Below are 44503 nucleotides of genomic sequence, written 5' to 3'. Positions count from 1 at the left end.
TTTGAACAGCCTTAAACTCCTTAAAAATAGAAGCAGGAATTCGACTTTTCAATTCTATTTCAGAAAAGTGATTTGTTCCAAAAATTTCTAGCATGTTATTCATTAAAATACCTCCTAAAAGCAAAAATTAAAGTTAAAAAATTAAAGTATTAACACATATAATTATAAAAATTTAATTCCATGTTCTTTATAATGGTCAATCATTTCTTTTGGTCAAACAGACGCTTGAACTTCTCCAATATGAATTTTTTCTAAGAAGAATAAACAAATTCTAGATTGTCCAATTCCTCCACCTATTGTATAAGGTAATTCTTTGTTAAGAAGAGCTTTATGGAAAGGTAATTCTCTTCTATCTTCAGCTCCAGCTATAGTAAGTTGTTTTGCAAGGGATTCTTCACTAACTCTAATTCCCATAGAAGTTAATTCTAAAGCACATTGTAATGGTTCATACCATACAATTAAATCTCCATTTAAATCCCAATCATCATAGTCAGGTGCTCTACCGTCATGTTTTATTCCAGATTTTAAAATTTTACCAATTTGAGAAATGAAAACAGCTTTATGTTCTTTAGCAATAACATTTTCTCTTTCTTTAGGTGTTAAATCAGGATAAGCATCTTCTAACTCTTGAGAAGTGATAAAAAATATGTCTTCAGGTAATTTTTCACTAAGAAGAGGATATTCTCTGTTAATATATTTTTCAGTTTTTTGAAGTGATCTAAAAATACGTTTAACTATTTTTTTCAAAAACTCTAAGTTTCTTTCTTCTTTTTTTATTATAAGTTCCCAATCCCATTGGTCAACATAAATAGAATGTAAAGGATCTAATTCATCTTCATCTCTTCTAATAGCATTCATATCAGCGTAAAGTCCAGCGTGCATAGGGAATTCATATTTTTTCAATGCCATCCTTTTCCATTTTGCAAGGGAATGAACAACAGAGAATTCTCCAGGAATAGTTTTAATATCAAAACCTACAGGTCTTTCATATCCATTTAAGTTGTCGTTAAGTCCAGAAGTATCACTAAGGAAAAGAGGTGCAGAAATTCTAGTTAAGTTTAATTCATAAGCTAGAGCGTGCTGAAAGAAATCTTTAACTTTTTTAATACTTACTTCAGTTTCAAATAAGCTTAGTTTGTTTTCATATCCACTTGGTATAATACATTTTTTCATAATAGTCACTCCTTTAAAATTTAAATAAAAAAAATCATTTGAGTACTACCCCAAATGATTCGAATTAACAAGTTAATTAGGGCATAAATTTTAATCTTTAATTAAACAAGATAAAATGGATTTGCCCTCAAAATGTTATAAAACATTAAGTAAGTTCAAATCCCGACATATTGCCATTATTATTATTGTTGTTTATAATTGCTAAAATAATATATCTTTTCATATGCCACCTCCGTCTTTCTTAATATGCATAAGATTATATATTATTTTGATGCAATTGTCAAATAGAATTTAAAATATTTATACATCGGGATAAGATTACAGTGTTTTTCTATAATTTTTATATTTAATTTTTAAATATATTGGGTTATTTTAGATTATATTGCTTTATTTTTCTATATAAAATTAGGACATTAATTTTTATAAATTTTGAGATTTTTAATTGAGAGCATGGGATAAACTATCTTTTTAATATAAAAAGAACGCCCTTAGCTATAATAGCTTAGGGCGTATTTAACAGTAAAATTATTTATATTTTTTTAATTTAATGACTTCTTTAAAATCATTGGTACTCATACCTGTATGTTTTTTAAAAAATGCTGAAAAGTTAGCAGGTTCATTAAAACCTAAATAATATGAAATTTCATATATTTTCATATCACCTTTAACAAGAAGACGTTTAGCTTCAAGTATAACCCTATTTATTAAAAGTTGTTTAGCACTTATATCAGCACATTTTTTACATGCCATATTTATTGTTTTAACACTAACTCCTATAAGTTTAGAATAGTTGTTAACTGTTTTTAAATTTCTAAAATTTAGCTCGATAAGTTCACGGTATTTATTGTAATATTTATATTCTATAGTGGAAGAATTAATAATTTTATCTTTTTTTTCTAAATATAATGAAAAAATAAAACTTTTAAACAGTGAACGAATAAGATTTTTTGAAGAATAATCATGATTTTTACAATACTCTTTGTAAACTAAATCTATAAGAATTTTGTTAGTTGAAATTTTTGACATATCTATGGATAAAATAGGTTTTTCATAGGGAGTTTCAAAAAATGCAAGTAAATCCATATTATTATTTTCACCATCTTCAAAAAAGAAAGGTTCATTTAAATTAATAACATAACCTTCCACATTATTATTCACTTTAAAGGAATGAACACGATGACGTTCAATAATTATTAAGTCTCCTGCTTTATAAGGATATTTTTTAAAATCAATATAATGTACTCCATTTCCTTTAGTAATATATAGTAAAATCCAAAAATTAAGACGAACATCAGTTTCTAACATTTTTTGAGGTCGTGTTTCAAAAAAATGTCTAATTCTTAATATTTCCAAATCAGAATTATTCTTGTTTTTTGGATTTCGATAGCTTATATTTTTTACTTTCATATATCTCACCCTCCACACTAATATTATAATACATATGTTTTTTTTATTCAACATCAAAGTCTTGTTTTTGCATTTTTTAGGCGTAAAATAATATTCAAATTATAAATATTAATGTGTATAATAATATAAATTAAGAAAAAGGAGATACTATATGTTAAGAAAAATAAAATGTATATTTTTTATAGGATTATTTTTCAGTTTGAATTTTCTATTTACAGGTTGTGGAAGGGAAAAAAAATCAAATAATATCCTTAGAGTGGGTATAGATTTAAAATATCCACCATTTATGTATATAGATGATACAGGTGATCCTGCTGGATTTGAAGTTGATTTAGCCTATGCATTTGGAAAATATCTAGGGAGAAAAGTGGAAATAGTAAATACAGATTTCTCAATGCTATCAGCTTCTTTGGATAGTGAAGAAACAGATATATTAATTAGTGATATGTCTGTAACCAAAGAAAGAAAAGTAAAAATGGATTTTTCTAAAGGATACAGGTATGGAAGAACAATGGCCTTAGTTAATAAAAAATTTTATGATGAAAATAATATTTCAGATAATATTAGTCCAGATAAATTTTTCAAATTAAAAGGAATAAAATGTATTGGATTAAGTGGAACTATTGGAGTTGATATACCTTATAAATATGGTGGAGATGTTATAGAAGCTACAGAAATAGGAACTGCTATGGAAGAGATAATTAATGGAAGTTCTAATGTTATGGTTGGAAGCTACACAATTATAGGGAATCATCTTGCTAATAAGAAAACAACAGAAGTTTATTTAGGAATAAAGGATTATTCTACATCTTGTTTTGTTGTAAAAAAAGGAAATAAAGAGTTGTTAGATAAATCAAATGAATTTATAGAAAAATTATATGAAAAGGGTGGCATGTATGAACAGCTTGAAATTAAGTATGACAAAGTCATTAGGGAATACTTTAAAAATAAGAAACTTGGATTTAAGTATATTGTTGAAAAACCTGAGTAAATTAGGTGCTTATCTTTTGATTGTTCTTATATTTTTTAAGATTATATTAAATGTAAGTGACCATCCAAATTATAATCTTATTTTATATCAGTATTCAAAACTGTTAAGAGGTTTTAAAATAACATTAATAATAAGTATAATAACTTTATTTATAAGTTTAATATCTGGTTTTGTATTTTATATTTTAATGGAAAACAAGAATATATTTTTGAATACTTTTATAAATATAGTTAAAGAAATAATCTTAGGAACTCCTTTAATAGTAATGATATTTTTAGTTGTTTATGTTTTTGGTGTAAGAATTAAGATTACAAACAAATTAATTTTAGGTATTGTAGCTTTATCTTTTTATATGACTCCTTATATTGCTAATTCTTATAAAGCTGGATCAGCTGTTATAAGTAAAGAACAAAAGATAATTATGGAGTTGTATAATTTCAATTTTTATACAAAATATAAATATATAATTATTCCTCAAATGATAAAGCCATTAATACCTCTATTAATTAATAATTTTTCAAGTATCATAAAGGGTTCAGCATTGTTAAAAATAATTTCAGTTACTGAAATTTCATATATGATAACAGTGATTTCAAATAAAAATTATGCTGCTATTGAAGGGTATATAATAATGTGGATAATGTATTTAAGTATTACGATCCCATTATCTTTATTGGCAAATAAAATTGGAAGGAGATATGAATTTGAAAATTAACATAGAAAATTTAGTAAAAAGTTATCAAAATCAAAAGATATTGTGTGATTTAAATTTTTCTGTTAGTAATATAAAAGTTTTGGGAATTATAGGAGAATCTGGGTGTGGAAAATCAACTTTACTTAGACAACTTTCAGGAATAGAATTTTCAGATTATGGTAGTATAAGGGTAAACGATATAAGTTTGCTAAGGACAAATATTAAAGAATATCAAAAAAAAATAGGTGTTGTTTTTCAAAATCATAATTTATTTCCTCATTTAACAGTAGAAGAAAATATAAACTTAGTTTTAGAAAAAGCAAGATCTTTTTCTAGAGAAAGGTCCAATGCAATTACCAATGGTTTATTAAGGGATTTTTTTCTAGAGGAAATAAAGAATAAGAAACCAAGGAATATTTCAGGAGGACAGGCTCAAAGAGCTTCAATAGCTAGGGCATTAGCAGGTAATCCTGAATTAGTATTTCTAGATGAGCCAACAGCATCACTGGATCCAGTTTTAACAAAGGAAGTATTAGAAAGTATTGAGATGTTAAAAAATTTAGGAGTTGAGTTTATATTTGTAACTCATGAAATGGATTTTTTAAAAAAGTTCGCAGATTATTTTATTTTTTTAGACAAGGGGAAAATATTAGAGCATGGACAAATAGACAAATTAAACAACCCTGCAACTAAAGAATTAAATTTTTTTCTAAAGGGTATAAATATTTAAATGGAGGGATTTATGGAAATAAAAGAAATTTTTGAATCATTTGAGAAAGTTCATTCTTATAGTTTTGCAACTATTAACAATGATTTTCCAGAAATTAGAATAGCACATTTTTTAACATATGATAGAGAGGGAATTTATTTTCAAACAATGAAGGTAAAATCTTTTTATAAGCAATTAATTGAAAACAAAAAAGTAGCAGTTTGCTCACTGGTATCAGAAACTGTTCCAGTTACCCATGATGAAAATGGACTTTCTGATTTTCCACCAGGATTTTTTATAAGGGTAAGTGGGCACGTAAGAGAGATTTCCCTTGAGGAACTTAAGAAAAAAGCATTAAAGGACAAGAAATTTAATCCAATGGTAATGGATATTGAAAGATATCCAAATATGACAACCTTTGTTTTGTATAAATTTAAAGGAGAGGTTTATAATTATGATTTTGCTAAGGAAAAGTTTACTCATAAAATAAAAAGAAAGAGCTTTTCTTTTGGTGGAATGGAGTATCTTAAAGCAGGTTTAGTAGTAAATAAGGAAAAATGTATTGCATGTGGAAAATGTGAAAAAATTTGTTCCTTTGGAGCAATTGTTCCAGGAGAAAAATACTCAATAAACTCAAAATATTGTGATGAATGTGGTTCTTGTTCCTTAGTTTGTCCAAGGAATGCAATAAATAAACCCCTTTAAGAAAAGGGGTTTATCGTTATTTAATATAATTTTTTTCTAATATTTGAGCAAGTTGATCTGGACAAGAAGTTGGTTTAGTTTTACAAGTAATATTCTTTAATCTATTAATAACATCATCTATTTTCATTCCTGTTAAAAGACTAGAAAGACCACTAGTGTTACCATCACAGCCACCTACAAATTCAACCTTTTCAATAATGTCATCCTTAACAATTATTCCAATTTCTCTAGAACAAGTTCCTGTTGTTTTATAAAATTTCATATGTAAACTCCTTTACTATTAATTTCTAATATAATATAGTAGTTAATGAAATATGTCAATAATTTTTTATTTAGTTATTATGTTTGATACTTCTGTTAAAATATCAAAAGCAAGATCAATTTTAGGTTTTTGTTCATATTCTTTCATGCTTCCGTCTTTTTTTATAAATGTAGCAGCATTATTAGAACTTTTCATATTATGGGCATTATTTGCAACTATCATATCAAGGTTTTTCTTTTTAAGTTTTTTAGTTGCATTTTCAATTATATTTTCAGTTTCAGCAGCAAATCCAACTAAAATCTGTTTATCTTTTCTAAGGCCCATATTATAAAGAATATCTGGATTTTTATCTAGGACAATAACAAGCTCATCAGTATTTTTCTTTATTTTTTGATCAGAACACACTTTAGGTTTATAATCTGCAACTGCAGCACATGCAATTCCAATATCTGTGTCATCAAATCTTTTTAAAACAGCCTCGTACATTTCCTTAGCTGTTTTAACTTGTACAAATTCAGATAATCCCTTGGGAACATCAAGATCAGTAGGTCCAGAGATTAAAGTAACTTTAGCTCCTAATTTAACAGCTTGCTCAGCTATGGAATATCCCATCTTTCCACTTGAATTATTACTAAAATATCTAACAGGATCCAAAGGTTCTTCAGTCCTTCCAGCTGTTAGAAGGAGTTTCTTACCTGTAAGTAATTTTTTTCTTTTTTTACTTAAAAAATAATTATCAATAATATTAACAATATCATCTTCATTTTTTAAACGACCTTTAGCATTAGTGTTACAAGCTAAAAATCCTTCATCAGAATCTATAAAATGATAGTTATATTTTTTTAATTTTTCAATATTATCCTTTAGAATAGGATTGTTATACATATTAACATTCATTGCAAGAGCAATAAATTTATCACATGTACAAGCAGATATAACAGTAGATAACATATCATCAGCTATTCCATTTGCAATTTTACCTACAATATTATAAGTGGCAGGGGCAATAAGACAAAGATCAGCCCATTCACCAAGGGAAATATGTTCAACTTCATATCCTCTGTTTTTATCCCACATATCAACAAAAACTTTATTTCTAGAAAGAGTTTCCAAAGTAAGGGGAGCTATTATTTCTGTTGCATTTTTAGTCATAATAACTTTAACATTATATCCTTTTTTCTTTAATTTTGAAACTATGTTAGCAGATTTGTAAGCAGCAATACCACCACAAACTCCAATTAAAATATTTTTCATTTTCATACTCCTAATTTTTAATTATTTTCTAATTTAAATTCATTAAAATAGTCATTTGTTAAGATTTTAAATTCCTCAACAGCTTTCTTTGGAAAGCCTCCTTTAACAATTAATGATTCAAAATCAAAATCATTCATGTCATCCATAAATTCAATATTATGTTTATTAAGGTAAGTTATAAATTTTCTTTTGTTTTTATATATTTTATGGACCTTGTCCCCTTTACACAGGAATACTCTTAAATCCCATGGAACAATTCCCTTTTTTAAATTTTCATATTTCTCCAAAGCTAAATCTCCATTTTTAATTTTCAAAAGTTCTTTAAGAGAAGGAAGAGATTTCATATCTTGAATAAATAAAATATTATTATTTTTTAAAAAATTACGAACTTCTTCAAATTTAATAGTTTTAAAAAAATTTTCTATTCCTAGTTTATAAATGAAATTATTATTAATTAGATTGTTATAAATTTGATTATGGGAAATAGCATCATAGGAATTTTTTTTCTTTAGCTCTAATATTTCTTGTTCTAAAAGAGTGTTAGCTTCCCTAGAAGATTTTAAGTTCTTTTCCATAATATAAACTTGTTTTGGGGATAAAGTTGTATTTTTCAAATTATGTAATTCTAATTTTAATTTTTCAATTTCTAAATTTTGACTAGTTATTAATTCCTTTAGACTACTAATTTCAGTAAGTTCTTTTTCATTATTAACAGTACATGATTTTTCTTTAAAAAGTCCGTCAAATAATCCCATATAATCCTCCTTTGAAAATTGTATCACTATAATAATTATAATGCATTTTAAATAAAAAAGCTAATACTTATTTTAATTAATTACCAATAAGTATGTTATAATGAGTATATTAATAATGGAAAAGAGAGGGACTATGATAGAAACAATCACAAAAAATATAAATTCAAAAAAAGTAGAAAAGGAATTAAAAGATTTGTTTAAAACTTCCAATAAAATATATTCTTTAATTACAAATGAAATAGAAGGGGATATATCAAATATATCATTTTATAAAGATATTGAGATGAAAAAATTATCAATGAAAGATAATGTGAAAAAGAATTTCTTTACTTTGTTTATGGTAAGTTTAATAGAATTTTTAAATATAAAAAATGAGAATAAAATTAAATATGGTCAATGTATATTTTATCTTAGAGGGATTATTACTTGTACAGATAATATTATTGATAATGAAAAAAAAGGAGCAATATTTTTAAATGGAATAAGTGAACATACAACAGAAAATACATTGTTAATGTTATTGCTTTATAAAAACTTAGAAGATATATTACATGACCTAGATAAGGAAAAAATAGATGTAAGTTCTAAAATTTTAGAAGGAATTCATATTATAGCAAAAAGTGAAGGACTGAGAGATTGTTCTTTATATGATTCTTATCCAAGTTATAAATATATTTTTAATGAAGTTCACAGTGGAATAGGAGGACAACTTTTAAAAATAGGATTGATAGCTCCTAAATATTTAGAAACTGATGAAAAAATAGATGTTTGTTTAGGTTCTTTATATAAATTAGGACTATCTCTTCAAGGGCTAGATGATCTATGTGATATGAAGGAAGATTATGAAAATAGAAAAATAAATTTAGGTATTGCTTTTTTTATGGAAAAATATAAAATTAATGAAAAGGAAGCTAGTGATATAGATATTTTTCAAAATAAATTCACAGTGGAATATTTAGTTGAAATTTTAGAATATGCTTTGGAAAGTTTTAAAGATCTAGAAGCTATAGGTTATCCTATAAACAGAAAATTAGGAATCAGCATTTTAAAATCTTTATTTGAAATAAGGGGATTAAAAAAATTATGGTCAATGTTAAAAAATAAGTTTAATTAATAAAAAAGGAGTGATTATGAAAAAAATAATAGGTTTATTATTTTTATTAGGTACAATTTCCTTTGGAAAATCTGGATATGAAGGATATTGGATGATGCCAAAAGGAAAGTTCATTATAAAAATAGATAAAAAAGCAAGTGAAGAATATGTGGGTCATGTTGTTTGGTTAAAAGATTTTGTCTATCCTAAAGGGGATAAGATGGAAGGAATCGAGCAATATGATAGAAACAATCCGAATAAAGAATTAAGGGTTAAAAGTAGAAAGGTAATGGGTCTTAAAATTGTTGGGGAACTATATGAAAAAAATGGGAAACTAAAAGGTGGTTGGGTTTACGATTCTTGGCATGGGAAACTTTATCATGGAAGCGCTAAATTAGTGGATAATGATACATTGAAATTAAGAGGATCCATTGATAAGATGGGAATAATTGGTGTAAGCCAAAGAGCTAAAAGAGTTGAAAATTTAGAGAAATATAATTTAAAATAAATTCCTAAAAAATAATAAATTTATAAGAAAGCCCTTCAATTTTAATTGAAGGGCTCTTTTACAATTATTTTGCATTATTATAAATCTCAAACATATCTTGTTCAGTTAATTCTTTAAATGAACCAATGGTTCTCTTGCCATTAAAGCTGCATTTATTAGCTAAAATTTTAATTTCTTCAAGGGATAGTTCTAATCCTAATTCTTTTAAATTAGTTGGCATATCTATACTTTTATAAAATTTTTCCATTGTTTCTATTCCTAAAAGAGCTGTATTTTCATCTCCAATATTTTCTATATTAAATATTTTATTTGCAAAACGAGCAAATCTTTTTGGATTTTCTTTAAAAACATATCTAGCCCAAGAACCCCAAATAGCAGACAGTCCAGCTCCATGAGCCACATCATAGATCCCACCTAACTCATGTTCCAATTGATGAGAAGACCAGTCTCCAGTGCCTCCACATCCAGTAAGACCATTATGTGCAAGGGAACTAGCCCACATAATTTCACCTCTACTTTCATAATCTGCTGGATTTTCCATAATTATAGGAGCGTTTCTTATAACTGTTCTGATTAATCCTTCAGCAATTTCATCAGTTATTTCCATATTTCCAGTTGGAGAAAAATATCTTTCCATAGTATGCATCATAATATCAACGATTCCACTGGCACTTTGATATTTAGGTAATGTATAAGTTAATTCAGGATTTAATATAGCAAATTTAGGTCTAGCATTGTCAATACTAAAGGATCTCTTTAGCCACCCTTCTTCATTTGTAATAACACTACTAGGACTCATTTCACTTCCAGCTGCAGCCATTGTTAGTATAACTCCAATTGGCATACAGTTATTTGAAAATTTATTTTTAGAATACAAATCCCAAACGTCATAGTCAATCATCATTCCATATCCTATTCCCTTAGCAGAATCTATAACACTTCCTCCACCAATAGCTAATATAAAATCAATGTTTTCTCTTTTCCCAAGTTCTATTCCTTTTTTAACAAGGGACAACCTAGGATTAGGTTTTACTCCTCCTAATTCTATGTAATCAATATTACTTTCTTTTAGATAGTTTTTTACTTTAGCAAGTAAACCACTACGAACAACACTTCCTCCTCCATAATGAATCAAGATTTTCTTACCATTAAATTCTTTTAAAAGATTTCCAATTTCTTTTTCTGTATCTTTACCAAAGATAACTTTAGTTGGTGTGTAATATTTAAAATTTTCCATAATCACTCCTTTTATTCAGCTCTAAGAGCTTCGATTGGGTTTAATTCAGCAGCTTTTTTTGCAGGTATAACACCGAAAATAATTCCTATAAAAGTTGAAACAATAAGGGATGTAATAATTGAGCTAAAGGAGAATAAAGGGGTTATCCCAATTACTTTTCCAATTAGTTCTCCTAAAACAAATCCTAAAAAGATTCCAATAATTCCTCCAAGTCCTGTTAGTATAATGGACTCTATTAAAAATTGAAGAAGAATATCTTTATTAGTAGCTCCAATAGATTTTCTTATTCCAATTTCCTTTGTTCTTTCAATAACACTAACAAGCATTATGTTCATAACTCCAATTCCCCCTACAAAAAGAGAAATTCCAGCTACAAAAGTTACAAATATATTAAGGGTACTAAGGATGTTATCAAAGGATGAAGAACCCTTAGCAAGAGCCTCAACTTCATATAAATCTTTAACTCCAGTAATTTCCTCTAGTATTTCCTTTGATTTAACCATGCTTTCCTGTGATTTTTCTGGATCTTTTGCTTCAATAAGCAGTTCTTCATAGGAACTAGAATTATCTAAATTATAGATTCTATCATAGGTTGATAATGGAAATCTAATAAACCTAGGTATTCTAAGTCCCCCAAGAGCATTGGCAAAACCTTTAAAAGGATTTTTATAAACTCCTACAATTTCATAGGGAATACCTGCAGATTTTCTATTTTTAAAAAGATAATATTCCTTTCCAAGAGCATTATCAATTGAACCATATAAATTTTTAGCTGTTATATCATCAATTATAGCAACTTTTTCAGCATTTTTATACTCAAAACTTAAAAAATTTCTTCCAGAAAGCATTTCAACCTTATCAATATCTTCAACAGCAGGGGTGGACCCAGTAAACCAAACTCTACTAAAATTATCTTTAATTTTAGAGTACATTCTATCCCTCACATAGGGAGTTACATTTTTAAAATAATTGCTGTTATTTAATTTTTCAACTAGAACATCATCAAAAAGATATTTCCATCTAAAGTCCTTTGCCTTTTTATCAACAAATATTGTAAATTTTCCATAGCCCCCTTCTTTTAATTTACCTGTAATACTCTCTTGTCCACCTTTACCTATTGCAGACATAGTTATAACAGAAGTTATTCCTATGATAATTCCTAGCATAGTTAAAAAAGATCTAGCTCTATTACCTGTTAAACTTTTTATAGCACTTTTAAAACTTTCTAAGAAATTCATTTGCTCTCACCATCTTTTATAATTTCACCGTCTTTAAACAAAAGTATTCTTTTACAAAATTTAGCAACTTCAGGCTCATGACTTACTATTATTATAGTTTTTCCTTGATCATTTAATTCTTTAAAAAAATTCATAATTTCATTTTCAGATACACTATCTAAATTTCCAGTAGGTTCATCAGCTAATATTATTGCAGGGTCATTAACTATAGCCCTAGCAATTGCCACCCTTTGTTTCTGACCTCCAGATAATTCATTTGGCTTATGATACATTCTATCACCTAGTCCTACTTTTTCTAAAACTTCTTTTGCTTTTTTTTCTCTAATGCTTTTATGAATTCCAGCATAAACTAAAGGAAGTTCTACATTTTCTAGAGCTGACAATTTTGGAAGGAGATTAAATGCTTGAAAAATAAAACCGATCTTTAAATTTCTAACTTTACATAATCTATCTTCTTTTATTGAAGAAACATTAATATCATCTAAAATATACGTTCCACTAAATTCCTTATCAAGGCATCCTAAAATATTCATCATGGTAGATTTTCCACTTCCGCTACTTCCCATAATAGCCACAAATTCTCCCTTTTCTATACTAAATGACAAATCTTTTAGAGCGTGCAAAGAGTTTTCTCCATTTTTATAATATTTATTTAGATTTCGAACTTCTATTATCATTTTTATCATCCCCTTTAGATTCTTCAGAAGTAAGAATTTTATCTCCAACTTTTAAATTTTCAAAGGGAGTTTTAAGAATTTCATCATTTTCTTTTAGCCCATTTAAAACAATAACTTTATCTCCATCAATGGATTTTATTTCAATATATATTTTAGATAAAACTCCATCTTCATCAGTGGAAAAGACATAGTATTTATTGTTTTCTTCTAGAATTGAGGTTTTTGGTATAAGAATTTTATTTTTATTTTCTTCTAAATATATAGTGGCAGAAACTTTAAACCCTGGAACAATATCAGGGATATCTTCAAGGGGTTTAACTTCCACTTCCACAATGTTTTCAGATGTTATTGATGAGGTTTTTGAAATTTTAGCTATTTTAGTTACTTTTCCATTAAATTCTTTTTTATTTTCAAAAACTTCTGGTTTCAGTATTAATTCTTGATTAATTTTAATATCTTTAATGTCATACTCAGGTATTTCTAAGACTATTTTAATATTTGATAGATCCATAATTTTCAAAAGAGCTTGATCAGTATCAACAAGATAATTTTCCTGAGCTTTTAAAGAAGAAATAGTACCACTTACAGGACTTAATATCTTTTCAGCAGTTTTGGATAAATCTTCATTATACTCTTCAATATCTATTTCTAATAATTGAATATCTTCCTCTAAATCCTTAACTTCATTTACTGAACTTCCTCCTATTTCAAATAGTCCTTTAATTATCTTTAGATTTCTTTTTTGTTTGTTTAATTGAATTTTTTTTCTTTCTAAGTTTCTCTTAATATTATTTCTTTGGGTTTCATCAAAGGTCATAAGTAATTGACCCTTTTTCACAAAATCTCCCTCTTGAATAAACACTTGATCAACCTTTAGTTTTTTATCAACAAAAACATCTTTAGTATCATTTGCTTCAACTTTTCCAGAAGCATTAATATATCCCTTTCCATTTCCAATTTTAATTTTAAATACTTCATAAGTTTTTAAGTTTTTATTTTTAGAGTTTAATTTAAAGAAAAGTCCTCCACTGAAAATAGCAACAATTACAAATGTGACAATCATTTTTTTATTTACTTTCATTTATATGTCTCCTCTAATTATAATTTTATAGATATATGCGTTTAAATTATTTTTTGATTTTTCAGCATTAATTTTATATGTTAAATAGTCGTTAAAATTATCAATTAAATCTAAATATGTTACTTTTCCAAGTTTGTATTCTAACTTTTTAATATCATACTTATTCTTTTCTAAATTAGCTTTGTTTTTATTAACTTGATATTCCATGAGTAAATTATCATATTCTTCCTTAGTTTTTAAAATTTCTGAATTCCTTTTGTCAGTTTCTTCAGATATAGTTAACATTTTTCTCTGATAATTATATTTTTCATTTTCCAAATCATTGTCATAGTAAAATAAATCTTTAGATATTTCTAAAAATATTCTATTTTCTTTAATGGATTCCTCTTTAGATCCAAAATCATGTTCTAAACCTATTGATATATCAGGGTACTTATTGTCATATTTCAAATAATTTATATTTTCTTTTATTTTGTTTTTTTGAATTTTTAAAATATCCAAATCCTTATTTCCAATATTATTTAGAAATTTGTCCAAGACATCAGTTTTTTTAGGTATATTCATTAGGGTGTTTCCTGCTACATTTATTTTGAAATCATATAAAAATCTTTCTTCTATTTTAGCTTTGTTTTTTTTCAAATATTTTAATTCTATTTCTAAATTTAATCTGTTTATAGTTGCAGATTTGAGATCTATTTTAGGACTTTTACCTAGTTTAAAGGATTTTTTTAATATTTCTTCTTCGTTTTCTAAAGTTTTTACTCCGTTGGTTTTAGCTATTATTTCAAACTCTATATTTTTATAATCCCTGTATAGATCAACTAAGTTCAATTTTTTAGTTTCAATATTTTTAAGGTATTCTAGTTTATTAATTTTTTTATCAAGATTATTATTATTTAAATTTTTATCATTTTCTGAATAAATCATATCCTTAATATTCTTGTTAATACCTAAAATTAGTTCAGATTCTTCATTTTCTTCCTTTGAACCATTGATATAAAAATCTCCATAGGAAATAGTTCCACTTGTTTTATATGTTCTATCTTCCCTAAGATAAGTGTTTTTTGAACTACCTGTAATTCCATTATAATTATCTAGGGTATAAAATTTTTGGTTGACTTTATTTTTTTTTGTATCTATATTATAAATATTTTTTTCATAGGAATTTGTTGAAATATTATTTAGCATAGTGTCTAGGGTTAAATCTTCACTAAAACTTAAAATAGAAATCATGAAAAATAAGATTGCTTTTCTTTTCATAGGTAACTCCTTTTTTATCCCATAAGATTAAAGTAACTGCTAAAGAATATTATAACATTTAGAGTATTGAAACTCAAAGGTAAATCATTGACTTTTCAATTAAAAAATTATAAAATTAATGATGAATTATTTAGGAGGAATAAAAATGGAAATGGTAATAAAAAAATTTCAAGATCTAACAAGCATAGAGTTATATGAAATATTAAGAGCAAGAGGAGAAGTTTTTGTAGTAGGACAAAAGATTTTATATAATGATGCAGATGGAAAAGATTATAGTTCTTGGCATTTAATGTTAAAGGAAGAAAATAAAATTATAGGATATTTGAGAATTATACAAGCTGGTGTTTCATATAAAAGTGTTTCAATTGGTAGGGTTTTAGTTATAGAGTCAGAAAGAAAGAGACAACTAGGAAGAAAAATATTAAAGGGAGCTATTGATTATATAAAAAATCAATTGAAAGAAAAGGAAATAATTATTTCAGCTCAATTTTATTTAAAGAAATTTTATGAGTCTTTGGGGTTTGTAGCAATTACAGAAATGTATATTGAAGAGGGAATAGAACATATAAAAATGAAATTAGAATTATAGGGAAAGCCTTCTATTGGTTTTATTTAAACTTAATAGAAGGCTTTTATATTAATTTTCCTTAATATTATTCTTTTTATATAAAGTGTAGAATTCCCCATGTTTTTCAATTAATTTTTCAAAATTATCATCTTCAACAATTCCATTTTCATTAAAAACTAAGATTCTGTCAAAATTCTTAATAATATCTAGTCTATGTGTAACAAAGATAACTGTTTTTTCCTTTAAAAAATTTAAAATATTATTTATAATTATTTTCTCAGAAATTCTATCTAATCCAGAGGTTGCTTCATCTAGTAGTATAATTTCTGGTTTTTTTAAGAATAGTCTAGCAAAGGAAATTCTTTGATTTTGACCAGTACTCATTATAGTTCCCTTATTTCCCATGATACTTTTATATTTTTTAGGTAATTTTTCAATTGTTTCATCAATGTATGCTTGTTTACAAGCTTCAACTATATTTTCATAGGTACTTTTATTTTTTACAATGGAAATATTTTTTTCAACTGTTTCATAGAGTATATTTTCTGAATTATTTAATATTCCCATTATATTTAAAAGATTTTTTTTGCTCATATCCTTGTAATTAATGTTGTTAATAAAAATATCTCCTGAATCAGGTAAGTAATTTTTTTTAATCAAATTTAAAATAGTTGATTTCCCAATTCCACTTTTCCCAACAATAGCTATCTTTTCCTTGGCTCTAATACTAAAGGAAAGATTGTTTAAAATGTTTTCATTTCCATATGAGAAGGAAACATTTTTAAAAGTAAGAACTTCAAAGGGAGAAGTAATTTTTTTAGTACCATTAAGAATGGTATAATCTGTATCTAACATACTGTTCAGCCTATTTATACCAGACATTCCCTTTTGATAATTATCTGTAAGACCTGCAAGTTTAATTAGAGAAATTTTGAATCTATCAACTAAAAGTAAAAAAGAAATAATAATACCAATTGTGATTTTGTTTTGTGTATATAAATATCCTCCAAAACCTATTAAAATTATTTGAGTTAAATGAACATAAAATGTTACTCCAGACATAAAAATCCCAACATTTAAATAATTTCTTTTTTCTGCCATTAAAAGGTTGTTATTACTTTCTCGAAATTTGTTTTCAGCATAGTTTTCAAGAACGTTATCCTTTAAGAAAAATATAACTCTAAGTAATTCATAGGTAGTGCTAGTGAAATTACTATTATTTTTTCTTATTTCTCTATAACCTGATTTTAATTTTCTATTTTTAGAATATACAAATAAAAATCCAAATGGAAAAGGTGCAAAAATAATTAAAGTTAATATTGGACTAAAGAAGAGCATAAGGAAAAAACTACCTATTAGAGCTCCCCCTGCAGAAATAGAATCTTGAAGTCCTCTATAAAGTAAAGATGATGAATTTTCCAAGTCACTTGTTATTCTAGCTATTAATTCACCTTTTTCTTTTTTATTGAAAAATTCAGTGGATTGTTTAAGCATATGGGAAAACAAATCATTTCTCATGTGAAATTTAATTCTATTTCCCATAAGCTGACCTCTACTAAATGAAACAATTGCAAAGGCAGTTCTAATCCCATACATGGCCAAAACCATAAGAGATAAATAAGAAATCATATTTAAATTTTTATTTGGAATAGCTGTATCTATAATTTTTTTAACTACCAAAGGTGCAGTTAAGTCTAGGAATGTTACAAGTAAATTAAATATTATAAATATAACCAATAATTTCTTTTCTTTTTTATAGTATTTTAAAATTAATTTTTTTACTTTCATTTATATAACACCTCGTATATTTCATCTAAATTATCAATAATTCTAGGACTACCTCTTAGTATTTCCCTTGATTCAAATATATATATTCTATTATTTTTATAGGCATCTGTATATTTAAGATAGGGATTTCTCTTTATTAAAGTTTCAACATTCCTAATTTTCATAGTACAAATAATAATTTCAGGATTTTTTTCTAAAATATAATCAGCTGAGATAATGTGGGTATTTCCAAGGGCGGTATTTCCCAAATTTTTAATATTAAATAATTTCATAATTTCTCCAGGTATACTCTTTGAGTTATAGGCTAGAAGAGGGGAATTTGAATATAGAACTAATCCCCTTTTCTCTTTTTTATGTTTAGAAATTTTTTCTTTTATTTTATTTAATTGAATTTTTTTTTCTTTTATTAATAACTGTGCACTTTCATCATTTCCAGTTATTTTTCCATATGCTTTAATTTTTGTAAAAATCTCCTGAAAATTAGTTGCTCTCTCCACAACAAATGGAATATTTTGTTCTTTCAAAGTATCGACAATTCTTTGGGACATTACATTTAAAATGACCAAATCAGGTTTTAGTTTAATTATTTTTTCAATTGAAGGCCTAGATATAGTTCCCACAGATTCAAGATTTTTAATTTTTTCACTTGGCCACATTTTACTTATTTTTGTTTTAGCTATACCTACAATTCTATCTTCAGCTCCAATTAAATAAAAAATTTCAACACAAGATGGATCTGTAATTATTATACGTTTATATTTTTTTAGTTTAATATGGTTACCATAATTGTCAAAATATTTATTATTTTCCAACTTCATTGAAAATGAAGAAAGTCCAAAGGAAAGAAATAATAATAATATAGATATTTTTTTAAATTTTCTCATGTCTTCTCCTTTTTAAGTTTATTAAGTATAGTATAGTTTATTTTTATGGTTAATACAATTGGATATAATTTTTTTTACTGCTTGTATTTAATAATCTTATATGATATTATTTATAGTGTGCTCCTATAGCTCAATTGGATAGAGTATCTGACTTCGAATCAGAGGGTTATAAGTTCGAATCTTATTGGGAGCGCCATAGAATGGCTTCAACCTGGGCAACTGCTCTTAAGTAGTTGTTTTTTTTTATGTTGAGAGCCATTTTTTGGAAGTTAGTCTTTTATTAGGTATTATATATATTAATGAAGAAAAAAGCTAGAAAATAAATCTTGCTTTTTTATATAAAATAAGGTAACATATATACAGATGTTTTATATTTCAATCCTTTGATAGGCTAATTTAGCTATTGCAGGGAAAGTAAAACACCGTTAAAAGAATGTACACACACATAAAAAAAATCCCCTATTTCTATATTTAAAGGGATTTTTTTGTTTTCTACTTATTTTCTTCAAACTTTTGAGGACGTATCCATTCTGATTCTTTTCCTAAAGAATAGTTTTTAATAAATTCTTCTTTAAATTCAATAAATCTATCTTCTAAAATTGCTTTTCTTGTATTTTTCATTAAATTTACTAGAAAATAAAGGTTATGATAAGTTGTCAATCTTTGACCTAAAATTTCTCCAGCCTTTAATAAATGTCTAATATAACCTCTTTTATAATTTCTACAAACATAGCAATCACAGCCTTCATCTAAGGGTCTTTCATCTTCAATATAGGCAGCATTTTTAATAACAAGTTTACCATATTTTGTAAATACAGTTCCATGTCTTCCAATTCTTGTAGGTTGGACACAATCCATCATATCAATTCCTTGTTCAACAGCTTCAAGCATATCCAAGGGTTCTCCAATTCCCATTAAATATCTAGGTTTGCCCTCAGGTAATTTTGGAGTAATATGTTTTAATACTCTATACATATCCTCTTTTTTTTCTCCAACAGCAAGACCACCTACAGCATACCCTGAAAAAAATTCGTCCATTTCCTTTAATTCGTTATATGATTTATCTCTTAAATCCTCATATATTCCACCTTGAACAATTGCAAATAGCCCTTGATCAGTTGGTCTTTTATGGTAAGCTACACATCTTTTAGCCCATCTAGTAGTTCTTTCTATAGAAGGGATCAAGTATTCCCTAGAAGATTGTCCAGGAGGGCATTCATCAAAGAGCATAGCTATGTCAGAACCTAAATTATTTTGAATTTCAATGGATTTTTCTGGAGATATAAATCTTTTAGATCCATCTAAATGTGAAGCAAATTCCACACCCTCTTCTTTTATTTTTCTAATAGTTCCTAAACTAAATACTTGGAAACCTCCACTGTCTGTAAGAATGGGTTTTTCCCAAGCACTAAATTTATGTAATCCTCCAAATTTAGCAATAATTTCATCTGTTGGTCTTAAGTGTAAATGATAAGTATTTCCTAGTATGATTTCAGAACCAAGTTCCACTAGTTCTTCCTTAGTCATTCCCTTTACAGTTCCTTGGGTTCCAACAGGCATAAATACTGGAGTTTCAATTGTCCCATGGGGGGTAGTTATAACTCCAGCTCTAGCATTTCCATTTTTTTTTAATAAGTTATATGTTACTGGTAATTTTTGCATTAACTCTCCTATCTTTCTACATTTATAACGTCTTTAATTTTCTTTATATTTTCAATTAAAAGGTTATAATCTCTTTTTTGAGCTATTTCAATAGCTACTTTAATTTTAATATAATTTCTACCACTTTTTTTAAGGGATTTTGAGTTTATATCAGTTAATGTTATTTTATGATCAGCAATTAAATTGATAATCTCCATAACTAATCCCTTATTGTCTTCTCCTATAACAGAAAATTTAAATTGGTACTTATTAATTTTTTTGTTAATAGTTTCTTCATCCCATTGTACTGTGATTTCCCTTTCAGGTTCATTGAGAATCATATTTTGAAAGTTTTTACAATCCTTTCTGTGAATTGCTATTCCAGTAAGTTTTGTAATATATCCTCCTATTTCATCCTCAGGTAAAGGAGTACAACATTTAGCAAATCTTACAAGGGTATTGTCAACTCCATCAACAATTATTCCATAATCATTTTTTTTGTGTGATTTTCTTGGTGATTGAACTATTGGAATATTTGGATTGTTTTTCAATCTCTCAGCTTCTTGATGTCCCCTTAGTTTATCAATAACTACATCCACTTTACTTCTAGTTTCTCCCAATACAAAATAAAAATCATCAAAGGAAGGGATGTTATGTTTTTCAATATGTTTTTTTATAATTTGATTATCTTCTAAATCTTTTAGAGTTAAAGGAACAGGTAGTTTAGAAAGTTCTTTTTCCAAAGCTTCTTTACCAAGCTTAATATTTTCTTCCCATTTTTTATCCTTTAACCATTTTTTTATTTTACTTTTAGCACTGTGAGTACCAACTATATCTAGCCAATCATTTCCAGGACCCTTTGCACTTTTAGAAGTGATTATATTAACTCTATCACCACTTTTAAGTTTATAGTCAAGGGGAACGATTTCTCCATCTACTTTGGCACCAATACATTTACATCCAACTTGAGTATGTATTGCAAAGGCAAAGTCAATAGGTGTAGAACCTTTTTTAAGCTCAGTGATATCTCCCTTTGGAGAGAATACATAGATAGTATCTTCCATAATATCCCCTGTTATAGTGGAAACAAACTCATCAGCATTATCAGCTTCCTTATTAACTTCTACAATGTCCCTAAGCCATGAGTAAACATTATCCTTTTTGTTAGGTACTATTTTCTCCTTATAACTCCAGTGAGCAGCAACTCCTTCTTCAGCTATTTTATCCATCTCCTCAGTTCTTATTTGTATTTCAACAAATTTCCCCTTAGGCCCAACTATGGTAGTGTGGATAGACTGATAGTTATTTGATTTTGGAACTGCAATATAATCTTTTATTCTTCCTGGTACAGGATTAAAATTTTCATGAATTATTCCAAGTACATGGTAACATTGGGATACATTGTCTACTATTATTCTAATTCCCATTAGGTCATAAATATCATCAAAATCCTTATGTTTTTCATATAATTTTTTATAAATACTATAAAAATGTTTGAATCTTCCTTTAATATGAGCTTTAATATTATTTTTTTCAATTAATCCTTTTATTGTTGCTACAACAGACTGAACATAAATTTCTCTTTCACCTTTTTTTGCATCAACAAGAGATTTAATTTCATGATAAATCTCAGGATAAATATAGTAAAAAGCAATATCTTCCAATTTAGATTTAATTTTAGCCATACCTAATCTATGTGCTAAAGGAGCATAAATAGAAAGGGTTTCCTTTGAAACCCTTATTTGTTTTTCACTTGGAACATATTTTAATGTTCTCATGTTATGTAATCTGTCAGCTAATTTTATTATTATAACTCTTAAATCCTTAGACATAGCAAGCATCATTTTTCTAATGCTTTCCCCTTGCTGTTTAGTACCATTAGGTAATTTTTTTAATTTAGTAACTCCATCTACCAATTGAGCAACATCTGATCCGAAATTATATTCAATATCTGCAAGGGTAATAAATGTATCTTCAACTATATCGTGTAAAATTCCAGCTACAATGGATTCAGTATCCATTTTCATATCAATCAATATCTGGGAAACTTCAGTAGGATGAAGAATATAATTGTCCCCAGATTGTCTGTACTGACCAAGATGAGATTCTTCAGCAAAAAAATATGCTTCCTTAATTTTGACTAAATCAACATCTAGTTTATTTTTTTTAATTTTTTCTTCTAATTCTTCCCAAAAATCCATAAGCTTCCCTTTCCCCAAATAGAAATTTAATATTTTATAAGAGAGATAACATCATAACCTTTAAGTTTATCTCTACCATTACATTCATTTTCTAATTCTATTAGAAATCCAATTCCAACAACTTCTCCACCTAACTTTTCAATCATTTTAATAACTGCTTCAATAGTTCCACCAGTTGCTAGTAAGTCATCAATAATAACAACTTTTTGACCTTTTTTTATTGCATCTTTATGCATTTCCAAAACATTGTTTCCATATTCCAATTCATAACTGCAGCTTATTACCTCTCTAGGTAATTTTTCTGGTTTTCTAACAGGTATAAATCCTATTCCAAGTTCACAAGCAACAGGACATCCAAATATGAATCCTCTTGATTCAGGACCTACAATTACATCAGCACCCTTGTCTTTAGCGTATTTTGAAAAATCGTTTATAGAAGCTTTAAAAGCCTCTCCGTTAGAGATAAATGTAGTGATATCTCTAAATATAATTCCTTTTTTAGGATAATCTACTATTGATGCTATATAATCTTTGTAATTCATAATGATTTTCTCAACCTTCCCTTTATTGTAGTATTATTTTGTTTTTCAATATCTTTTAAATTTTGTTTTTTTTCACGTTTTGAATTTTTTGTTTTTTGCCCATTATAGATAGTTTTAGCCAAGGCAACATATAAATTATCATTTCCTCCATAGGTTGCAATATATCTTTTTAACATTTCTTCAGCTATATCAAATTCATAAAAATAATTCTCTACACTTTCTGCAAAGAAAATTACAAAATCTTCATTGTTAGAATATTTGTTTTTATTTTCCTCTAAGAATATTCTCATTTTTTCAACTTGCTTTTCTTTGTTAAGTAAAGTCATATAGATACTAGCATATTCCTTATCAAAATGGTCAATTTGACTAAATCCTTCTTCAAATTCAAAAACACCCTCTTGTTCATCATTATTTTTAAATAATAGTAAACCTTTAAATAGTTTAGTATCAACAGTTAACTCATCTAATGGGATTTGCTTAATGTATTTTAAAGCCTTTGAAAAATCTTCAGTTAGATAGTAGACATATGATATTCCTGTTAAAGAATTAACGTCTTTTTCATTAATTTTTAGAGCTTGTTTATAAAATGAAATAGATTCTTTATAATTTTTTAAAATAGCATTAGCTCTAGCTGTTTCCTTTAGAGCATAAAAATTATTAGAGTCTATGTGTAGGACTTTATCATATTCTTTTAAAGCTTCAGTATATTTTTGTTCCCTTGCATAGTTCATGCCTTTTAAAAGGGAATGTTCTGCTTGTTTAAGTTTTTTAGAATCAACTGAGGAACAACCTATAATTAAAGTTGAAACTAAAAGTAATGTGATTTTATTTGTTAGTTTCATGTTTACTCTCCATCCCCGGAATTAAAACTCCTCCCGAAATAACTAATTTAATAGCATCTTCTATTTTAACATCTAAAATATGAACATCTGTTTGTTTCATTGAGATAAACATTCCAGATGTTGGGTTAGGTGAAGTTGGAACAAAAATATTATACATCTTTTCTCCAACTACATTTTCTATTAATGGATTATGCTCTGAAGTTAAAAATCCAATACTAAATATTCCCTTTCTAGGATATTCAATTAATACAGTTTTCTTATAGCTTGTGTTTTTATTTGATGAGATTAAATTAACAATTTGACTAATAGTAGTATAAATATGTCTAATTATGGGTAGTTTACACATTATATTGTTAATGGCAGAAGCAATCTTTCTTCCTAAAATATTTCTTGTGATATAGCCTACAAAAATTATAAATAGAATAATACTTAAAACATAAAATAAATATATTATATATTTTATTTCATTAATATCTGAGTAGCCAAATTTATTGACAAATTCAGATATTAGCTTAACTGTAAATGATTTGCTAGATAATAAAACAACAAAATTTATCATCCAGTTAATAATAAAAACAGTTAATAATATAGGTAATATAACTATTGATCCAGCATAAAAATAACTTTTTAATTTTCTAGGCATTGCTCCTTATCCCCTTTTTTTTTCAAGATAATTTTTGATATTCTGGTTTTTTTAATTTCCTTAACTTTTAATTCAATTTCCTCTAAAATAACAAGATCTCCAACTTTAGCCATTTCATCTAATTCGTTTAAAACTAATCCTCCCAAACTTTCATAGTCCTCTGAAATTGGAAGAGTTAGATCTAACTCCTTATTAATGGCATCAATATCTAGTTTAGCATCTATTTCATAAGTACCATTACCTAAATCCTTTATTGAATCTTCTTCCTTATCATATTCATCTCTAATTTCTCCAAAGATTTCTTCAATAACATCTTCTATTGTAACTACTCCAACAACACCACCATATTCATCAATAACTATTGCCATATGAACTTTACTATCTTTAAAGTTTGCTAATATTTTTAAAATTGGTTTTGTATCAGGCACAAAAAATGCACTTCTAACAAATTCCTTAACAGGATGATCTATTTTACCATCTTTTACAGCATTTAGTAAATCTTTAACATATAATAACCCAATTATATCTTCTAAAACTTCATTATATACAGGAATTCTAGAATAACCTAATTTAGTTATATTATCCCAAATTTCATTAATAGTTTTATTACCTTCAATGGCAAAAACTGATGTTCTAGGTGTCATAATTTCCTTTGCAGAAGTTTCTCCAAAAGTAACCATAGATTCAATCATATCTTTTTCTTCTTCTTCAATTATACCTTCAGCTTCTCCAACATTAATGTAAGAGATAATATCTTTTTCTGTTATCATAATCATTTCATCATTTATTTCAATTCCAAGAATTCTACTGATTAGTTTAGATATTCCAGTTAAAATAAAGATTAATGGTTTAGTTATTTTAGATAATATATAAACTGATTTAATTACTTTACTAGATATTTTTGAAGAATTGTTTTTAGCAATAATCTTAGGTGTGATTTCTCCAAATATTAATATGATAATAGTCATAACAGCTGTAGAAATAAAAACTGACATACCTTTGGAATTAGCCATTCCCTTATCTTTTAGTAATTGAGTAATAAAAGTAGTGGCAAGGGATGTTGCTAAAATATTTACAATGTTATTTCCTAAAAGGAGAGCTGTTAACATTTCGTTTGGTCTTCTCAACCATTCTTTTAACATTTTTCCTTTTTTAGGATTTTTGTAATTTATTTCTTCTAAAGAAATGCTTTTAAAAGCAGTTAATGCAGTTTCTGAAGCAGAAAAAACTCCAGAAAATATTATTAATATTATAAGTAAAATCAAATCATGAAATGTCTCCAATTGACAAATACACCTTCCTTAATTTATTCAACAACAAAAAGTTGATCTCCTCTTTGTACCACTGCACCATCTTTCACAAGAATTTTAACAATTTTACCATTAAAATTAGAAGTTACTTCATTCATCATTTTCATAGCTTCTATAATGCATACAGGATCACCAACTTGCACCTGATCTCCTTCGTTTATAAATGGAGCTTTACCTGGAGATGGCGAACCATAAAAAGTTCCAACTGTAGGAGCTAGTATTATGTTTCCGTTAATTACTTCTTTTTCCTTCTTTGTAGTTATATTTTTAGGAGTTGTAGAATCCATCTTTTTATTAACATTCTCCCTAGTATATACTACAGAATTATTCATAACTTCTTTTTTTAAAGTTATTTTTTCATCTCCCTTTTCAATGGAGATTTCCTTTAAAGAATTTTCATTTATTTTATCAGCTAATTTTTCTATCAGTTCTAAATTTATATTTTTCATTATTATATTTCCTTTCTACATCTTTTGTTTTTAGTTGCTTCCAATTATTCTAAGTTCTTTTACGCCCTCTATTTCACTAATAATTTCAAGCATACCTTCAATTTGTCTTAAAACATTTTCAGTAGTTTGAACAGTTATAGTTGCTCTACCAATACCATCAATAGCAATATTTTGCATGATAGTTAAAACATTCATATTGTGTCCTGCAATAACATCTAAAATCCTAGCTAAAATTCCAGGTTCATCAGTTAAGGCTAAATGAATACTAAAGACCTTTTCTTGACCACTTTCAAAAAATGGTTTAATATAATCTTTATACTTATAATAAGTACTTCTACTTAATCCAACTTTTTTAATAGCTTCATATTTAGATATTTTAGTTTCTTGAATTAAATCATTTACTTTAATTACATTTTGAATTGAAGTAGGTAATATTCTTTTATCAACTATATAATATTCTTTTTTTGTTTCGTTTTTTATTTCCCCTTTCTTTTTTCTACCCATATTTTATTTTTCCCCCTTTTCGAACGATTTTAAAGTATTTTTTAATAACATTGCAATAGTCATAGGTCCAACTCCACCAGGAACTGGTGTTATATAAGAGGCTTTTTTAGATACTTCTTCAAAATTAACATCTCCATATAATTTTTTGTCAACTCTGTTTATTCCAACATCAATTATTATTGCACCATCTTTTACCATATCCCCTGTAACAAAATTAGGAGAACCTAGAGCAGCAACAATTATGTCAGCATCTCTTAGTTTTTCAGTAAGATTTTTAGTTCTACTATTGCAAACAGTAGTTGTAGCTCCTTTGTTTATTAGTAAACCTGCAACAGGTTTTCCAACAATATTACTTCTTCCTATTACAACAGCTGTTTTTCCATATAAATCTATATTTGTTTGTTCAAGTAGATACATTATTCCTTGGGGGGTACATGGAATATATCCATCATTTTCACCTATAAATAGTTTCCCTAAACTCTCAGGTTTAAATCCATCCACATCCTTTTCAGTTGCAATGGCATTACAAACTTTATTTTCATCCATATGTTTTGGTAAAGGTAGTTGAACTAATATTCCATTTATAGAAGAGTCTTTGTTTAATTCGTCTATTTTACTCAATAATTCCCCTTCACTTATATTTGATGGAAAAGTTATTTTTGTACTTTTAACTCCAACTTTCTCACAAGCTTTAACCTTTGAACGAACATATATTTGAGATGCTGGATTTTCTCCAACAATTATAACAGCTAACCCAGGAACTTTTCCTATATTTTCTTTGTGATTAGCAACTTTTTCTTTTAATTCCTCTAAAATAGCATTTGAAATTTTCTTTCCATCTAGTATAGTCAATTATTGTTCAACTCCTTTAAATATTTCTCCAATTTTTATAAAATTACCGTTTAATAAGTCAGCCCCAGAAAGTCTTTTTTTACTTTGAGGTTTAGCAGATGTAATAATAACAGATCCATCCTTTGTTTTTACAACAGGACCTTTTCCTTTTACCTTTCCAACTACTTCTCCAGTAACACCATCTTCATATATTTTATTATTTTTTTCAACTTCGTATATTTTCATGATTTTATCATTTAAAATTGAAAAACCACAAGGTACAGGGCTAATTCCCCTTACAAAATTGTATATTTCTTCTTCATTTTGATTCCAGTTAATAACTAAATCTTCCTTTTTAAATGGCTTTACAAATGTTGCCTTGGAATCATCTTGAGCTATTCTATTATTTTTTCCTTCTCCAATTAAACTAACAGCTTCAACAATAGCTTCAGCAGCTAAATCTTTAAGTCTGTCATGAAGAGTTTCAAAATTATCCTTTTCATAGATTGGAGTTTCTTTAGCTAAAATAATATCTCCTGTATCAAGACCCTCTGCAATGTACATAACTGTAACTCCACTTTTTTTATCCCCAGCCATAATAGCTGCATTTATAGGAGCAGCTCCTCTAAATCTAGGAAGTAAAGATGAGTGAACATTTATAATTCCATATTTAGGAATATCAATAATTTCAGTTGGAATAATTTTTCCATATGCAACAACAGCTATTAAATCAGGTTTCATATTACGAATTTCCTGTATAATATTTTCATCTTTTAATCTATTTGGTTGAAAAATTTTCAAATCATTTTCCAAAGCATACTTTTTAACAGGGAGATATTCAATTTTTCTTCCCCTGTGATTTATCTTATCAACCTTAGTATATACCCCAATAACTTCGTGTTCTTTATTTAATATATCTAAACAAGGAACTGCAAAATCAGGAGTTCCCATGAACAAAATTCTCATATTTAGTCCTTTCTAAATTAATTAATTTGATTTATTTTTTTCAATTTCTTCTACAATTTTTATAAAAGATTTAATATCAGCAAAATCTTTATAAACAGAGGCAAATCTCACATAGGCAACTTCATCAATTTCTTTTAATTTGCTCATAATAATATCTCCTAATTCTTTGGTACTAATTTCACTTGTTAAGGAGTTTTGTAATGTTCTTTCAACATCAATAACAAATTCTTCAATTTGATCTTGACTGATATTTCTCTTAACAGTGGCAATGGATAGTCCTCTAATTAGTTTGTTTTTATTGAATTTTTCTCTACTTTGATCTTTTTTTATTACGTAGATGTCTCTTTCTTCAACTTTTTCATATGTTGTAAATCTTTTTTTGCAATGGAGACATTCTCTTCTTCTTTTAATGGAATTTCCATTTATAAAATCTCTACTATCAACTACTTTAGTATTATCGCTATTACAAAAAGGGCATCTCATAATTTACCTCCTAAAATAAATTTATATTTTTTCTTCTTCGTCTATGCACCTGATAACAGAAGAAGGATCTTTGCAGTTTGCTAATTTGTTTCTAAAAGATTCACTTCTGATTAATCTTGAAATTCTTGCTAAAACTTTTAAATATATTTTACTATCTTCAATAGGAGAAGCAAATACAAAAAATATATTAACTCCTTCTTCGTCAATGGAATCAAAATCTATTTTATGTTCACTTATTCCAAAGGCAACAGTTAATTTTGAAGCTCCACTAGTTTTAGCATGTGGTATAGCAATTCCTTTTCCAATCCCAGTACTACCTAATTCTTCTCTCTCAGTTAAAGCTTTTTTTATAGTATTTTTATCCTTTATATTTGAAGATTTAATCATCAACTCTGACAGTTCATTTAAAATACCGTCCTTTGTTTTACTTTCTAAATTAAGCTTTATTAAATCTTCTGACATATAGTCAGTTATTTTAACTATATCTACCATGTTATTTCCTCCAAAATATAATTTTTTACATTTAAATTTATTTCTAAATGATGATTTAAATATTTTTCATAAATTTTTAAAATATTAAACAAATATTTAATATCAATTTTATTATTTAACAAATTTTTTATTTTACGATTTCTTATTGCTAAAATAATTTCATATTCTTCCTCAGATAATAGAAAACTATTTGGATATTCTATTTTTCCAACATAAGAATGTTCAATTGAAAAATTCTTACCATTTTCTAGTATATAAGATACACCTTCTAAACTTATGACCTTGTCCATAAAACAAAGGAGTAAAGTCATATATTTATACTTTTCAGATTCCTTGTTTATATATTTCAAACTTTTGCAAAGAAATTGAAATAATTCACTACTTTGCTCCCAGTCATTTAATATATTATTTAAAATTGAAAATATGTATAAAACAACTCCAACTTTATCAAGATCCTTTCTTATAAATTCGTAATCTTCTATTAGTTCAATTGAACTACCTACAAAATTTTCATTCCTTTTATAGGCTATTATTTTACAATAGGAGAGAACATCTGCAGCAATTTTATCTCTATTTTTACTTTTTTTAATACCTTTAATTAAAACATCAACCTTCCCCATATTAGGGGTAAATATTTTAAGAAATCTGTCTGACTCTTTAATGTCAAATTTATTAATAACAACACCTTCTAATTTAAGTAGTTCTGTCATTATATATCAAATTCTTTCTTGGAAATACCTGAATTTATTATAACATCAGAGAACTTTAATGTACCTACAAAGATGTCATTGTCATATATTTCCATTTCTATTGGAATTCTGTAATTTGAAAAGACATTAAATTTAAGAATTTTAATATTTAAATTATCTTTTTTTATTATGAGATTTTTAGAGGTATTATATTTTTCTTTAAAGGAAGAACTTTTGTCATATGTACGTTGAAATAATTTAATAAATTCACTGATCATATTTTCATCAATACTAGCTTGTTCTTCTATTTTTTCATCAAATATAGGTAGATAAGTTATTTTTTTATTATCTTTATAAATAAAAATCTCTCCTCTATGGGATTTAGGTTCTAACATTTCTTTCCTAAGTTTATCAGGAAATATGTACTTAATTAAATAAGTTTTCTTTGTTTTTTCTTTATTTTGTACAGTTGTTTCTTCAACTTGCATGGTTAAATTTTTAATATTATTGATATCATTATACTTAGAGAAACTAAATGTAAATATAATGAAAAATAGTATTGAGATTTTTTTTATCATATAATTTATTCTCCTGTAATTACAATAACTTCATTTAAATTAAATATATCCAAATCATTTTTAATTTCATAAATTTTTTCAAGTCCGTTATTTTCTGAAATAACATTTTCAATTTTTCCAACATAGAGACCTTTAGGATATATATCACTTATTCCAGATGTGTATATTTCCTCTCCAACTTTTAAATTGGACTCTAAAGAGGATGTTGTTTTAAAATAAAGTGTATCCCCTGTATTTCCACTAAGAATTCCAAGAATTTTATTTTCTCCTAAACAACTTACATATGAATCTTTAGCTGTGAGCATTCTTACTTTAGAATATTTTGAAGAAGTTTCAACTATTTTCCCCACAAGAGTTTTGTCCACTAAAACTGGCATATCAACTTTAATACCATCTTCTGTTCCAAGTTTTATGGAAAATGTGTTATACAATTCTTGTATACTTTGGAAACTGACTTTTCCAACAACAGTTTTGTATTTAGTTTCTTTTTTTATTTCTAATATTTTTCTAAGTCTTTCATTTTCATCAGTTATCTTTTTTAGTAGTTCATCTTGATATTCTACCAAAGCTAACTTTTTTTTAAGGTCTAAATTTTCTTTGAATATTTCCTTATACTTAGTTAAAATTTCAAATGTTTCCCTTGTTCCAACGCTAGTAGTATAGATTTTGCTTTGAACAGGTAATAAAAGCATATTTATTTTTTTAAAACTAAAGAGAACGACACCCCTTAGAAAAAAAATTATAAATAAAAAAATTATAAAAAAATATATCCATCCCATAATGGTTCTTCTTTTTTTTCTCATTCTCATACATCCAGCTCCAATTTAATTAATCTATCTTAAATTATAATATATTTAGAGGGATTTGTAAAGTTGAATGACAAATTTTTTGGTACTTTGTTTGAAAAAACTCTAAATTTTTTAAACAATAATAAAAAACTGCCAATATTAGAGTATATTAGCAGTAAAATATTCTTTATGGCGATTCTGATGCGAATTGAACGCATGACCTACGCCTTAGGAGGGCGTCGCTCTATCCAACTGAGCTACAGAATCATGACAAGGAATATTATACACCATTTTTAGGTTTTTGAAAAGAGATTTTATTTTTCCAGAGCTCTATGTATCATATAAAACAGATGTTTTTTTCCTAGACCCATTAAAAGTTTAATTTTATCAATGGATTCTAGGAGATCAAATTTGTATTTTATTTGATTAATTAAATTGCAAAATTTATCAACTTCATTTATAAAATGAGCATCACTGCCAAAAGTAAGATCTTTTTTAAATTTAGTTTGAAGATTTTTGGCTATTTTATTTCTAGAAGCAGGAAGAGCATTATTATGAATTTCAATAGCATTAACTTTAGAAATAACATCATATATATAATCTTTATTTCTAACAAAATTCTTTTGGGCAATACCTGCTATATGTGGAATGGAAATATAACATTTAAATTTTTTTAGTACCTCTAAATAATAGAAAACATCCTTATCTGTTTTAGCCATTCTAAATCTATTCTTATTTGGTTCCACATAAAATTTATAAAAATAAATGAGATCATCTTCACTTTTAAAATAAACTAATAATTCAAAACCATCAATACATCCTAATTCAATTCCTGGAACAACTCTTATTCCTAATTTTCTAAGAAGAATGTTTCCTCCAATGGCATTATGGTCAGTTACAGAAATCAAATAATTTTTATCCTTTAAGAAATCCATAAGTACCTTACCTGTTATAAATCCATCAGAATAAGTTGTATGCATGTGAAGGTCTAGTAGAGTAACTTCCTTTCCCCGTTCTGTATAAAACTCAGCGAAAAATTTGTTTAAATTTTTTAATTTCATAAAATCACACCCTTTATATTATGGGAGATATTAGCTTTATAATAGCTTCCTTAACTTTTTCTGAAGTTTTTCTATTTTCTAAATCCTCACAGTTTAAAATAATTGAGTCATGGATATCTTCATAAAATAACTGTCTTAAATATCCAATTAGTTCAATATCATAAATATTGAAATTTATTTCAAAATTTTGATAAAAACTTCTATAGTCAAAATTAGCACTACCAATGGCAGCTATTTCATTATCTATAATAACAAGTTTGCTATGAAAAAATCCATTTTGATATTTATAAACCTCTGCTCCATTTTCAATAAGTTCAATAACTGAAGCTTGATTAGCCCAATAAACAAACAAATGATCTCCAAAGGAAGGAATAATAATTTTCACTTCTATTCCAGAAGCAAGGGCAATTTTCAAACAATCTAGTATTAAATCATCTGGTACAAAATAAGGTGTTTCAATATAGATACTTCTTTTTGCATTTGTAATCATAGATATAAATGCATCTCTTATTGTTCTAGTTTGATAGTTTGGCCCGCTGCTGATTATTTGAATAGCATTAATGTCATAGTCTTTAATATTATCAACCATTTCATTAGCTTTTTTTCTTAAAGATTTATCAATTTCTTTAAAATCTAAAGGTTCTTTTTGTAAAAAGTTCCAAGAGATATAAAAATCTCTATCAGCATCAATTGCAGTTTCACCTTCTATTCTACACCCTGTATCTCTCCAATATCCAAATTTGCTATGTCCAACATATTCTTTTCCAATATTAAAACCACCTGTATAAAGTGTTAAACTATCAATAATACATAGTTTTCTATGGTTACGATAATTTGCTCTTAAAGTTCCAAATCTAAATATTGGGAAATGAGATGGAAAGAATATTTTTAAAATAACCCCACTATTTTCCAAAGATTTTTTACGATTTCTTTTTAATTTTTGGGTACCAATTCCATCAATGATTATTTTAACATTAACCCCCTCTTTAGCTTTTTTTTCTAATTCATCATATATAATTTTTCCAAATTCATCATCATTAAAGATATAATATTCCATATTAATACTTTCTTTAGCACATTTAATATTTGATATCATATTTTTAAAAAATTTATCTCCATCTTTGTAAAATAATACAGTATTACAATATGTTACCTTATTACCTACAGTTTTTATAATATAATTAACAAGTTCCTTTCTTTTTTCAACTAATCTAATTTTGTAGTTATTATTAGTATAAATTTCCTTGAAAAAAGTTCTTTTATAAAACTTGTTAACTTTTCTTTTTTTATATAGTTTTAGTCCAAAAAACAAATAAGCAATAAATCCCACATAGGAAGTCAAAAGCAAAATAAGTATCCAAAGTAATGTATAGACAGGACGTTTTCTTTCAAAAAATAAAACGATTGCTGCAAATATTATATTTATAATATATATATAGCTTCCTATTTCTAAAAACATAATTTCCTCCAAAATATTTTTTGTGTTATAATATGCAAATATTTTAATATATATATTTATATTATACCTTATTTTTTCAATTTTTAATTGAGAATTTTTCATTTTTAGTATATACTTATATTGAGTAAATAAATTTATAAGAGAGGTATTATATGAGCTTTTTTGAAAAACTTGATTTAGAGAAAAAACTTAATATATTTACTGGAAATTTTTTTCAACAATCCAGTGACTTACCAAGCAGAGCAAATCTTTCATCAATTCTTACAAATCAATTTAAATTCAAGAATTTAGGTGAAATAAAAGATAGTTGTTCTCTTTTTGAAGTTAGTCAATGCTTTGTTGACGATGTAATTAGTACTCGAGATTGTCTACTAAAAAAATTACAGGGAATATATGAATATAAAAAAGGAAATCAAATATTTTTAGAATCTTTAGTTAATTCAAATGTTGTTGCTTCCATAATAAATACAAATTATGATTGTTCATTTGAAGAAAATAAAAATGTGTTTAAAGTTACTCCCTTTAGTTATTTAGATTCTCCAAATGGTAAAATAAGATTATATAAGGTATTTGGAGATTTATTCAATTTAGAATCTTGTGTTATAACAAAACAAGATTTTAGAAAGTTAAAATTACTTCCATTTTACAAAATATTTTGGGATAGTATTAGATATGAATTAAAGATTAGAAATTCTATTTTTTTAGGAGTAGATTTAGAAGATTCTGATTTTTTTGAATTTATAGAATTCTTATTAAAGGACTGTCTAGATGAAATTAAACCAATGTATTTTATCACTTCTAAGTCCATATTAAATCCTAAAATTATAGAATTTTTTAATAAATATAAAATAAAGTTACTTGTTTCAAATGAATATGAATTTTTTAAAGGGTTACATTTTTTTTTAGAAGACAGTAGTGAGATAAACATGGAAAGATTATTTCCATTGGGAGACAAAAATGTGATTTTAGAAAAAAAATCCCTGTAGTAGTTTCCGATACAGAAGCAATTGTTTCTAAAGCCAGTGAAAAAGAACATATTGTGGAGACTACAAATGATGGCATTGAAAAAAAAGAGGAACAATTTTCCCTATTATCCCATTCAAATGAAGTAAAAGAAGATATCATTAAAAAAGAAACTGTTAATGAAGAGGTTGTAGAGGAAGAAAATGCAAATGAAGATATTATTGAAAAAAATATTGTTAGTGAAAAAGTTCCAGAGGAAGAGATTATTAATCCTAAAAACATTGAATTTGATGCTAGGGAAGAAGGTTTATTCATAGAAACAGCACTTGAAATTAGATGTTCATCATCAAATTTATATAGATTTCCTTTGAAATCAGGAAATTTACCAAAGAATATTGAATTTGGAAATTCTGTTGTTGTTGGACATACGAATATTAGAATAGGAGAGTATTCAATTCCTTGTTATATTAATTCTTTTTCCAATGATAAACTAACATATTTAGAAATTAAAAATAGAGAATTTAAGTTAGGCTTCAGTGTTATTTTGAAAAATGATACAATTGAAGCTACAAATGAATATTTTTTCTATGAAATGAGCAAAGGACTAAATCATATACGTAGTATTGAGGTTTTAAAAATTCTAGATAAAATATTTTCAGGGGTACCTATTGTATTTAATGTGAAATTACTTTTTGGAAAATTAGAAATTGAAAATTGGGTGGAGCTAGTAAAAATAAAAACTGTTTTGGAAATCTTCACTTTATCTAAAAAGAATAAATTTAAGATACAAATGAATAAACTATTAGATGTTGATAATGTTTTTTATAAATTGAATCTAATGGGAATGTTAAATAAAACTTCCACATTTAATACTTGGTGCAATCTAAAGATAGATAATTCTAAATTATTAGAGGATAGAAAAGTAAATATTTCAGATTCTTTGAGAATTAAAAGAATTCTTCCTTTTAATAACAAAATATCCATTGAAGAGACAATAGACATTTTAGAACCTATAGGTTCTTGGGAAGTTAGAGAGGATAAAATTGTTAGTAGAAAGAAAAAATGTGTTGTAACATTGAAGAAGTTAAGGAGTGGAGATGTTAGATAGAGATGAGTTTTTTAAGAAATTTTCAATCAATCAAAATTATTTTAATTCCACTGGCTTAAAGTGGGAAGTGTTAGAAGAAATATATGATGATTATATTAAAATTATTCCCTATTTAGAAAAAACAGCAGATGACTTTATTTTTAAGTTAATTGATAAGGAAAGTGTTCACTCAGTTAGACGTAGAGTGAAAAAGCCAACTCACCTTATAGAAAAAATTATAAGAAAAGGGAAAAAATATGTTTCTCAAGGAATAGATGTTAGTAACTATAGGGATATAGTAACAGACCTTATAGGGGTTAGAATACTGCATTTATTTAAAAATGATTGGATATTTATTCACAATGAAATTATAAATACTTGGAGACTTGCAGAAACTCCCCAGATAAATGTTAGACCAGGGGATTTTGACATGGATGTCCTAAAAAGAGATATGGAAGACCTTCACTGTGAAATTATAATTAGACCTCATGGTTACAGGTCAGTACATTATTTAATAGAGGTAAATATTGAGGATTCAAAAATAGATACTTTTGTTGAGGTTCAAGTAAGGACTGTATTTGAAGAGGCTTGGAGTGAAATTGATCACATTATAAGATATCCCTATGATAAGGATAATCCTATTTTAAATGATTATTTAAGTATTTTTAATAGAATAGTAGGTAGTGCAGATGAAATGGGAACTTTTATAAAAGAATTAAAACCTAAAGTAGTTCCCCCTCATATGAATGACAATATAGAAGCTGACAACAAGTATAAATAAAAAATAAAATGTACCTTCAAAATTAGTTTTATCTAATAATTGAAGGTACATTTTTTATTTGTTTTTTCTATTAACATAAGTAGTGTGGAGTAATTTATGAGATTTTTCACCATAGGGATTTCCAAGAGACTCCTTATAAAGATTAATAACAGATTTATTCTTATGAGATTCTCTTGTTTTACTATGATTATCTAAATTTTGTACAGCTTCTCCTCTTTTTTCAATAATACTAAAATCTCCATGATGATAAGGTTGTCCCCCTCCACCAATACATCCTCCTTTACATGCCATAACCTCAATAGCATGAAAACTTTCCTCTCCATTTTTAATTTTTTCAATAAGTTTACTAGCAGCTCCAAGACCATGAACAACAGCAAGTTTTAAATCTATTCCTTTAACCTTTACACTAGTTGTTCTAACTTCTTCAAATCCTCTAAGGGGAATGAAATCTAAAGTTTTTAGTTTTTCTTTAGTTACCCATTCATATAAAGTTCTAGTTGCAGCTTCCATAACTCCCCCAGATCTACCAAATATTTCAGCAGCTCCAGTTGATTCTCCAAGGGGATTATCAAAATCTTTATCATGTAGAGAAGGGAGATCTATATTGTATTGCTTTAATAATCTTCCTAATTCTCTTGTTGTTAGAGAATAGTCCACATCAGGGTTCCCATTTTTAGAAAACTCACTTCTTGTACATTCATATTTTTTAGAAGTACAAGGCATAATTGAGACGCATATTAGATTTTCTCTTTTTATATTGTTTTTAGGTGCCCATATATTTTTAGCAATGGAACCAAAAATTTGTTGAGGAGATCTAGTTGTGGATAAATTATCCAAAAGTTCAGGATAGTTTAATTCTGCAAATCTAATCCAAGAAGGACAGCATGAAGTATATAATGGAAGTTTTATATTTTTATTTCCTTTTAAAAATTCTTCTAGTCTATATTTTAGCTCACTTGCTTCCTCTAATATAGTAACATCTGCAGCAAAGTTTGTATCAAAAACAGCATGAAATCCTAATTTTTTCAAAGCTCCAACCATTTTTTTTGTTACATCTGTTCCAACAGGAAGCCCAAATAATTCCCCTAGGGCAACTCTTACAGCAGGGGCAACTTGAACAATAACTTTTTTATTTGGATTTATCAAATCTTGAATTAAGTTAAAGGTGTAGTCAGTTTCGTATAAAGCTCCAACAGGACACACAGCAACACATTGTCCACAGAAAGTACAATTAGTATCAATTAAATTTCTATTAAAAGCAGTATTTACAATTACATTAAATCCCCTGTCAATTCCTGTTAAGATACCACAATTTTGAATTTCTTCACACATAGTTTCACATCTTCTACACATTATACATTTTGTTATATCCCTTGTAATTGCAACTGAAACTTGTTTGTCATGTTTTGCTTCCTTTCCTTTAAATCTCATTTCTCTAAGACCAAATTCAATAGCTAGTTTTTGTAATTCACAATTTCCATTTTTTCCGCATATTAAACAATCTTTAGGATGATTTGAAAGCATTAGTTCAAGAACTATTCTTCTTTTTTGCATTACTTTAAGAGAATTAGTTACAACTTCCATTCCTTCTGAAATAGGAGTTTTACAAGAGGGTAAAAGTCTATTCATTCCTTTAACTTCAACTACACAAATTCTACAAGAAGCGCAGTCATTTTTATATCCAATTTCTTTCATTTCCATATAGCATAAATGAGGGATTTCTATTCCAGCACTTAAAGCAGCATTTAATATAGTAGTATCTTCAGGAGCTATAACAACTTTATCGTCTATTTTTAATCTGATCATTCTCATAATTTTAATTTGCCCTCCTAATATTATATTTTGTCAATTGCTTTAAATTTACAAATTTCATAACAAGCGCCACATTTAATACAAATTTCATTGTCAATTCTATGTTTTTCTCTAATTTCCCCTTTAATTGCATTAGTGGGACAAACTCTAGAGCAAGCAGTGCACCCTACACAATTATTATTAATAACATAGGTCACTATATCTTCACATACACCAGCACGACATTTTTTTTCAAGAACGTGCTCTAAATATTCATCTGGAAATTGTTTTAAAGTTGATAATACTGGATTTGGTGAGGATTGTCCTAATCCACATAAAGAAGTATCTTTAATTGCTTCAGATAGTTCTTTTAAATGTTCCAAATCTTGTAATGTTCCTCTTCCCTTTGTGATTCCATCTAATAATTCATATAACCTAGTATTTCCTATTCTACAAGGGGTACATTTTCCGCAAGATTCATCTAAAGTAAATTCTAGGAAGAATTTAGCTACTCCAACCATACAGTCGTCTTCATCCATAACTATCATTCCACCAGATCCCATAATAGAACCTTTTTCCTTTAGAGTATCAAAATCTATTAATGTATCTAAATCCTTTTCTGTTAAACATCCTCCAGAAGGACCACCTGTTTGAACAGCTTTGAATTTTTTTCCATCTTTTATGCCTCCACCAATTTCAAAAATAATTTCTCTCAATGTTGTTCCCATGGGAACCTCCACAAGACCAACATTATTTATTTTTCCTGCAAGGGCAAATACCTTAGTTCCAGGAGAATTATTTGTTCCAACCTCTCTAAACCAATCACTACCATGCAAAATAATTCTAGGAATATTTACAAGGGTTTCTACATTATTAACTATAGTAGGTTTATTTTTATATCCCCTTTCAGCAGGATAAGGGGGTTTAGAAGTTGGTTCCCCTCTTTTTCCTTCCATAGATTGAATTAATGCTGTTTCTTCTCCACAAACAAAGGCACCAGCACCAAATTTTAATTCTATATGAAAGTTGAAATTACTTCCTAATATGTTGTTACCTAAATATCCAAATTTTTCAGCACTTTTAATAGCTTTGGTCAATCTTTGGATAGCTAGTGGATATTCAGCTCGAATGTAAACCATACCCTTTTCAGCACCAATGGCGTATCCTGCAATAAGCATACCTTCTATTACTGAATGGGGATCTCCTTCGAGAATTGCCCTGTCCATAAATGCTCCAGGATCCCCTTCATCAGCATTACAAACAACATATTTTTCTTCACAGTCATTTGAAAATGCAACCTTCCATTTTATTCCAGTTGGAAATCCTCCTCCCCCTCTTCCTCTAAGCCCAGATTTAGTGATTTCATTAACAACATCATTAGCTCCCATTGATGTTATAACTTTTTTTATTCCCATATAACCATCATTTGAAATAAAGTCTTTTATATTTTCAGGATCTATTATTCCACAATTTTTTAAGACCCTTCTTTCTTGTTTTTTATAAAATTCCATATTTTTTGAATTATAAATAACTTCATTAGTTTTAGGATCCTTATATAAAATTCTAGCTATTTTCATTCCCTTCATTATATCTAACTTAATTATATCCTCTGCATCAGTTGGTTTAACCTCCACATAAAAAGTGTTTTCAGGTATTATCTTTACAATTGGACCTTTTTCACAAAAACCAAAACATCCTGTAAGAACAACCTCAACATCATCACTTAATTTATTTTGAGAAATATATTTTTCAAGGTTTTCTTTAATTAGATTACTCTTAGATGATAGACAACCTGTTCCCCCACAGACTAATATTTTTTTCTTTTCCATTCTTCCTCCCTAAATATTATTGTTTTTCTTTAGCAAGATATGAAACTAAAATATTTTTCACTTCATTAGGTTTCACCTTTCCATGAACTTCTTCCCCAACTATGATAACTGGGGCTAAACCACAAGCTCCAACGCATCTTAGACAATCAAGGGAAAAAACTCCATCCTTTGTAACTTCTCCCACTTGAATATTTAATTCTTTTTTTATTGCTTCTAAAACTTTATCAGCTCCTCTAACATAACAAGCAGTACCTGTGCAAACAGAAATTTGATATTTTCCCTTAGGTTTCATAGAAAAAAAGTTATAAAAACTTACAACTCCATATATTTTTGCAACAGGCATGTTAATTTTTCTTCCTATAAATTCTTGAATTTCTTCAGGTATATATCCAAAAATTTTTTGAGCCCTATGAAGAATTATTATTAGAGAGCCTTGTTTATCTTCCAAAGAAGAAATATATTCATCTAATTCTTTAAACCCTACATTATCCTTACAAATCATCCATATTCCTCCCTTTTGCTTAGTTGTTCTTTTTTAATGTGTTAGATATTAAAAAAGAAACATTAGATACATTATTATACACTTTTTTACAAGATACGTCCACATGAATTGAGCATATACAAAATATATAGGGCTCCATATATTTTGTATATGCTCAATTTCAACATTGAAGTTAATGATTTTTGTGGTTTTAAGTATATATATCATGAATGATTGTGCATATAAAATTTGTGTGAGTATAAACCTAATAAACAGACAAAATTTATTGACATACTGTTTTAAATAGGGTATTCTTAGATAGAGGAGATTAATTCGATTCAATTATAAGCTATTTCAGATTAATATGTTTTTAAAAAACACATTTTTAAAATTATTTTTAAAGTTGTTGTATCTGAGATAATTATTTAAATAATATATACTAGAAAGGAGATAATATGCAAGATCTATTAAAAATTTTAATTGAAAACAACATTCATCATACAAAGAATGGAAAGGTAGCCTCTTATATTCCAGAATTGGATAAGGCTAGAAAGGACGCTTTAGGAGTTTATGTTATGACTGTTGATGGAGCAGAGTATAAGGCTGGAGACTATGAAGAGAAATTTACAATTCAAAGTATTTCAAAGATAGTTTCATTAATGTTAGCTATACTTGACAATGGAGAGGAATATGTATTTTCAAAGGTTGGGATGGAACCTACTGGAGATCCCTTTAATTCAATTAAGAAATTGGAAACTTCAATAATTAAAAAGCCATACAATCCTTTAATAAATGCAGGGGCTATAGTTATTAGTTCTATGATAAAGGGAAAAGATGCAAGGGATAAGTTTTCAAGATTACTTAATTTTATGAGAAAAATAGCTGAAGATGAAACATTGGATGTTAATTATAAAATTTATTGTGGAGAATCTGATACTGGAAATAGAAATAGAGCAATGGCTTATTTTATGAAAGGTGAAGGGGTTATTGAAGGGAATGTGGAAGATGCTTTAGATGTTTATTTTAAGCAATGTTCTATAGAGGTAACTGCTAAAACTTTAAGTAAAATAGCATTATTTATTGCTAACAATGGAAAGCTTAGTAATGGAGAAGAAGTTATAACTCCGAAAATAGCTATAATAGTGAAAACTCTTATGGTTACTTGTGGAATGTATGATAGTTCTGGAGAATTTGCTCTGAGAGTTGGAGTGCCTTCAAAGAGTGGTGTAGGAGGAGGAATACTTTCAGTTGTTCCAGGAAAAATGGGTATAGGGGTATTTGGGCCATCCCTTGACTCTAAAGGAAATTCAATAGCAGGGGTTGCATTACTTGAATATTTATCTAAGGAATTAAATTTAACAATATTCTAAAAGAAAGTATTACAAAAAATAAAAATTAAGGGGGATTATATGGAGTTTTTAGGAAGTTTTGTGGGGACGATTAACACGTATTTATGGTCTTATATTTTAATTGGATTATTATTAGCAGCAGGAAGTTATTTTACATTTAAAACAGGTTTTATTCAAATTAGAATGATAGGGGAAATGTTTAGACTTTTAGGTGGTGGATCAAAAAAGAAAGAAGGCGGAGTTTCATCTTTCCAAGCTTTTTGTATATCAATAGCATCAAGTGTTGGAACTGGTAACCTAGCAGGAGTTGCAATAGCTATTGCAATAGGTGGTCCTGGAGCAGTTTTCTGGATGTGGATAGTTGCCTTAATTGGAGCTGCTTCAAGTTTAGTTGAATGTACCTTAGCTCAAGTATATAAAGTTAAAGATGGAGGTCATTTTAGAGGTGGACCTGCTTATTATATGGAAAAAGCTTTGGGAAAAAGATGGATGGGTATCACATTCTCAATATTAATTTCTATAACTTATGGATTAATATTTAATTCAGTTCAAGCTAATACTATTTCTTTTGCATTTGAAAAAGCCTTTAATATTAGTAGAGTACATGTTGGAATAGTTTTAACAGTTGCAACAGCAATAATTATTTTTGGTGGTGTAAAAAGAATAGCTCGTGTTTCTGAAATTTTAGTTCCTATAATGGCAGTTGCTTATATTATAGTTGCATTATTTATAATAATAAAAAATATTACAATGATTCCTACTATATTCTCAATGATTATATCAGGTGCCTTTGGATTAAAACAAGCTGCAGGAGGATTATTTGGAGTTGTAATAATGCAAGGTATAAAGAGAGGATTGTTCTCAAATGAAGCTGGAATGGGTAGTGCTCCAAATGCAGCTGCAGCACCAGATGTTTCTCACCCAGTTAAACAAGGACTTATTCATGCTCTTGGAATATTTACAGATACAATAGTAATCTGTTCTGCCACAGCATTTATAATATTAATTTCAGGATTCTACAATGATGGAAATGTTAATGGTATTCAATTAACTCAAGATTCAATTGTATCTCAAGTTGGACCATGGGGAGCTATCTTCATAGCAGTTTGTATTTTAATGTTTGCCTTCTCTTCAGTTATAGGAAACTATTACTATGGTGAAACAAATATTGATTTTATAAGTTCTGACAATAAACATTGGCTAAGAGCTTATAGAATATTAGTTGTTGCAATGGTTATGTTTGGTTGCGTTGCTAAAATCCAAATTGTTTGGGACCTTGCAGATTTATTTATGGGATTAATGGCAATAATGAATTTGGTAACTATATTATCCCTTTCAAAAATTGCATTTGCTGTAATAAAAGATTATCAAGTTCAAAAGAAAAAAGGTTTGGATCCTGTATTCAAAGCAAGTTCAATACCTGGCTTAAAACATGCTGAATGTTGGGAAGATTAATTATTAAATAAAGCTTATCTCAATTATAGATATTACCCTAAAAAAAGGACCGTTTTTATAACGGTCCTTTTTATTTAATTATTTTCTTTAAGATTTAGGCAATGACCAATTATTTCTCTAGAAATACTTCCATGAGGTGGAATATGAGGGATATTATCCTTGGAGAACCAATCTCCTGTTTGAATTTCCAATCCATCAGGGGTTATTTCTCCACTTTCATATTCAGCAGTAAAACCAAACATCATAGAACTAGGAAATGGCCAAGACTGTGATCCAAAATATTTTATGTTTTTAACATTTATATTTACTTCCTCTTTAATTTCTCTTCTAACAGCTTCTTCAAGGGTTTCTCCAAGTTCAACAAAACCAGCGATTACACTATATCTGTCCTTTAAAAAATTAGTGTTATGAGCTAGTAAAAGTTTATCTCCCTTAGTTATTCCAACTATTATAGCACAAGCTATCTCTGGAAATAATAATTGTCTGCAATTTGGGCAAAGTTTAGATTTATCTTCCTTCATAGAAGGGAGTTCTTCCCCACATACTCCACAATATCTATGGGTTCTATCCCAGTTTAATATTGCCTTAGCTTGAATAGCTTTAGAATAAGTTTCTTCTTTATAAAATTTTCTGCAATTTCTAATATCATCAAAGATATATCCATCTGGAGGAGTTTCAAAGCTATCTAATTCAACAAGATAACTGTCTATTTTATCATTTAATTTAAATGGTTGAAACTTAAAATCCCTGTCAATTGAAAATTCCTTTTCTGATGGAACAATGAGATTGTTATCATTAACTTTTCTCATTAATTTATTCCCTGTATATATGTATAACTCCATAATGTAAACCTTCCTTTATCTAATGATCTTACAGAAAAATGGGTCTATAATATTTGGTGTTGGTATTTGTAAAAATACTAATGCCTTTATTTTTTGCAAAAAAAAATTGAGACAAATAAAAAAATCCGTTACAATTAAGTTGCGACACCAAAAGAAAGGATG

General features: G+C 27.3%; 45 protein-coding genes and 2 tRNA genes. 13 read left to right on the top strand and 34 right to left on the bottom strand.

All coding sequences use genetic code 11. The features are described from left to right. Positions 1-213 precede the first annotated feature (213 nt). Positions 214-1173 (bottom strand): aspartate--ammonia ligase, encoded by a 960-nt coding sequence (asnA, locus tag GIL12_RS06065; RefSeq protein WP_163469603.1) that lies wholly within the window; start codon positions 1171-1173, stop codon positions 214-216. A gap of 525 nt (positions 1174-1698) precedes the next feature. Next, positions 1699-2580 (bottom strand): AraC family transcriptional regulator, encoded by an 882-nt coding sequence (locus GIL12_RS06060; RefSeq protein WP_163469602.1) that lies wholly within the window; start codon positions 2578-2580, stop codon positions 1699-1701. A 151-nt stretch (positions 2581-2731) separates the two neighbouring features. Between GIL12_RS06060 and GIL12_RS06055 the strand changes: the two genes are divergently transcribed. From GIL12_RS06055 to GIL12_RS10135, 4 genes are read left to right on the top strand one after another with little or no spacing between them, the layout of a single operon-like run. Then, entirely contained in the window at positions 2732-3571 is an 840-nt protein-coding gene (locus tag GIL12_RS06055) for a transporter substrate-binding domain-containing protein (protein WP_163469601.1), read from the top strand. Further along, positions 3477-4286 (top strand): ABC transporter permease subunit, encoded by an 810-nt coding sequence (locus tag GIL12_RS06050; protein WP_203522542.1) that lies wholly within the window; start codon positions 3477-3479, stop codon positions 4284-4286. Before GIL12_RS06055 ends, GIL12_RS06050 begins: the two co-directional genes overlap by 95 nt. Beyond that, positions 4270-4995: an amino acid ABC transporter ATP-binding protein gene (locus GIL12_RS06045; RefSeq protein ID WP_163469600.1), complete on the top strand. Its 726-nt coding sequence runs from the start codon at positions 4270-4272 to the stop codon at positions 4993-4995. The genes GIL12_RS06050 and GIL12_RS06045 overlap by 17 nt, the downstream gene beginning before the upstream one ends. A gap of 12 nt (positions 4996-5007) precedes the next feature. Beyond that, the gene (locus GIL12_RS10135) at positions 5008-5679 is read left to right on the top strand and encodes a 4Fe-4S binding protein (RefSeq protein ID WP_239056070.1); all 672 of its coding nucleotides are present in this window, start codon (positions 5008-5010) and stop codon (positions 5677-5679) included. A 16-nt stretch (positions 5680-5695) separates the two neighbouring features. On the opposite strand, the gene GIL12_RS06035 is transcribed toward GIL12_RS10135, so the two are convergent. The 3 genes from GIL12_RS06035 to GIL12_RS06025 all read right to left on the bottom strand — a co-directional run bounded on the left by GIL12_RS06035 (position 5696) and on the right by GIL12_RS06025 (position 7950). Next, the gene (locus GIL12_RS06035; RefSeq protein WP_163469599.1) at positions 5696-5941 is read right to left on the bottom strand and encodes a TIGR03905 family TSCPD domain-containing protein; all 246 of its coding nucleotides are present in this window, start codon (positions 5939-5941) and stop codon (positions 5696-5698) included. Between the two features lie 66 nt (positions 5942-6007). Beyond that, positions 6008-7195 carry a bifunctional phosphopantothenoylcysteine decarboxylase/phosphopantothenate--cysteine ligase CoaBC gene (coaBC, locus tag GIL12_RS06030; RefSeq protein ID WP_163469598.1) on the bottom strand — a complete coding sequence of 396 codons (1188 nt, stop codon included), beginning with the start codon at positions 7193-7195 and terminating at the stop codon, positions 6008-6010. 17 nt (positions 7196-7212) lie between these two features. Continuing rightward, the gene (locus GIL12_RS06025) at positions 7213-7950 is read right to left on the bottom strand and encodes a hypothetical protein (protein WP_163469597.1); all 738 of its coding nucleotides are present in this window, start codon (positions 7948-7950) and stop codon (positions 7213-7215) included. 133 nt (positions 7951-8083) lie between these two features. Here GIL12_RS06025 and GIL12_RS06020 point away from each other — a divergent pair, with 133 nt between their 5' ends. Beyond that, positions 8084-9064, top strand: a complete 981-nt coding sequence (locus GIL12_RS06020) for a hypothetical protein (protein ID WP_163469596.1) — start codon at positions 8084-8086, stop codon at positions 9062-9064. 16 nt (positions 9065-9080) lie between these two features. After that, positions 9081-9551: a DUF2147 domain-containing protein gene (locus tag GIL12_RS06015; RefSeq protein ID WP_163469595.1), complete on the top strand. Its 471-nt coding sequence runs from the start codon at positions 9081-9083 to the stop codon at positions 9549-9551. A 64-nt stretch (positions 9552-9615) separates the two neighbouring features. Here the strand turns inward: GIL12_RS06015 and GIL12_RS06010 are convergent, their stop codons facing one another. From GIL12_RS06010 to GIL12_RS05990, 5 genes are read right to left on the bottom strand one after another with little or no spacing between them, the layout of a single operon-like run. Next, a complete protein-coding gene (locus GIL12_RS06010; RefSeq protein ID WP_163469594.1) occupies positions 9616-10788 on the bottom strand; it encodes an iron-containing alcohol dehydrogenase in 1173 nt (390 codons plus the stop codon). Between the two features lie 11 nt (positions 10789-10799). Beyond that, positions 10800-12026, bottom strand: coding sequence for an ABC transporter permease (locus GIL12_RS06005; RefSeq protein ID WP_163469593.1), 1227 nt, complete (start codon positions 12024-12026; stop codon positions 10800-10802). Next, complete coding sequence (locus GIL12_RS06000; protein ID WP_163469592.1) at positions 12023-12703, bottom strand: ABC transporter ATP-binding protein; 681 nt, start codon at positions 12701-12703, stop codon at positions 12023-12025. The genes GIL12_RS06005 and GIL12_RS06000 overlap by 4 nt, the downstream gene beginning before the upstream one ends. Next, on the bottom strand, positions 12675-13784 hold the full coding sequence (locus GIL12_RS05995; RefSeq protein ID WP_163469591.1) for an efflux RND transporter periplasmic adaptor subunit: 1110 nt from the start codon (positions 13782-13784) through the stop codon (positions 12675-12677). The genes GIL12_RS06000 and GIL12_RS05995 overlap by 29 nt, the downstream gene beginning before the upstream one ends. Next, positions 13785-15044 (bottom strand): TolC family protein, encoded by a 1260-nt coding sequence (locus GIL12_RS05990; RefSeq protein ID WP_163469590.1) that lies wholly within the window; start codon positions 15042-15044, stop codon positions 13785-13787. It abuts the gene before it with no gap. Between the two features lie 145 nt (positions 15045-15189). Between GIL12_RS05990 and GIL12_RS05985 the strand changes: the two genes are divergently transcribed. Continuing rightward, positions 15190-15633, top strand: a complete 444-nt coding sequence (locus tag GIL12_RS05985; RefSeq protein WP_163469589.1) for a GNAT family N-acetyltransferase — start codon at positions 15190-15192, stop codon at positions 15631-15633. Between the two features lie 48 nt (positions 15634-15681). On the opposite strand, the gene GIL12_RS05980 is transcribed toward GIL12_RS05985, so the two are convergent. Together GIL12_RS05980 and GIL12_RS05975 are read right to left on the bottom strand one after the other, a co-directional pair. Then, a complete protein-coding gene (locus GIL12_RS05980; protein ID WP_163469588.1) occupies positions 15682-17400 on the bottom strand; it encodes an ABC transporter ATP-binding protein in 1719 nt (572 codons plus the stop codon). Continuing rightward, positions 17397-18284: an ABC transporter substrate-binding protein gene (locus tag GIL12_RS05975; RefSeq protein WP_163469587.1), complete on the bottom strand. Its 888-nt coding sequence runs from the start codon at positions 18282-18284 to the stop codon at positions 17397-17399. The genes GIL12_RS05980 and GIL12_RS05975 overlap by 4 nt, the downstream gene beginning before the upstream one ends. Before the next feature lie 119 nt (positions 18285-18403). On the opposite strand from GIL12_RS05975, the gene GIL12_RS05970 reads away from it, so the two are divergent. Further along, positions 18404-18480 (top strand) — tRNA-Arg (locus tag GIL12_RS05970). A 296-nt stretch (positions 18481-18776) separates the two neighbouring features. On the opposite strand, the gene tgt is transcribed toward GIL12_RS05970, so the two are convergent. The 18 genes from tgt to cls form a co-directional block, all read right to left on the bottom strand. Further along, the gene (tgt, locus tag GIL12_RS05965; protein ID WP_163469586.1) at positions 18777-19946 is read right to left on the bottom strand and encodes a tRNA guanosine(34) transglycosylase Tgt; all 1170 of its coding nucleotides are present in this window, start codon (positions 19944-19946) and stop codon (positions 18777-18779) included. 8 nt (positions 19947-19954) lie between these two features. Further along, positions 19955-22126, bottom strand: a complete 2172-nt coding sequence (locus GIL12_RS05960) for a bifunctional (p)ppGpp synthetase/guanosine-3',5'-bis(diphosphate) 3'-pyrophosphohydrolase (RefSeq protein WP_163469585.1) — start codon at positions 22124-22126, stop codon at positions 19955-19957. Positions 22127-22152: 26 nt separating this feature from the next. Then, the gene (locus tag GIL12_RS05955) at positions 22153-22668 is read right to left on the bottom strand and encodes an adenine phosphoribosyltransferase (RefSeq protein ID WP_163469584.1); all 516 of its coding nucleotides are present in this window, start codon (positions 22666-22668) and stop codon (positions 22153-22155) included. Continuing rightward, a complete protein-coding gene (locus tag GIL12_RS05950) occupies positions 22665-23510 on the bottom strand; it encodes a tetratricopeptide repeat protein (protein WP_163469583.1) in 846 nt (281 codons plus the stop codon). Before GIL12_RS05950 ends, GIL12_RS05955 begins: the two co-directional genes overlap by 4 nt. Beyond that, entirely contained in the window at positions 23494-24153 is a 660-nt protein-coding gene (locus GIL12_RS05945) for a DUF502 domain-containing protein (RefSeq protein WP_163469582.1), read from the bottom strand. Before GIL12_RS05945 ends, GIL12_RS05950 begins: the two co-directional genes overlap by 17 nt. Continuing rightward, complete coding sequence (locus GIL12_RS05940; protein WP_163469581.1) at positions 24138-25436, bottom strand: hemolysin family protein; 1299 nt, start codon at positions 25434-25436, stop codon at positions 24138-24140. The genes GIL12_RS05945 and GIL12_RS05940 overlap by 16 nt, the downstream gene beginning before the upstream one ends. 23 nt (positions 25437-25459) lie before the next feature. After that, entirely contained in the window at positions 25460-25912 is a 453-nt protein-coding gene (accB, locus tag GIL12_RS05935) for an acetyl-CoA carboxylase biotin carboxyl carrier protein (protein WP_163469580.1), read from the bottom strand. 30 nt (positions 25913-25942) lie between these two features. After that, entirely contained in the window at positions 25943-26416 is a 474-nt protein-coding gene (locus tag GIL12_RS05930) for an ACT domain-containing protein (RefSeq protein ID WP_203522539.1), read from the bottom strand. 3 nt (positions 26417-26419) lie between these two features. Further along, the gene (gene folD / locus GIL12_RS05925; protein ID WP_163469579.1) at positions 26420-27268 is read right to left on the bottom strand and encodes a bifunctional methylenetetrahydrofolate dehydrogenase/methenyltetrahydrofolate cyclohydrolase FolD; all 849 of its coding nucleotides are present in this window, start codon (positions 27266-27268) and stop codon (positions 26420-26422) included. Beyond that, the gene (fmt, locus tag GIL12_RS05920; RefSeq protein ID WP_163469578.1) at positions 27269-28213 is read right to left on the bottom strand and encodes a methionyl-tRNA formyltransferase; all 945 of its coding nucleotides are present in this window, start codon (positions 28211-28213) and stop codon (positions 27269-27271) included. 21 nt (positions 28214-28234) lie between these two features. After that, positions 28235-28696 (bottom strand): transcriptional regulator NrdR, encoded by a 462-nt coding sequence (gene nrdR, locus GIL12_RS05915; protein WP_163469577.1) that lies wholly within the window; start codon positions 28694-28696, stop codon positions 28235-28237. Positions 28697-28717: 21 nt separating this feature from the next. Continuing rightward, a complete protein-coding gene (locus GIL12_RS05910) occupies positions 28718-29188 on the bottom strand; it encodes a PTS sugar transporter subunit IIA (RefSeq protein ID WP_163469576.1) in 471 nt (156 codons plus the stop codon). Next, the gene (gene recO / locus GIL12_RS05905; protein ID WP_163469575.1) at positions 29182-29898 is read right to left on the bottom strand and encodes a DNA repair protein RecO; all 717 of its coding nucleotides are present in this window, start codon (positions 29896-29898) and stop codon (positions 29182-29184) included. The genes GIL12_RS05910 and recO overlap by 7 nt, the downstream gene beginning before the upstream one ends. Beyond that, positions 29898-30455, bottom strand: a complete 558-nt coding sequence (locus GIL12_RS05900; RefSeq protein ID WP_163469574.1) for a hypothetical protein — start codon at positions 30453-30455, stop codon at positions 29898-29900. Before GIL12_RS05900 ends, recO begins: the two co-directional genes overlap by 1 nt. A gap of 5 nt (positions 30456-30460) precedes the next feature. Then, positions 30461-31264: a rod shape-determining protein MreC gene (gene mreC / locus GIL12_RS05895; RefSeq protein WP_163469573.1), complete on the bottom strand. Its 804-nt coding sequence runs from the start codon at positions 31262-31264 to the stop codon at positions 30461-30463. Positions 31265-31433: 169 nt separating this feature from the next. Then, positions 31434-31510 (bottom strand) — tRNA-Arg (locus GIL12_RS05890). A 47-nt stretch (positions 31511-31557) separates the two neighbouring features. Then, positions 31558-32304 (bottom strand): PHP domain-containing protein, encoded by a 747-nt coding sequence (locus tag GIL12_RS05885; RefSeq protein WP_163469572.1) that lies wholly within the window; start codon positions 32302-32304, stop codon positions 31558-31560. A 13-nt stretch (positions 32305-32317) separates the two neighbouring features. Next, positions 32318-33763, bottom strand: a complete 1446-nt coding sequence (gene cls / locus GIL12_RS05880; protein WP_163469571.1) for a cardiolipin synthase — start codon at positions 33761-33763, stop codon at positions 32318-32320. Between the two features lie 152 nt (positions 33764-33915). Between cls and GIL12_RS05875 the strand changes: the two genes are divergently transcribed. The 3 genes from GIL12_RS05875 to GIL12_RS05865 are packed head-to-tail and all read left to right on the top strand — an operon-like array spanning position 33916 to position 36594. Beyond that, positions 33916-34749, top strand: coding sequence for an SIR2 family protein (locus tag GIL12_RS05875; protein ID WP_163469570.1), 834 nt, complete (start codon positions 33916-33918; stop codon positions 34747-34749). A 53-nt stretch (positions 34750-34802) separates the two neighbouring features. Continuing rightward, on the top strand, positions 34803-35834 hold the full coding sequence (locus GIL12_RS05870; protein ID WP_163469569.1) for a hypothetical protein: 1032 nt from the start codon (positions 34803-34805) through the stop codon (positions 35832-35834). Then, positions 35818-36594, top strand: coding sequence for a GTP pyrophosphokinase (locus tag GIL12_RS05865; protein WP_203522537.1), 777 nt, complete (start codon positions 35818-35820; stop codon positions 36592-36594). Before GIL12_RS05870 ends, GIL12_RS05865 begins: the two co-directional genes overlap by 17 nt. A gap of 54 nt (positions 36595-36648) precedes the next feature. On the opposite strand, the gene GIL12_RS05860 is transcribed toward GIL12_RS05865, so the two are convergent. Genes GIL12_RS05860 through GIL12_RS05850 form a run of 3 tightly spaced genes read right to left on the bottom strand, consistent with a single transcriptional unit; the run spans position 36649 to position 40716 of the window. After that, positions 36649-38406: an NADH-dependent [FeFe] hydrogenase, group A6 gene (locus GIL12_RS05860; protein ID WP_163469567.1), complete on the bottom strand. Its 1758-nt coding sequence runs from the start codon at positions 38404-38406 to the stop codon at positions 36649-36651. Between the two features lie 23 nt (positions 38407-38429). After that, positions 38430-40214, bottom strand: coding sequence for an NADH-quinone oxidoreductase subunit NuoF (locus tag GIL12_RS05855; RefSeq protein ID WP_163469566.1), 1785 nt, complete (start codon positions 40212-40214; stop codon positions 38430-38432). A 16-nt stretch (positions 40215-40230) separates the two neighbouring features. Then, positions 40231-40716, bottom strand: a complete 486-nt coding sequence (locus tag GIL12_RS05850; protein WP_163469565.1) for an NAD(P)H-dependent oxidoreductase subunit E — start codon at positions 40714-40716, stop codon at positions 40231-40233. Between the two features lie 434 nt (positions 40717-41150). On the opposite strand from GIL12_RS05850, the gene glsA reads away from it, so the two are divergent. Together glsA and GIL12_RS05840 are read left to right on the top strand one after the other, a co-directional pair. Further along, on the top strand, positions 41151-42065 hold the full coding sequence (gene glsA / locus GIL12_RS05845) for a glutaminase A (RefSeq protein ID WP_163469564.1): 915 nt from the start codon (positions 41151-41153) through the stop codon (positions 42063-42065). A 39-nt stretch (positions 42066-42104) separates the two neighbouring features. Next, positions 42105-43499 carry a sodium:alanine symporter family protein gene (locus tag GIL12_RS05840; protein WP_163469563.1) on the top strand — a complete coding sequence of 465 codons (1395 nt, stop codon included), beginning with the start codon at positions 42105-42107 and terminating at the stop codon, positions 43497-43499. A 74-nt stretch (positions 43500-43573) separates the two neighbouring features. Here GIL12_RS05840 and nudC read toward each other — a convergent pair whose 3' ends face one another. Next, positions 43574-44341, bottom strand: a complete 768-nt coding sequence (gene nudC / locus GIL12_RS05835; RefSeq protein WP_163469562.1) for an NAD(+) diphosphatase — start codon at positions 44339-44341, stop codon at positions 43574-43576. Positions 44342-44503 lie beyond the last annotated feature (162 nt).

It is taken from the genome of Fusobacterium sp. IOR10, assembly GCF_010367435.1.
Taxonomy (GTDB): domain Bacteria; phylum Fusobacteriota; class Fusobacteriia; order Fusobacteriales; family Fusobacteriaceae; genus Fusobacterium_B.
This window is presented reverse-complemented; position numbering and strand designations above follow the sequence as displayed.

What these genes read in the sequence shown, in the direction of transcription:
- GIL12_RS05990 (WP_163469590.1), bottom strand. Translation starts at nt 15,044, where the DNA reads ATGAAAAGAAAAGCAATCTTATTTTTCATGATTTCTATTTTAAGTTTT.
- cls (WP_163469571.1), bottom strand. Translation starts at nt 33,763, where the DNA reads ATGTTTTTAGAAATAGGAAGCTATATATATATTATAAATATAATATTT.
- nrdR (WP_163469577.1), bottom strand. Translation starts at nt 28,696, where the DNA reads ATGAGATGCCCTTTTTGTAATAGCGATAATACTAAAGTAGTTGATAGT.
- GIL12_RS06035 (WP_163469599.1), bottom strand. Translation starts at nt 5,941, where the DNA reads ATGAAATTTTATAAAACAACAGGAACTTGTTCTAGAGAAATTGGAATA.
- GIL12_RS05975 (WP_163469587.1), bottom strand. Translation starts at nt 18,284, where the DNA reads ATGAGAAAATTTAAAAAAATATCTATATTATTATTATTTCTTTCCTTT.
- GIL12_RS05860 (WP_163469567.1), bottom strand. Translation starts at nt 38,406, where the DNA reads ATGAGAATGATCAGATTAAAAATAGACGATAAAGTTGTTATAGCTCCT.
- GIL12_RS05855 (WP_163469566.1), bottom strand. Translation starts at nt 40,214, where the DNA reads ATGGAAAAGAAAAAAATATTAGTCTGTGGGGGAACAGGTTGTCTATCA.
- GIL12_RS06060 (WP_163469602.1), bottom strand. Translation starts at nt 2,580, where the DNA reads ATGAAAGTAAAAAATATAAGCTATCGAAATCCAAAAAACAAGAATAAT.
- recO (WP_163469575.1), bottom strand. Translation starts at nt 29,898, where the DNA reads ATGACAGAACTACTTAAATTAGAAGGTGTTGTTATTAATAAATTTGAC.
- GIL12_RS05930 (WP_203522539.1), bottom strand. Translation starts at nt 26,416, where the DNA reads ATGGGTAGAAAAAAGAAAGGGGAAATAAAAAACGAAACAAAAAAAGAA.
- GIL12_RS05910 (WP_163469576.1), bottom strand. Translation starts at nt 29,188, where the DNA reads ATGGTAGATATAGTTAAAATAACTGACTATATGTCAGAAGATTTAATA.
- nudC (WP_163469562.1), bottom strand. Translation starts at nt 44,341, where the DNA reads ATGGAGTTATACATATATACAGGGAATAAATTAATGAGAAAAGTTAAT.
- accB (WP_163469580.1), bottom strand. Translation starts at nt 25,912, where the DNA reads ATGAAAAATATAAATTTAGAACTGATAGAAAAATTAGCTGATAAAATA.
- GIL12_RS06005 (WP_163469593.1), bottom strand. Translation starts at nt 12,026, where the DNA reads ATGAATTTCTTAGAAAGTTTTAAAAGTGCTATAAAAAGTTTAACAGGT.
- mreC (WP_163469573.1), bottom strand. Translation starts at nt 31,264, where the DNA reads ATGAGAATGAGAAAAAAAAGAAGAACCATTATGGGATGGATATATTTT.
- GIL12_RS06045 (WP_163469600.1), top strand. Translation starts at nt 4,270, where the DNA reads ATGAATTTGAAAATTAACATAGAAAATTTAGTAAAAAGTTATCAAAAT.
- GIL12_RS05950 (WP_163469583.1), bottom strand. Translation starts at nt 23,510, where the DNA reads ATGAAACTAACAAATAAAATCACATTACTTTTAGTTTCAACTTTAATT.
- tgt (WP_163469586.1), bottom strand. Translation starts at nt 19,946, where the DNA reads ATGCAAAAATTACCAGTAACATATAACTTATTAAAAAAAAATGGAAAT.
- GIL12_RS05875 (WP_163469570.1), top strand. Translation starts at nt 33,916, where the DNA reads ATGAGCTTTTTTGAAAAACTTGATTTAGAGAAAAAACTTAATATATTT.
- GIL12_RS05960 (WP_163469585.1), bottom strand. Translation starts at nt 22,126, where the DNA reads ATGGATTTTTGGGAAGAATTAGAAGAAAAAATTAAAAAAAATAAACTA.
- GIL12_RS06015 (WP_163469595.1), top strand. Translation starts at nt 9,081, where the DNA reads ATGAAAAAAATAATAGGTTTATTATTTTTATTAGGTACAATTTCCTTT.
- GIL12_RS05985 (WP_163469589.1), top strand. Translation starts at nt 15,190, where the DNA reads ATGGAAATGGTAATAAAAAAATTTCAAGATCTAACAAGCATAGAGTTA.
- GIL12_RS06020 (WP_163469596.1), top strand. Translation starts at nt 8,084, where the DNA reads ATGATAGAAACAATCACAAAAAATATAAATTCAAAAAAAGTAGAAAAG.
- asnA (WP_163469603.1), bottom strand. Translation starts at nt 1,173, where the DNA reads ATGAAAAAATGTATTATACCAAGTGGATATGAAAACAAACTAAGCTTA.
- GIL12_RS05945 (WP_163469582.1), bottom strand. Translation starts at nt 24,153, where the DNA reads ATGCCTAGAAAATTAAAAAGTTATTTTTATGCTGGATCAATAGTTATA.
- GIL12_RS05980 (WP_163469588.1), bottom strand. Translation starts at nt 17,400, where the DNA reads ATGAAAGTAAAAAAATTAATTTTAAAATACTATAAAAAAGAAAAGAAA.
- GIL12_RS10135 (WP_239056070.1), top strand. Translation starts at nt 5,008, where the DNA reads ATGGAAATAAAAGAAATTTTTGAATCATTTGAGAAAGTTCATTCTTAT.
- GIL12_RS05840 (WP_163469563.1), top strand. Translation starts at nt 42,105, where the DNA reads ATGGAGTTTTTAGGAAGTTTTGTGGGGACGATTAACACGTATTTATGG.
- fmt (WP_163469578.1), bottom strand. Translation starts at nt 28,213, where the DNA reads ATGAGAATTTTGTTCATGGGAACTCCTGATTTTGCAGTTCCTTGTTTA.
- GIL12_RS05885 (WP_163469572.1), bottom strand. Translation starts at nt 32,304, where the DNA reads ATGAAATTAAAAAATTTAAACAAATTTTTCGCTGAGTTTTATACAGAA.
- GIL12_RS06000 (WP_163469592.1), bottom strand. Translation starts at nt 12,703, where the DNA reads ATGATAATAGAAGTTCGAAATCTAAATAAATATTATAAAAATGGAGAA.
- coaBC (WP_163469598.1), bottom strand. Translation starts at nt 7,195, where the DNA reads ATGAAAAATATTTTAATTGGAGTTTGTGGTGGTATTGCTGCTTACAAA.
- GIL12_RS05850 (WP_163469565.1), bottom strand. Translation starts at nt 40,716, where the DNA reads ATGATTTGTAAGGATAATGTAGGGTTTAAAGAATTAGATGAATATATT.
- glsA (WP_163469564.1), top strand. Translation starts at nt 41,151, where the DNA reads ATGCAAGATCTATTAAAAATTTTAATTGAAAACAACATTCATCATACA.
- GIL12_RS06010 (WP_163469594.1), bottom strand. Translation starts at nt 10,788, where the DNA reads ATGGAAAATTTTAAATATTACACACCAACTAAAGTTATCTTTGGTAAA.
- GIL12_RS06025 (WP_163469597.1), bottom strand. Translation starts at nt 7,950, where the DNA reads ATGGGATTATTTGACGGACTTTTTAAAGAAAAATCATGTACTGTTAAT.
- GIL12_RS05900 (WP_163469574.1), bottom strand. Translation starts at nt 30,455, where the DNA reads ATGATAAAAAAAATCTCAATACTATTTTTCATTATATTTACATTTAGT.
- GIL12_RS05955 (WP_163469584.1), bottom strand. Translation starts at nt 22,668, where the DNA reads ATGAATTACAAAGATTATATAGCATCAATAGTAGATTATCCTAAAAAA.
- GIL12_RS06050 (WP_203522542.1), top strand. Translation starts at nt 3,477, where the DNA reads ATGAACAGCTTGAAATTAAGTATGACAAAGTCATTAGGGAATACTTTA.
- GIL12_RS06055 (WP_163469601.1), top strand. Translation starts at nt 2,732, where the DNA reads ATGTTAAGAAAAATAAAATGTATATTTTTTATAGGATTATTTTTCAGT.
- GIL12_RS05995 (WP_163469591.1), bottom strand. Translation starts at nt 13,784, where the DNA reads ATGAAAGTAAATAAAAAAATGATTGTCACATTTGTAATTGTTGCTATT.